General features: G+C 68.4%; 61 protein-coding genes (1 of these 61 running past the window's edge). 30 read left to right on the top strand and 31 right to left on the bottom strand.

Annotation, left to right across the window (positions count from 1 at the left end):
• Window positions 1-31: 31 nt before the first annotated feature.
• Window positions 32-517 (bottom strand): VOC family protein, encoded by a 486-nt coding sequence (locus OG817_RS39855; RefSeq protein WP_396392883.1) that lies wholly within the window; start codon window positions 515-517, stop codon window positions 32-34.
• Window positions 518-574: 57 nt separating this feature from the next.
• On the opposite strand from OG817_RS39855, the gene OG817_RS39850 reads away from it, so the two are divergent.
• On the top strand, window positions 575-1,396 hold the full coding sequence (locus tag OG817_RS39850; protein WP_406050143.1) for a DUF6597 domain-containing transcriptional factor: 822 nt from the start codon (window positions 575-577) through the stop codon (window positions 1,394-1,396).
• A gap of 6 nt (window positions 1,397-1,402) precedes the next feature.
• Here the strand turns inward: OG817_RS39850 and OG817_RS39845 are convergent, their stop codons facing one another.
• The 5 genes from OG817_RS39845 to OG817_RS39825 all read right to left on the bottom strand — a co-directional run bounded on the left by OG817_RS39845 (window position 1,403) and on the right by OG817_RS39825 (window position 5,146).
• Window positions 1,403-1,798, bottom strand: a complete 396-nt coding sequence (locus OG817_RS39845; RefSeq protein WP_406050142.1) for a hypothetical protein — start codon at window positions 1,796-1,798, stop codon at window positions 1,403-1,405.
• The gene (locus OG817_RS39840; protein ID WP_406050140.1) at window positions 1,776-2,417 is read right to left on the bottom strand and encodes a DUF433 domain-containing protein; all 642 of its coding nucleotides are present in this window, start codon (window positions 2,415-2,417) and stop codon (window positions 1,776-1,778) included. The genes OG817_RS39845 and OG817_RS39840 overlap by 23 nt, the downstream gene beginning before the upstream one ends.
• Before the next feature lie 155 nt (window positions 2,418-2,572).
• Window positions 2,573-3,793, bottom strand: coding sequence for an MFS transporter (locus OG817_RS39835; protein ID WP_406050138.1), 1,221 nt, complete (start codon window positions 3,791-3,793; stop codon window positions 2,573-2,575).
• A gap of 155 nt (window positions 3,794-3,948) precedes the next feature.
• Window positions 3,949-4,695 (bottom strand): 2-phosphosulfolactate phosphatase, encoded by a 747-nt coding sequence (locus tag OG817_RS39830; protein ID WP_406050137.1) that lies wholly within the window; start codon window positions 4,693-4,695, stop codon window positions 3,949-3,951.
• Window positions 4,696-4,738: 43 nt separating this feature from the next.
• The gene (locus tag OG817_RS39825) at window positions 4,739-5,146 is read right to left on the bottom strand and encodes a DUF3151 domain-containing protein (RefSeq protein WP_360450165.1); all 408 of its coding nucleotides are present in this window, start codon (window positions 5,144-5,146) and stop codon (window positions 4,739-4,741) included.
• Between the two features lie 145 nt (window positions 5,147-5,291).
• On the opposite strand from OG817_RS39825, the gene OG817_RS39820 reads away from it, so the two are divergent.
• The 3 genes from OG817_RS39820 (at window position 5,292) to OG817_RS39810 (ending at window position 7,558) form a co-directional block, all read left to right on the top strand.
• Window positions 5,292-5,741 (top strand): HNH endonuclease, encoded by a 450-nt coding sequence (locus tag OG817_RS39820; RefSeq protein WP_406050136.1) that lies wholly within the window; start codon window positions 5,292-5,294, stop codon window positions 5,739-5,741.
• Window positions 5,742-5,753: 12 nt separating this feature from the next.
• Window positions 5,754-6,515 (top strand): GNAT family N-acetyltransferase, encoded by a 762-nt coding sequence (locus tag OG817_RS39815; protein WP_406050134.1) that lies wholly within the window; start codon window positions 5,754-5,756, stop codon window positions 6,513-6,515.
• Window positions 6,516-6,604: 89 nt separating this feature from the next.
• Window positions 6,605-7,558 (top strand): type IV toxin-antitoxin system AbiEi family antitoxin domain-containing protein, encoded by a 954-nt coding sequence (locus tag OG817_RS39810; RefSeq protein WP_406050133.1) that lies wholly within the window; start codon window positions 6,605-6,607, stop codon window positions 7,556-7,558.
• An 87-nt stretch (window positions 7,559-7,645) separates the two neighbouring features.
• On the opposite strand, the gene fbaA is transcribed toward OG817_RS39810, so the two are convergent.
• Window positions 7,646-8,671 (bottom strand): class II fructose-bisphosphate aldolase, encoded by a 1,026-nt coding sequence (fbaA, locus tag OG817_RS39805; RefSeq protein ID WP_406050131.1) that lies wholly within the window; start codon window positions 8,669-8,671, stop codon window positions 7,646-7,648.
• Window positions 8,672-8,872: 201 nt separating this feature from the next.
• Window positions 8,873-9,592, bottom strand: a complete 720-nt coding sequence (locus OG817_RS39800; RefSeq protein ID WP_132156117.1) for a GntR family transcriptional regulator — start codon at window positions 9,590-9,592, stop codon at window positions 8,873-8,875.
• Between the two features lie 139 nt (window positions 9,593-9,731).
• On the opposite strand from OG817_RS39800, the gene OG817_RS39795 reads away from it, so the two are divergent.
• Together OG817_RS39795 and OG817_RS39790 are read left to right on the top strand one after the other, a co-directional pair.
• Window positions 9,732-10,751: an SIS domain-containing protein gene (locus tag OG817_RS39795; RefSeq protein WP_406050130.1), complete on the top strand. Its 1,020-nt coding sequence runs from the start codon at window positions 9,732-9,734 to the stop codon at window positions 10,749-10,751.
• Between the two features lie 158 nt (window positions 10,752-10,909).
• Window positions 10,910-11,308 carry a VOC family protein gene (locus OG817_RS39790; RefSeq protein WP_406050129.1) on the top strand — a complete coding sequence of 133 codons (399 nt, stop codon included), beginning with the start codon at window positions 10,910-10,912 and terminating at the stop codon, window positions 11,306-11,308.
• Between the two features lie 579 nt (window positions 11,309-11,887).
• Here OG817_RS39790 and OG817_RS39785 read toward each other — a convergent pair.
• The gene (locus tag OG817_RS39785) at window positions 11,888-12,670 is read right to left on the bottom strand and encodes an IclR family transcriptional regulator C-terminal domain-containing protein (RefSeq protein WP_406050128.1); all 783 of its coding nucleotides are present in this window, start codon (window positions 12,668-12,670) and stop codon (window positions 11,888-11,890) included.
• A 63-nt stretch (window positions 12,671-12,733) separates the two neighbouring features.
• On the opposite strand from OG817_RS39785, the gene OG817_RS39780 reads away from it, so the two are divergent.
• Genes OG817_RS39780 through OG817_RS39755 form a run of 6 tightly spaced genes read left to right on the top strand, consistent with a single transcriptional unit; the run spans window position 12,734 to window position 19,244 of the window.
• Window positions 12,734-13,567: a CoA transferase subunit A gene (locus OG817_RS39780; protein ID WP_406050127.1), complete on the top strand. Its 834-nt coding sequence runs from the start codon at window positions 12,734-12,736 to the stop codon at window positions 13,565-13,567.
• Entirely contained in the window at window positions 13,560-14,339 is a 780-nt protein-coding gene (locus OG817_RS39775) for a CoA-transferase subunit beta (protein ID WP_406050125.1), read from the top strand. The genes OG817_RS39780 and OG817_RS39775 overlap by 8 nt, the downstream gene beginning before the upstream one ends.
• 54 nt (window positions 14,340-14,393) lie before the next feature.
• A complete protein-coding gene (locus tag OG817_RS39770) occupies window positions 14,394-15,443 on the top strand; it encodes a maleylacetate reductase (protein WP_406050123.1) in 1,050 nt (349 codons plus the stop codon).
• The gene (locus tag OG817_RS39765; RefSeq protein WP_406050121.1) at window positions 15,440-16,636 is read left to right on the top strand and encodes a thiolase family protein; all 1,197 of its coding nucleotides are present in this window, start codon (window positions 15,440-15,442) and stop codon (window positions 16,634-16,636) included. The genes OG817_RS39770 and OG817_RS39765 overlap by 4 nt, the downstream gene beginning before the upstream one ends.
• 11 nt (window positions 16,637-16,647) lie before the next feature.
• The gene (locus OG817_RS39760; protein WP_406050120.1) at window positions 16,648-17,517 is read left to right on the top strand and encodes a dioxygenase; all 870 of its coding nucleotides are present in this window, start codon (window positions 16,648-16,650) and stop codon (window positions 17,515-17,517) included.
• Window positions 17,514-19,244 carry an FAD-dependent oxidoreductase gene (locus OG817_RS39755; RefSeq protein ID WP_406050119.1) on the top strand — a complete coding sequence of 577 codons (1,731 nt, stop codon included), beginning with the start codon at window positions 17,514-17,516 and terminating at the stop codon, window positions 19,242-19,244. Before OG817_RS39760 ends, OG817_RS39755 begins: the two co-directional genes overlap by 4 nt.
• On the opposite strand, the gene OG817_RS39750 is transcribed toward OG817_RS39755, so the two are convergent.
• The 3 genes from OG817_RS39750 to OG817_RS39740 form a co-directional block, all read right to left on the bottom strand.
• Window positions 19,233-19,421 (bottom strand): hypothetical protein, encoded by a 189-nt coding sequence (locus tag OG817_RS39750; protein ID WP_406050118.1) that lies wholly within the window; start codon window positions 19,419-19,421, stop codon window positions 19,233-19,235. The genes OG817_RS39755 and OG817_RS39750 overlap by 12 nt on opposite strands.
• A 100-nt stretch (window positions 19,422-19,521) precedes the next feature.
• Window positions 19,522-20,757: an alpha-amylase family protein gene (locus tag OG817_RS39745; RefSeq protein WP_406050117.1), complete on the bottom strand. Its 1,236-nt coding sequence runs from the start codon at window positions 20,755-20,757 to the stop codon at window positions 19,522-19,524.
• Window positions 20,757-21,416 (bottom strand): TrmH family RNA methyltransferase, encoded by a 660-nt coding sequence (locus OG817_RS39740; protein ID WP_406057619.1) that lies wholly within the window; start codon window positions 21,414-21,416, stop codon window positions 20,757-20,759. The genes OG817_RS39745 and OG817_RS39740 overlap by 1 nt, the downstream gene beginning before the upstream one ends.
• Window positions 21,417-21,449: 33 nt before the next feature.
• Between OG817_RS39740 and OG817_RS39735 the strand changes: the two genes are divergently transcribed.
• A complete protein-coding gene (locus OG817_RS39735; protein WP_406050116.1) occupies window positions 21,450-22,151 on the top strand; it encodes a DedA family protein in 702 nt (233 codons plus the stop codon).
• Here OG817_RS39735 and OG817_RS39730 read toward each other — a convergent pair.
• The 6 genes from OG817_RS39730 to pyrE form a co-directional block, all read right to left on the bottom strand.
• The gene (locus tag OG817_RS39730; RefSeq protein WP_406050115.1) at window positions 22,141-23,016 is read right to left on the bottom strand and encodes a hypothetical protein; all 876 of its coding nucleotides are present in this window, start codon (window positions 23,014-23,016) and stop codon (window positions 22,141-22,143) included. The genes OG817_RS39735 and OG817_RS39730 overlap by 11 nt on opposite strands.
• A gap of 62 nt (window positions 23,017-23,078) precedes the next feature.
• Window positions 23,079-23,489 carry a hypothetical protein gene (locus OG817_RS39725; RefSeq protein ID WP_406050114.1) on the bottom strand — a complete coding sequence of 137 codons (411 nt, stop codon included), beginning with the start codon at window positions 23,487-23,489 and terminating at the stop codon, window positions 23,079-23,081.
• A gap of 89 nt (window positions 23,490-23,578) precedes the next feature.
• Window positions 23,579-26,554: an AfsR/SARP family transcriptional regulator gene (locus OG817_RS39720; RefSeq protein ID WP_406050112.1), complete on the bottom strand. Its 2,976-nt coding sequence runs from the start codon at window positions 26,552-26,554 to the stop codon at window positions 23,579-23,581.
• Between the two features lie 216 nt (window positions 26,555-26,770).
• Window positions 26,771-27,529, bottom strand: a complete 759-nt coding sequence (locus OG817_RS39715; RefSeq protein WP_396392904.1) for a LemA family protein — start codon at window positions 27,527-27,529, stop codon at window positions 26,771-26,773.
• A gap of 64 nt (window positions 27,530-27,593) precedes the next feature.
• Window positions 27,594-28,310: a DUF3137 domain-containing protein gene (locus OG817_RS39710; RefSeq protein WP_406050110.1), complete on the bottom strand. Its 717-nt coding sequence runs from the start codon at window positions 28,308-28,310 to the stop codon at window positions 27,594-27,596.
• Window positions 28,310-28,855, bottom strand: a complete 546-nt coding sequence (gene pyrE, locus OG817_RS39705) for an orotate phosphoribosyltransferase (protein ID WP_406050109.1) — start codon at window positions 28,853-28,855, stop codon at window positions 28,310-28,312. The genes OG817_RS39710 and pyrE overlap by 1 nt, the downstream gene beginning before the upstream one ends.
• A gap of 152 nt (window positions 28,856-29,007) precedes the next feature.
• Between pyrE and tdh the strand changes: the two genes are divergently transcribed.
• The 7 genes from tdh (at window position 29,008) to OG817_RS39670 (ending at window position 34,951) form a co-directional block, all read left to right on the top strand.
• The gene (tdh, locus tag OG817_RS39700; protein WP_396392907.1) at window positions 29,008-30,057 is read left to right on the top strand and encodes an L-threonine 3-dehydrogenase; all 1,050 of its coding nucleotides are present in this window, start codon (window positions 29,008-29,010) and stop codon (window positions 30,055-30,057) included.
• An 11-nt stretch (window positions 30,058-30,068) separates the two neighbouring features.
• The gene (locus tag OG817_RS39695; protein WP_406057617.1) at window positions 30,069-31,238 is read left to right on the top strand and encodes a glycine C-acetyltransferase; all 1,170 of its coding nucleotides are present in this window, start codon (window positions 30,069-30,071) and stop codon (window positions 31,236-31,238) included.
• A 107-nt stretch (window positions 31,239-31,345) separates the two neighbouring features.
• On the top strand, window positions 31,346-32,179 hold the full coding sequence (locus tag OG817_RS39690; protein ID WP_406050108.1) for an SAM-dependent methyltransferase: 834 nt from the start codon (window positions 31,346-31,348) through the stop codon (window positions 32,177-32,179).
• A 62-nt stretch (window positions 32,180-32,241) separates the two neighbouring features.
• On the top strand, window positions 32,242-32,517 hold the full coding sequence (locus tag OG817_RS39685) for a ribbon-helix-helix protein, CopG family (RefSeq protein WP_396392909.1): 276 nt from the start codon (window positions 32,242-32,244) through the stop codon (window positions 32,515-32,517).
• Window positions 32,517-32,927 (top strand): type II toxin-antitoxin system VapC family toxin, encoded by a 411-nt coding sequence (locus OG817_RS39680; protein ID WP_406050106.1) that lies wholly within the window; start codon window positions 32,517-32,519, stop codon window positions 32,925-32,927. The genes OG817_RS39685 and OG817_RS39680 overlap by 1 nt, the downstream gene beginning before the upstream one ends.
• A gap of 102 nt (window positions 32,928-33,029) precedes the next feature.
• Window positions 33,030-34,067 carry a winged helix DNA-binding domain-containing protein gene (locus tag OG817_RS39675; RefSeq protein ID WP_406050105.1) on the top strand — a complete coding sequence of 346 codons (1,038 nt, stop codon included), beginning with the start codon at window positions 33,030-33,032 and terminating at the stop codon, window positions 34,065-34,067.
• A 59-nt stretch (window positions 34,068-34,126) separates the two neighbouring features.
• Entirely contained in the window at window positions 34,127-34,951 is an 825-nt protein-coding gene (locus OG817_RS39670; protein ID WP_396392912.1) for an aldo/keto reductase, read from the top strand.
• An 8-nt stretch (window positions 34,952-34,959) separates the two neighbouring features.
• On the opposite strand, the gene OG817_RS39665 is transcribed toward OG817_RS39670, so the two are convergent.
• Entirely contained in the window at window positions 34,960-35,895 is a 936-nt protein-coding gene (locus OG817_RS39665) for a LysR family transcriptional regulator (protein WP_406050104.1), read from the bottom strand.
• A gap of 99 nt (window positions 35,896-35,994) precedes the next feature.
• On the opposite strand from OG817_RS39665, the gene OG817_RS39660 reads away from it, so the two are divergent.
• Complete coding sequence (locus OG817_RS39660) at window positions 35,995-36,315, top strand: hypothetical protein (protein WP_406050103.1); 321 nt, start codon at window positions 35,995-35,997, stop codon at window positions 36,313-36,315.
• Window positions 36,272-37,171 (top strand): LysR family transcriptional regulator, encoded by a 900-nt coding sequence (locus tag OG817_RS39655; RefSeq protein WP_396392915.1) that lies wholly within the window; start codon window positions 36,272-36,274, stop codon window positions 37,169-37,171. Before OG817_RS39660 ends, OG817_RS39655 begins: the two co-directional genes overlap by 44 nt.
• A 32-nt stretch (window positions 37,172-37,203) precedes the next feature.
• Here the strand turns inward: OG817_RS39655 and OG817_RS39650 are convergent, their stop codons facing one another.
• A complete protein-coding gene (locus OG817_RS39650; protein WP_131363716.1) occupies window positions 37,204-37,968 on the bottom strand; it encodes an SDR family oxidoreductase in 765 nt (254 codons plus the stop codon).
• A 50-nt stretch (window positions 37,969-38,018) separates the two neighbouring features.
• On the opposite strand from OG817_RS39650, the gene OG817_RS39645 reads away from it, so the two are divergent.
• The 3 genes from OG817_RS39645 to OG817_RS39635 all read left to right on the top strand — a co-directional run bounded on the left by OG817_RS39645 (window position 38,019) and on the right by OG817_RS39635 (window position 41,542).
• The gene (locus OG817_RS39645) at window positions 38,019-38,687 is read left to right on the top strand and encodes a pyrimidine 5'-nucleotidase (protein ID WP_406050101.1); all 669 of its coding nucleotides are present in this window, start codon (window positions 38,019-38,021) and stop codon (window positions 38,685-38,687) included.
• Window positions 38,688-38,799: 112 nt separating this feature from the next.
• Complete coding sequence (locus OG817_RS39640) at window positions 38,800-39,504, top strand: FadR/GntR family transcriptional regulator (RefSeq protein WP_406050099.1); 705 nt, start codon at window positions 38,800-38,802, stop codon at window positions 39,502-39,504.
• Window positions 39,505-39,583: 79 nt separating this feature from the next.
• Window positions 39,584-41,542, top strand: coding sequence for a glycosyl hydrolase family 28-related protein (locus tag OG817_RS39635; RefSeq protein WP_406050097.1), 1,959 nt, complete (start codon window positions 39,584-39,586; stop codon window positions 41,540-41,542).
• Here the strand turns inward: OG817_RS39635 and OG817_RS39630 are convergent.
• Window positions 41,502-43,037 (bottom strand): MFS transporter, encoded by a 1,536-nt coding sequence (locus OG817_RS39630; RefSeq protein ID WP_406050096.1) that lies wholly within the window; start codon window positions 43,035-43,037, stop codon window positions 41,502-41,504. The genes OG817_RS39635 and OG817_RS39630 overlap by 41 nt on opposite strands.
• 95 nt (window positions 43,038-43,132) lie before the next feature.
• Between OG817_RS39630 and OG817_RS39625 the strand changes: the two genes are divergently transcribed.
• Window positions 43,133-43,561: a MarR family winged helix-turn-helix transcriptional regulator gene (locus OG817_RS39625; protein WP_360450074.1), complete on the top strand. Its 429-nt coding sequence runs from the start codon at window positions 43,133-43,135 to the stop codon at window positions 43,559-43,561.
• Here the strand turns inward: OG817_RS39625 and OG817_RS39620 are convergent.
• Window positions 43,558-44,106: a maleylpyruvate isomerase family mycothiol-dependent enzyme gene (locus tag OG817_RS39620; protein ID WP_406050094.1), complete on the bottom strand. Its 549-nt coding sequence runs from the start codon at window positions 44,104-44,106 to the stop codon at window positions 43,558-43,560. The two genes, OG817_RS39625 and OG817_RS39620, sit on opposite strands and share 4 nt — an antisense overlap.
• Window positions 44,107-44,146: 40 nt before the next feature.
• On the opposite strand from OG817_RS39620, the gene OG817_RS39615 reads away from it, so the two are divergent.
• Complete coding sequence (locus OG817_RS39615; RefSeq protein ID WP_406050093.1) at window positions 44,147-45,298, top strand: pyridoxal phosphate-dependent aminotransferase; 1,152 nt, start codon at window positions 44,147-44,149, stop codon at window positions 45,296-45,298.
• Between the two features lie 123 nt (window positions 45,299-45,421).
• On the opposite strand, the gene OG817_RS39610 is transcribed toward OG817_RS39615, so the two are convergent.
• The 3 genes from OG817_RS39610 to OG817_RS39600 form a co-directional block, all read right to left on the bottom strand.
• Window positions 45,422-46,021 carry a hypothetical protein gene (locus tag OG817_RS39610; RefSeq protein WP_406050092.1) on the bottom strand — a complete coding sequence of 200 codons (600 nt, stop codon included), beginning with the start codon at window positions 46,019-46,021 and terminating at the stop codon, window positions 45,422-45,424.
• 87 nt (window positions 46,022-46,108) lie between these two features.
• The gene (locus OG817_RS39605; protein WP_406050090.1) at window positions 46,109-46,459 is read right to left on the bottom strand and encodes an ArsC/Spx/MgsR family protein; all 351 of its coding nucleotides are present in this window, start codon (window positions 46,457-46,459) and stop codon (window positions 46,109-46,111) included.
• A gap of 30 nt (window positions 46,460-46,489) precedes the next feature.
• On the bottom strand, window positions 46,490-47,062 hold the full coding sequence (locus OG817_RS39600; RefSeq protein ID WP_406050089.1) for a hypothetical protein: 573 nt from the start codon (window positions 47,060-47,062) through the stop codon (window positions 46,490-46,492).
• 97 nt (window positions 47,063-47,159) lie between these two features.
• Here OG817_RS39600 and OG817_RS39595 point away from each other — a divergent pair, with 97 nt between their 5' ends.
• Window positions 47,160-47,663, top strand: coding sequence for a GNAT family N-acetyltransferase (locus OG817_RS39595; RefSeq protein WP_406050088.1), 504 nt, complete (start codon window positions 47,160-47,162; stop codon window positions 47,661-47,663).
• Here OG817_RS39595 and OG817_RS39590 read toward each other — a convergent pair.
• Window positions 47,610-48,209 carry a hypothetical protein gene (locus OG817_RS39590; RefSeq protein WP_406050087.1) on the bottom strand — a complete coding sequence of 200 codons (600 nt, stop codon included), beginning with the start codon at window positions 48,207-48,209 and terminating at the stop codon, window positions 47,610-47,612. The genes OG817_RS39595 and OG817_RS39590 overlap by 54 nt on opposite strands.
• 75 nt (window positions 48,210-48,284) lie before the next feature.
• Between OG817_RS39590 and OG817_RS39585 the strand changes: the two genes are divergently transcribed.
• Window positions 48,285-48,845 (top strand): dihydrofolate reductase family protein, encoded by a 561-nt coding sequence (locus OG817_RS39585; protein WP_406050086.1) that lies wholly within the window; start codon window positions 48,285-48,287, stop codon window positions 48,843-48,845.
• A 47-nt stretch (window positions 48,846-48,892) separates the two neighbouring features.
• Here OG817_RS39585 and clpB read toward each other — a convergent pair whose 3' ends face one another.
• Window positions 48,893-51,475: an ATP-dependent chaperone ClpB gene (clpB, locus tag OG817_RS39580; RefSeq protein ID WP_406050084.1), complete on the bottom strand. Its 2,583-nt coding sequence runs from the start codon at window positions 51,473-51,475 to the stop codon at window positions 48,893-48,895.
• Between the two features lie 221 nt (window positions 51,476-51,696).
• On the opposite strand from clpB, the gene OG817_RS39575 reads away from it, so the two are divergent.
• Window positions 51,697-51,996: a hypothetical protein gene (locus OG817_RS39575; protein WP_406050083.1), complete on the top strand. Its 300-nt coding sequence runs from the start codon at window positions 51,697-51,699 to the stop codon at window positions 51,994-51,996.
• Between the two features lie 195 nt (window positions 51,997-52,191).
• Here the strand turns inward: OG817_RS39575 and OG817_RS39570 are convergent, their stop codons facing one another.
• The 4 genes from OG817_RS39570 to grpE all read right to left on the bottom strand — a co-directional run.
• Window positions 52,192-52,728 (bottom strand): GNAT family N-acetyltransferase, encoded by a 537-nt coding sequence (locus OG817_RS39570; protein WP_396392932.1) that lies wholly within the window; start codon window positions 52,726-52,728, stop codon window positions 52,192-52,194.
• Window positions 52,729-53,020: 292 nt separating this feature from the next.
• Window positions 53,021-53,476: a heat shock protein transcriptional repressor HspR gene (locus OG817_RS39565; protein WP_131363688.1), complete on the bottom strand. Its 456-nt coding sequence runs from the start codon at window positions 53,474-53,476 to the stop codon at window positions 53,021-53,023.
• Complete coding sequence (gene dnaJ, locus OG817_RS39560) at window positions 53,476-54,645, bottom strand: molecular chaperone DnaJ (protein WP_396392933.1); 1,170 nt, start codon at window positions 54,643-54,645, stop codon at window positions 53,476-53,478. The genes OG817_RS39565 and dnaJ overlap by 1 nt, the downstream gene beginning before the upstream one ends.
• 27 nt (window positions 54,646-54,672) lie before the next feature.
• Window positions 54,673-54,745, bottom strand: the end of a protein-coding gene (gene grpE, locus OG817_RS39555; RefSeq protein WP_406050082.1) for a nucleotide exchange factor GrpE. 635 nt of this gene lie beyond the right edge of the window; the window shows 73 of its 708 coding nt (coding positions 636-708); its start codon lies off the right edge, out of view; its stop codon occupies window positions 54,673-54,675.

Genomic DNA, 54,745 nt, shown 5'->3' with positions numbered 1-54,745 from the left:
GAGCTCGCAGGTCAGCGCGCCCCCGGACCGCCTACTGCAGCTCCTCCGGGTTGGAGGCCAGCCATTCCTTCACCCGGCGGTCGGCCTCCTCCGGGGACACGTCCTCGACCTTTGTCAGGATCGCCCAGCGGTGGCCGAACGGGTCGATCACGGTGCCGAAGCGGTCTCCGGTCATGAACGTCTGCACCTCCTCCACCGGCTTCGCCCCGGCCGCGACCGCCTTCGCGTACGTCGCGTCCACGTCGGGCACGTAGTGGACCAGCGAGGAGTGCACCCACTCGCCGTTCGGTGCCTGCAGCCCGATCTGCGGCATCTGGTCGCTCAGCTGCAGCATCGAGTTCCCGAACTTCAGCTCCGCCTGTCCGAGCCGCCCGTCCGGCATGTCCTGCCGGCTGATCACCTCGGCCCCGAACACCGACTGGTAGAACTCGATCGCCTTCGGACCGTCCGCCACGGCGAGGTACGGGGTCAGCGAGTGATAACCGTCGGGGATGGGGTTTACCGTGTTCTCCGTCATGTCGGTAGTCAATCCGTTGACCGCCGTACCGGTCTTGTAAGAAAGCGACAGCCACTGGTGACGACTCCGCCGGAGAGCGAGAAGGGCATCCTGCATCCGCGTGAGCAGGCCCGGCACCGCTCACTCCACCGCCTCGCCGCAGGGCCCGAGGTCGGCCGCTTCGTGGAGTGGTACTGGATCGTCGAGTGGGACCTGGACGAGCCGTACACGGCCGAGGTGCTGCCGTTCCCGAGTGTCAACGTCACCTTCGAGCAGCCCGGTGGCGCGTTCGTCAACGGTGTCTGCACGCGCAAGTTCGAACGTGAACTGGTCGGCCGCGGGCGAGCGTTCGGGGTGAAGTTCTGGGCCGGTGGGTTCGGTGCGGTGACCGGACTGGACGTGGCGTCGTTCCGCGACCAGGTGCTGCCGCTGACCGCCGTGTTCCCGGACGGCGACCGGCTCGCGGACCTGATGTTCGCCGAGGAGTCCGACGTACGACGGCGTGCGGTGTTCGAGGCGTTCCTGCGCGATCACCTGGCTCCCCCGGACCCGTCGTACGAGCTGGTCCGGGAGATCGTGACCGCGATGTCGGCCGACCGCTCAGTGGCCCGGGTGGACCAGATCACCGAGCAGTTCGACATCCCGATCCGCACCCTGCAGCGACTCTTCCGCCGGTACGTCGGCGTCGGCCCGAAGTGGGTGCTCCGCCGCTACCGCCTGCACGACGGCGCCGAGCTCCTGGCACAGGGCGAAGCAGCCGAGCTCGCGGAACTGTCCGCCTCCCTCGGCTACTTCGACCAGGCCCACTTCTCCAAGGAGTTCAAGCAGCAAATCGGCCTGACCCCAGCCGAATACGCCGCCCGAGCCGCAGCCGAACGCCAAATCACCTACCAACCCTGAGCAAGCCTACGGCCACATCTTGGTGACACGACCGCGATCGAGGACGTGCCAGAACCCGACAGCGCTTCTGGCAGTCGCCCTCAAGATGGCGGCCTCAGCGTCTATGAAGCGTTGCGCCATCTGATCAAGGGTCAGGTTGCCTGAGGCCAGGCAGAAGAGAATCCCACGGTCCAACGCCTCTAGCTCGCGGGCTCGGTAGCGGATCTTCTTGTCCTTCGTGAGCAGGACCCAGCCGCGCGAGCAGCCCTCGGCGATCCACTCTTCATCGGCAATGTCAGCTGCATCATCGGGATAGAACTCCGCGATGAGGTGCACCGTCCAGCCATGATCACGGAGACGATTCGCCGATGCCTTCCCGAGACTTCGATCGAAGAAGAACTCAGGCGGCCTGGCGGAGGACATTCTCGACTACATCCGCGGGGAGTTCGTACTCCTCGGCCACGACGCTGATGGGCTCGCCTGTCCTCCACAGGGAGACCATCGCCTCGACCGGAACCTTGCTCTTGGCCAGCACAGGTGCGCCCCACCCGAACCGTGGGTCAATGACCACCTCGGCCTCTGACGGATACTGCGGCAGCCTGAGACGTTCAGGGGCTCCGGCGGCATCCCAGCTGATGTACCTCAGATAGTCCGCAAGAACCTCGGGGAACGCGCCTTGGCGGTCCGGCGCGCGCACCAAGGACTCGTCGGCCACTCTCACGAACAGTTCGATGCCGTCTGTTGCAATCCGCTCGCTCGCCAAGGCGTACGCATCCGCAAACTCAGACCTCACCAGGTCGGCCGCCCGCCTGACGGTCGGCATCGAGAAGCCGAGTTCATCACGCAGGGTTCGCAGCACGTAGGCCTCGATGATCCCGACGAACGGGACCCTGGGCCAGCCCCTCCGCTCTGGCGTGACCGCGTGTACCAGCGACGCCCCTGAGTTGTCCGACAGCCAGTTGTCCAGGGTTGACTCAGGCATCTTGAGATAGCGCGCCGTCTCTCGCGCGGTAAGGAGCGGCGTGGTGTAGATGTCCGTCATCGCACCCCTCTCTGAGCGTGGCCTTCCGAGCCTATCTCCGACCGAGCCTCGCAATGCAATCCTCGACCAGTGACAGTCTTGCAGTCGCGACCGACATAGTTCGATGGACCACCCGGCACGCCGCGTGGGAGAGGCCGATGATTACCCACGCGGAGTCATTCGTGACCCCGGGACCGCTTACCAACCCTGAGTGCGAGGGCGACTGCGGCTGCGGTTGTTGCTGAGAGCAACGCCAGGAGGAAGCCGTAGTGCGGGTCGTGGGCGTCGACGATGTGGCCTGCGAAGGCTGCGCCTAATGCGATGCCCGCGGCGCAGCCGGAGTTGAGCCAGGTGAAGGCCTGCGTGAGTACGGCGGGGTGCACCTCTGCCTGCGTCAGTACTGCCGACAGGATCTGGAACGGCGCGATCGCCAAGCCTGGAAGGGCTAACGCGAGACCTACCTGGAGCGGGGAGTCGACGACGAGCAGTGGCAGACAGCTCAACGCCAGACCCGCCAGGGCGATGGCTAGCTGGGTAAGCGGGGGAGTACGCCAACGCCGCGCGCCGTAGGCCAGTCCGGCGAACAGACTGACCAGACTGGTCACGCCGTAGAGCGGTCCGGCGAGTCCTGGGCTGCCTGTGCTCAGTGCGTACGCCGTCACCGAGACCTGCATGCTGCCGAAGAACAGACCGATGCCGATGTTGGTCCCGATCAGACCGAGGAAGGTTGGGCGCATCAGCCGCGCCCTGCCGGTTCCACGCTCGTGCACTGCCGGTGGAGGCGCCGTACTGCGTTGCACAGACAGCGACAGGCCGCCGGCCAAGAGCAGAGTCGTGGCGAGGATCGATCCGGCGACCGGACTGGCAAGGCTGCTGACCGTACCTATCAGGGCTGGGCCGATCATGAAGGCGACGCCTGTGCCGAGTGACTCCAGCGCGTACGCCGAGGACAGCCCCGGCCTACCCCGGAGAGCATGCGACCACCTGGCTGAGGTCTGGGCGCCTACTTGCGGCAGCGATCCGCCGGCTAGGACGCCGGCAGCGACCAGCACGGGCAGCGGCGCCGACTGCAGCGTGAGGCCGATGAGCAGAGCCACCGCCAGGCCGTGCACCAGCAGAGTGATCGGCAGCATGCGGGTCTGCCCGTACTTGTCGATGAGGCGTGCGACCTGTGGACCCGCCAGTGCCTCAGCGACTGCGAAGCCACCAGTCACGCTGCCTGCCGCGGCATACGAGCCGGTGGAACTGTGGACCAGCCAGACGATGCCCAAGCTGGTCATGGCGATACCGATGCGAGCCGGTGCCGCTGCTAGGTAGAACTTCCACGCCCCGGGAGTACGCAGTACCTCTGCGTAGGTCGCTGCGGGCGTGCGGATCCGTCCGGTGAGTGCCGGCACGGTAGTACCTTCCGCTGCCCGGAGGGGCGGGGACCGACCGTGGGCGTCCTGCTGCACCGGTCTGTCCGAGTCCGCCTACAACCGTCCATATCTCGGGCAGGAAGCGGGGACGCGCGCCGCCTACCGGCTCTATCAACGGGCAGTAACGTCGTAGCTCAGGTTGACGCGCTCATCTTACCGTCCCTCAGAACGGGAACGCATTGGCTGGTGTCGACCTCCGCCGCGATCGCGACGTCGTCCGGGTAGCCGTACTGCGTGAGTTCGCGACCGCCGGCGCAGTCGTGCAGCAGTGCAGGCAGCTCGTCTGCGACAGCGTCGTACGCCGCCACCGCCGCTCGGGCTTCCGGAGACAACCCGCCCACCCGCAGGGCGCTCAGAAACCCACCGGCACCCCAGAGGTCCTCCACTGCCGGCCGGAGCGATCCGTCCGTCCACCGCTCCCCTGCCGCGATCGCCACCACCTTGAGGTCCGGCTTCTCGGCGCACCGCACATTCACCCAGTCGGCTGCGGCAGCCCGGTTGCGCAGTGACACCGCGATTACCGTGGCGCCGCTGTCGCTGAGCTGCTGCGAGATGGTCGAGCCGTTGGGCGACGGGAGCACCAACCGCTCGACTCCGTGCGCTTGACGGATGGTGACCGGCGACAGGCTGATGTCCCCCGGACCCGCCTCGGACCTGCCGACCGCGAGCTGAGCGTCGTACTGCTTGGCATAGGCAACGGCCGTCTCGTCGCGCCAGCGGTACGGGTACACGTCGATGCCCTGATCGACGGCGACGGTCACGGCGGTGGTGAACGACAGCACGTCCACGACAGCCACGAGGTTGCCGGCGACCACCTTCGCACCGACCGGTCCCCAGTCGAAGCCGACTCTGTATCCGTCCTGCGCATACGGGCTGGTCACCCGACGGATCATGCCGCCGAGTCACCAGCCCGACAACCAGGTTTCAGCTCAGCGCATCGGCTGCGGTGGGCGACGAGTCGCGCAGGAACGTGGCGCAGCGCTCGGCCTCGTCCTTCTCGTCGATCAGCGCGGCCGCCTTGCCCAGTGCGGCGAGGCAGCGCAGGAACCCGCGGTTCGGCTCGTGCTCCCACGGGACCGGCCCGTGGCCCTTCCAGCCGTTCCGCCGGAGCAGGTCCAGGCCGCGGTGGTAGCCGGTCCGGGCGTACGCGTAAGCCTCGATCGTGCGGCCGCCCGCCAGGGCTGCCTCGGCCAGCACGCCCCAGGCCAGCGAGGACGTGGGGAACTTGGCCGCGACGTCCGCCGCAGCTGCCCCGGCGGCGAGTTCCGCCGCGGCCGGGTCTACTGGGAGTAGTGTCTCGGGTGGACCTGAGAGCAGATTGTTCAATTCCATAAGCACATCTTCGCCGATCACGCAGCCGAACCGGCACGTGACCGTCTGACGAAATCCGTTGACCGTTCACCGACCGGCCACGGATGCTTGAGACCCTGCGTCAATGCCGCCGTGGTTCCCAGCTACGGCCGGAAGGAGGCACCGGATGAGCGTCATAGTCCTGAACGCGTCATACGAGCCGCTGCACACCGTCTCGATCCAGCACGCCATCCGGATGCTGGTCCGAGAGGTCGCAGTGGTGGAAGAGGCGCACGGAGAGCGGACCATCGGCCCTTTTCCGGTTCCGCGCGTACTGCGCCTGGTCCGGTACGTCGTCACCCATTGGCGCTACGCGGCCGGGCGGATGAAGTACAGCAAGCACGGTGTGCTCCGGCGTGACAAGTTCCGGTGCGCGTACTGCGGCCTCGACAGCGCCGACACCATGGATCATGTTCAACCCAGATCCAGGGGCGGCCGCACCGAGTGGCTGAACGCCGTGGCCGCCCATGCCACCTGCAACGAGCGGAAGGGCAACCGCACACCCGCCGAGGCCGGCATGCCGCTCCTCTGGCAACCCTGGGTTCCAACCCGCGCAGAGCTCGTCATACAGACATGACGGGCTTTTTTCATGCCCGTTGCCAGGCGCATTGAACTACCGTCCGGGCGGCTCCTGGAGATCACCACAGTTGCTGAGCGACCGGAGCTGGCCGGTGCAGAGGTCAGCGTCGCGGGCTGGCCCGAGTTCATGCGCCACAACCGAGTGTCCGAGGCCCACTTCTGGCAGACGCTCGAGACGTTCCCAACGACCTGCCTGGTCGCGACGACTGATGGTGTAGTCGTCGGCGACGCCCACGCCGTACAGCTGACGAGTCGCGCGGAGCTCCCGGCCGGAGGGTGGGAACAGGCGGTTGTCTGGGCGTTCGCGGACGCCCGGCGTGGACTCGAACCGGACGTCGCCTGCGCGCTCAACATCAGCGTCGCCCAAGACCTCCAAGGTCAGGGTGTAGCCGGCCACCTCCTGGCCGCCCTCCGGGACGCTGCCACCGACCTTGGACTCGGGTATCTCCATGCGCCCGTCCGACCGAGCCACAAACACCTCGAACGCGGTACGTCGATGCAGGAGTACGCCGCCCGGACTCGCGCGGACGGCCTGCCGTTCGACCCATGGCTTCGGACGCATGTCCGGGCCGGCGGGGAGATCGTCGGCCTGGCTCCGACGTCCTGGGTAGTCGCCGGATCGCTGGAGGAATGGCGTCGATGGACGAGCCTTCCGTTCGACCAGGACGGCCTGGTCGAGGTTCCAGGTGCTCTCGTCTCCGTGCGGTGCGACGTCCAGGCCGGGTGTGCTGTGTATGTGGAGCCGAACGTGTGGGTTCGGCATCGGCTGTGATCCCCAGGTTCTCCACAGGTTCGAAGTCGTGGTCCGCGGAGGGGGCTGATCGCGGCAGGTTCTAGGGCATGAACCCTCAACTTGCTGTGATGGCCTCGATTCGGGGTGGCGTGTTCACTCGGGCTGATGCTCGGGCCTGTGGTTACCCCGATCCGGATATCGACTCCTTGCTGGACACCGGCGGCTGGCGCCGGATCCGGCCGGGCACGTATGCCGAGCGCCGGTCGCTCATCCTGATCACTGAAGAAGTCCTGCATCTGCGGAAGGTGTCGCGCGTTCTCCGCTCCGGCAGGCCCAACGTCTACGCCAGCCATCAATCCGCCGCGGCCCTGCATGCCCTACCGGTCTGGGGGCTCGACCTGTCCCGCGTGCACGTGACCGCGCCCGCCGGTCGCCCGGGCTGCGTCGGCGGCGTGCACCGTCACATCCGCGACCCAGTCGGCCCAGGCATCCAGTTGTGGAACAAGCTCCGGATGGTCTCCCCCGCCCGCGCGGTCGCCGAGGTGGCGGCGACCGCACCCAAGACGCAGGCCGTGGTCCTGGCCGACGCCGCGCTGTACGCCGGTCTCGTCACCAGACGCTCGCTGAAACGCGCGGCCCACGACCACGGCAATGAACGCTCGGTCGAGATCACGTCCCTCGCCTGCACGAACTCGGCATCGGTGGCCGAATCACGTCTGCGCTTCATCCTCGCCGGAGCCGGCTTCCCGACCCCATCACCGCTTCCTGCCCCGGACGCGGACACACCCGACCCCGGTCAGCCCGAGACCACGTCCCTCTGGTTCCCGGAAGAACGCACAGTGCTCGAGTTCGAGCCGCGCTTTCCCTTCTGGTACGAGGAATTCGTGCCGGACGAGGACGAGTCAGCCGCACCAACCCCATTCCCCGACCCGTCCGCCCCGTTGCCGATCGAGCACTGCTGGATCCCCTGGGCCGATCTCAACGATCCACCGGCCGTCATCGACCGCGTCCGTTCCACCTTCGCCCGAGCATCCCGCCGTACCGGCGTCCGCCGATTCGACCTCGTCCGTGCCCGGATGTGAGTGAGGGGCCCACCGCACTCGGCGGTGAGCCCCTCGAAACCCCAGATCTGTCAGGAGCAACAGATGTCAGGTGTTCAGTACCGAGCGTCAGGCGTTGATCGCCGTACCCGCCGAGCGGAGGCTCTCGCAGGCCTCGACGACGCGCTTGGCCATGCCCTCCTCGGCCGCCTTGCCCCACGCGCGCGGGTCGTAGGCCTTCTTGTTGCCGACGTCGCCGTCGACCTTCAGCACACCGTCGTAGTTCGTGAACATGTGCGCGGCGGCCGGCCGGGTGAACGCGTACTGCGTGTCGGTGTCGACGTTCATCTTGATCACACCGTGGTCGACCGCGGCCCGGATCTCCTCCAGGGTCGAGCCGGAGCCGCCGTGGAAGACCAGGTCGAACGGGCGCTCCTTGCCGACCTTCGCGCCGACCTGGTCCTGGATCTCCTTCAGGATCTCCGGCCGCAGCTTGACCGCGCCCGGCTTGTAGACGCCGTGCACGTTGCCGAAGGTCAGCGCGGTGATGTAGCGGCCGTTCTCGCCGGTGCCGAGCGCCTCGACCGTGGCGAGACCGTCCTCGACCGTGGTGTAGAGCTTCTCGTTGATCTCGTTGGCGACACCGTCCTCCTCGCCGCCGACGACACCGACCTCGATCTCCAGCACGATCTTCGCCGCGGCCGTCTTGGCCAGCAGATCCTTGGCGATCTCGAGGTTCTCGGTCAGGGGCACGGCCGAGCCGTCCCACATGTGCGACTGGAACAGCGGGTTCTCGCCCCGGGCGACGCGCTCGGCCGAGATCTCCAGCAGCGGCCGGACGAAGCCGTCCAACTTGTCCTTCGGGCAGTGGTCGGTGTGCAGCGCGATGTTCACGCCGAAGTTCTTGGCGACCTCGTGCGCGTACGCCGCCAGGGCGACCGAGCCGGTCACCATGTTCTTCACGGTCGAGCCGGACAGGTACTCCGCACCGCCGGTGGAGACCTGGACGATGCCGTCCGAGCCCGCCTCGGCGAAACCGCGGATCGCGGCGATCAGCGTCTGCGAGGAGCTGACGTTGATGGCCGGGTAGGCGAAGCGGTTCTGCTTGGCCTTGTCCAGCATCTCGGCGTAGACCTCAGGGGTGGCAATAGGCATGTCTCGCGGTACTCCTCACAACACAGTTCTTGTGGGTCGAGCTCCAGTATTGCCGCCCGGTACCTCGTGGTATCCGGCGGCCCGCCTGCCGGACCGGCCGGGCGGCCGGGGAGCGATCGGCAGGGATGTAGACCAGTTGATGAACAGGACAGATCCAGTTCGTTGCGGCCGGATGTCCGTCCGGAGTCCGGCCGCGGCCACTCAGGCCGACCCGGATCGCGGGCCCCGCGGGGTCAGAGCCATGTGCAGCCGGTAGCGATCGGCCCGGTAGGCCGACCAGGACAGCTCGACGACCTTGCGGCCGGCGAAGGTGGTTCGCTCGAGGACCAGCAGGGGTGCCCGCCTGGCCACACCGAGGACCCGGGCGACGTGACCGTCGGCGTTGTCCGCCCGGACGGTCTGCTCACCGGAGGTGACGACGACGTCGTACTCGCTGGCGAACACGTCGTACAGGGTGCCGAGCTCACGGCCGAGCAGGCCCGGGAAGAGCGCGGACGGGTAGTAGCCGACCTCGTAGGCCATCGGCGAGGCGTCGGCGGTGCGCAGCCGTTCGACCCGGATCACCTTGGTGCCCTTGGCGACCCGGAGACCCTTCGCAGTCTCGTCCGATGCCTCGATCTCGGTGGCCGACAGCACCACCGTGCCGGGCTCCAGGCCACGGGCCCGCATCTCCCGGGAGAACGAGGTGAGGTGCAGTTGGGAGTCGACCTGCGGCCCGGTGACGAAGGTGCCCTTGCCGTGCACGCGTTCCAGCGCGCCGGACTCGACCAGGTCGCTGATCGCCTGCCGGACGGTCACCCGGGAGACGTTCAGTTTGTCCACCAGGGCGCGTTCGGAGGGGATCGGATCTCCTGGATGCAGCTCGACGTCGATCAGCCGCTCCAGTACCGATCGGACCTGGGCCCGCTTGGTCGCCACCATCGCTTCTCGATCCTCCAGACCTGGGCGAGCCTCGGGGGTGCCCCGGGGCGCCGCTCACTGCTATCGTGCGCAGCATACCTGTTAAGACCAGATAGGACCAGTGATCGCAGTGGTGTCTGTCCCCGCTCAGGAAACCCAGATGGCGCGCGAGATCGCCGAGCAGCCGGCCGCCCTGGCCGCGACGTTCGAGCACGTGCTGCCGCTGCGGCACGACATCACCCGGCTGGCCGCGGGGCGCCGGCACGTGATCTTCGTGGCTCGCGGATCGTCGGACAACGCAGGCGTGTACGGCCGCTACCTGACCGAGATCCACGCCGGCCGGCAGGCATCACTCGCCGCGCCGTCGGTGGCGACGCTGTACGGCGCCAACCTCGACCTGTCGAACTCGCTGGTGGTCGCGGTCAGCCAGTCCGGTGCGACCCAGGAGATCGTCGACACCGCCGAGTGGGCCAAGCGCAACGGCGCGGCGATCGTCGGCATCACGAACGACGGCGACAGCCCGCTGGCCTCGACCGCCGACGTCGCCCTGATCACCCAGGCCGGCAAAGAGCTCGCGGTGCCGGCCACGAAGACCTACACCACACAGCTCGCGGCGATCACGGTCGCCGTCGATGCGCTCGCGCAGAGGCCGGGGACGCTGGACGCGGATATCGCCCGGGTCCCGGACGCCGCGACGAAGATGCTGGAGAACTCCGTCGAGGCCGCTGCGGATCTGCTCGCCGGCGCGCACGACGTACTTGCCAGCGGGCGTGGGCTCACGTTCGGTACGACGCTCGAGGTCGCCCTCAAGCTGGAAGAGACCTGCCTCCAGCCGGTCCGCGGCCTCTCGTACGCCGACCTGAAGCACGGCCCGATCGCGGTCGTCGACGCCGACCTGGTCACCATCCTGGTCGCGGCCGCCGAGGGCCCGGCGCTCCCGGGCATGATCGAGCTGGCCGGCATCGTTCGCGAGAAGGGCAGCAAGATCCTCGGCATCGGCGGCGACCCCACCTTCGCCGCCCGCTGCGACGTCAACCTGCCGGGCCCCGACCTCCCCGAAACCCTGGCTCCCCTGGCCCTGGTCATCCCAGCCCAACGAGCCATCGAGTCCCTGGCCCGCAAGCTGGGCCTGAACCCCGACGCCCCGCGAGGCCTCCGCAAAGTCACCCAAACCGACTGACCCACGTCGGCCCGCAGCTCCTCGGCCCCGCAGCTCCTCGGCGACCTCCTTCGACGATCTCCTGGAAAAGTGCTCATTTGGTGAGCAGTTTGGCTGAGAGGGTTGTGGTCAAGAGCAACCGAGGAAGGGGCAGGACGATGATGCGAGGGTTTGCGACCGTGAGTTTCTACGCCGACGACGTGAAGGCGGCGCGGGAGTGGTACTCGAAGCTGCTGGGGATCGAGGCGTACTACGCGGTGCCGTCGGCGGAGGAGCCGGCGTACGTCGAGTTCCGGTTCGGGGACTTCCAGTGCGAGCTGGGGATCATCGACGCGAAGTACGCACGGCACGACGTCAGCCACGGCCCCGCCGGTGCGGTCGTTCACTGGCACGTCGACGACCTCGAGGGCGAGCTCGAACACCTGCTGGCGTACGGGGCGACCCTGCTCGAAGGAATCGTTGAGCGAGGCAACAACACCGGCTTCCGCACGGCGTCCGTGGTCGACCCGTTCGGCAACATCATCGGCATCATGAACAACCCGCACTACCTCCAGATCCTCGCCGACCTCAAGGGCTGAGCAGCCGCCACGGACCGCGGGTGTGACCGCGGACCGGGGGCGTGACCACGGACCGGGGGCGGCGACCGCGAACAGGAACCGGCGACCGCGGACCGGGGGCGGTGGCCGCGGACAGGAACCGGCGACCGCGGACATGTCGTGACTTGTCCGAGGCCCCCACTTCCTGTCCGAGCCCCCTGGTCGTCGCGCCCGGGTGCCGGGTGGTTGCGCCCTGGATCCCGCTCCCGCCCACCTCTCCCGCGCTTCCCAGCCCCCTTCGCTGGCGGGGCAGGCCGGGACCGCGTTCGTGTCGACCCACTACCCCCGCGCTTCCCAGGCCCCCGTTCACTGGCGGGCCGGGCCGGGACCGCGTTCGTGTCGACCTTGTGCACCAGATCCCCATCTGAGCGGCCATCCGGTACGCACACGGCGCACAAAGTCGAGGATTCCGCCGGCGCCCGGGCGCGGGCGGGCTCGGGGCGGACGGGGCTCGGGGCGGGCGGGTTGCGGCGGGCGACCACGGCGCCGGGTCGGCGAGGCGGGGCGGGGCGGCGGGGCGGAGCGGGGCTGCGGGGCGGAGCGGCGGGGCGGCGGGGTGGGTTAGAGGTGGCCGCGGTGGGTTAGGGCTGTGGTGATTTGGGCGGCGGCTGCCTGGAGGTGGGGGAGGACGTCGGTGCGGAGGGTGGCTGGGGTGGAGCGGGAGGCGTGGGCTGAGACGTTGAGGGCGGCGATGGTTCGGCCGCGGGCGTTGCGGATGGGGGCGGCGATCGAGCGCAGGCCGAGCTCGAGCTCCTGATCGACGAGGGCGTACTCGTCGACGCGGGCGCGGTTGATGCTGTCGCGGAGTTTGTCCGCCGACGTCACCGTCCGGGGGGTGAGCGACTCGGCGTCCAGCGTCGACAGGTAGGTCGTCAGCTCCTCCTCCGGTAGGCCGGCCAGCAAGACACGACCCATCGAGGTCGGGTACGCCGGTAGCCGCGCGCCGACTCCGAGTGCGACGGTCATGATCCGGCTGGTCGGGACGCGGGCGACGTACACGATGTCCGGTAGGTCGAGCGTCGCGATCGAGCAGGACTCGCGGGTCTTCGCGCTGAGCTCCTCCATGAACGGTCCCGCAAGCTCGCCGAGATCGAGCGACGACAGGTACGCCCAGCCGAGAGCGAGCACACGCGGGGTCAGCGAGAAGCGCCGGCCGTCGCTGCGGACGTACCCGAGTTCGCCGAGCGTGAGCAGGATCCGCCGCGCCGTCGCCGGCGTAATGCCGACGTCGCGCGCCACCTCGCTGAGCGTCAGCGACGGCGCATCCGCCGAGAACGCACGGATCACCGCAAGCCCACGCTCGAGCCCCTGCAGGAAGGTCCCGGTAGACGTCTCAGCAGCCATCGGCTAGCCTACTTTTCGTTGAAAGAAAAACTTTTCGCTCAGCGAAATCCTAGCGGAGCCCGCATGCCAAGTCCAGTTCCTCTCAGCGAAGCGATCGCGGCGCACGTCCACGACGGCGACACCGTGGCGCTCGAAGGCTTCACCCACCTCATCCCCTTCGCGGCCGCGCACGAGATCGCCCGACAGGGCCGGCGCCACCTGACCCTGGTCCGGATGACGCCCGACCTCGTGTACGACCAGCTGATCGGGCTGGGCGTCGCGGACGAGCTGGTCTTCTCGTACGGCGGAAACCCGGGTGTCGGTTCACTGCACCGGCTCCGCGACGCGGTCGAGAAGCACTGGCCGCATCGGCTCGTCGTCCACGAACACAGCCACGCCGGCCTGGCCAACGCGTACGTCGCCGGTGCCGCGCGGCTGCCGTTCGCCGTACTGCGGGGATACCGCGGCACGGATCTCGAGGAGCAGCGGGACATCATCAGCCGGGTCACCTGTCCGTTCACCGGGGAGGAACTGGCCGCGGTGAAGGCGGTCAACCCCGATGTCACGGTGATCCACGCGCAGCTGGCGGACCGGGACGGGAACGTCATGCTCTGGGGCATCACCGGGGTGCAGCGCGAGGCGGTGCTCGCGGCCGAGCGGGCGATCGTGACGGTCGAAGAGGTGGTCGACGAGTTCCCCGAGCACACCGGCGCAGTGATCCTGCCGAACTGGGTGCTGTCCGCGGTGAGCGTCGTACCGGGTGGGGCCTGGCCGTCGTACGCCGCCGGGTACTCCGGGCGCGACAACGACTTTTACCAGCGGTGGGATGCGGTGTCGCGGGATCGTGCAGCGTTCCTGCAGTGGGCTGAGGAGAACGGCCTGCCGGCGGCCCAGGAAGAGGTGACCGCGCATGCGTGAGCAGGACACCTTGGCGCAGACGGCTGAATGGAACTCCGCGGACATGATGAATGTGGCGGCGGCCCGGGAACTACGGGACGGGGATGTGTGCCTGGTCGGCGTCGGGCCGCCGAATCTGGCCGCGAACCTGGCGCGGCGGACGCATGCACCGAACTGCCGGCTCGTCTACGAATCCGGGGCGATCGACGCGAAACCGCGCCGGCTGCCGTTGTCGATCGGGGACGACGATCTGGCCGCGACGGCGACCGCGGTGGTGTCGGTGCCGGAGATGTTCAACTACTGGGTCGGGGCCGGACGGATCGACGTCGGGTTCCTCGGCGCGGCGCAGATCGACCGGTTCGGGAACATCAACACGACCGTCATCGGCGAGCACAGCGACCCCAAGACCCGGCTGCCGGGTGCGGGCGGTGCGCCGGAGATCGCGGCGGCGGCCGGGCGAGTGATCGTGATCGTCAGGCAGTCGGCGCGAACGTTCGTCGAGCAGGTCGACTTCGTGACCTCGGTCGGGTACGGCCCGACCGGCCGCGAACGCCAGGCTCCCGGCGCCGGTCCGACCCTCGTCATCACCGACCACGGCGTACTCGAGCCCGACCCGGACACCAACGAGCTGACGCTGACCCGTCTGCACCCCGGGGTGACCGTCGAGCAGGCGCGTGAAGCAACCGGCTGGCCGCTGAAGGTTGCCGACAGCATCAAGTCTGTCGCGCCGCCGTCCGAGGTGGAGCTGACAGCACTGCGCCGTCTCCGCGATCGGGAGGCCGCCGATGCCTGAGGCGGTGTACGTCGCAAGGCCGAACGGTGACTGTGGCGGACGAGGTGGTCGTGGATGACGAGCGACTTCGTGCACACGTTCTTTCCCGGGCGGGTGGTGTTCGGGGCGGGGTCGCTCGATCAGGTGGCGGCCGAGGTCGAGTTGCTCGGGGTACGGCGAGCCCTGGTGGTGGCGACGAATTCGGCGCGGGACGCGGCTGACGTGGTCGAGGTCGAGCTGAAGGATCGGTTCGCGGGCCGGATCGACGGGGTGACGCAGCACGTGCCGACCGAGGTTGCGGAGAACGCGCGAGCGAAGGCGCGGGAGATCGACGCCGACGGGTTGGTCGCGATCGGCGGTGGCTCGGCGATCGGCCTGGCGAAGGCGGTTGCGCTGACCGGAGAGCTCCCCATCGTGGCCGTTCCTACGACGTACGCCGGATCCGAGATGACCCCGGTCTGGGGCGAGACGTCCGGCGGCAGCAAGACCACCGGCACCGACCTGAAGGTGTTGCCGAAGGTTGTGGTTTACGACGCGGTGCTCAGTCAGCATCTGCCGTTGAAGGTGACGGCTGCCAGCGTGGCCAACGCCATCGCACATTGCGTCGAGGCGGTGTGGACACCCAAGGCCGACCCGATTACCGAGACAACAGCCGTCGAAGGAGCACGAGCCCTCGCAGCAGGACTCAGAGCGATCGGCCAGGATCCCACCGACATCGATGCCCGGAGCAACCTTCTGTACGGCGCCTGCCTCGGAGGCTCCGCACTGGCGACAGCCGGCACCGGGCTGCACCACAAGCTGTGCCATCTCCTCGGCGGCACCTACAACCTCCCGCACGCCGAGACCCATGCCGCGGTTCTGCCGCAGGTGACCCGCGTCAAGGCGACAGAAGTACCGCAGGCCAAGGAACGGCTCGAGGCGGCGCTCGGGACCGACGACCTGGCGACCGGGCTGTACGACCTGTTCACCGACGCCGGCATCTCCACCAACCTGAAGGACCTCGGCCTGACCGAGGACCAGGCGGAGGAAGCCGCGCGCACGTTCCAGGGAGCTCCGCCCGAGCTCCTGCACGACATCCTCACCCGCGCATGGGCCGGTACCCGGCCCGAAGGAGCGACCCGATGAGATCCGCCTTCCTGCTGGACGCGGTCCGCACCCCCGTCGGCAAACTCGGTGGCGCGCTCGCGGCAGCCCGTCCCGACGACCTCGCCGCGGCGACCCTCCAAGAACTCGCCGGCCGCACCGGCATCGACCCGGCCGAGCTGGACGACGTCTTCCTCGGCAACGCCAACGGCGCCGGCGAGGAGAACCGCGACGTCGCCCGAATGGCCGCACTCCTGGCCGGCTTCCCCACCAGCGTCCCCGGTACGACGGTCAACCGCCTCTGCGGATCCGGACTCGAAGCCGCGATCCAGGCGGCCCGGGCGGTCGAGACGAACGACGCCAGCCTGGTCATCGCCGGTGGCGTGGAGTCGATGAGCCGCGCGCCCTGGGTACTCCCGAAGCCTGAACGCGCCTATCCGCACGGCAGCATGACCGCCGAGTCGACCTCCCTCGGCTGGCGGCTGGTCAACCCGAAGATGCCGAAGGACTGGACGATCTCGCTCGGCGAAGCGACGGAGCGACTGGCCGAGAAGTACGGCGTCACCCGCGACGCGCAGGACCTGTTCGCACTGGAGAGCCACGAGAAGGCCGCGAAGGCGTGGGCGGTGGGCGCCTTCGACGCGGAGATCGTGCCGTGGGAGCACCTCGCGATCAAGGGGCAGCCGCTCACCCGCGACGAGTCGATCCGCGACGGCGGCACCCCCGAGGTGATGGCCAAACTCAAGCCGGCCTTCCGCACCGACGGCACGGGGACAGTGACCGCCGGCAACGCATCCACGTTGAACGACGGCGCATCCGCCGTACTGATCGCCGACGAGGAAACCGCCGGCCGGCTGGGCCTGGCCCCGATGGCGCGGATCGTCAGCAGGGCAGTGCACGCGGTGGATCCGCAGTACTTCGGGATCGGACCGGTCGAGGCGTCGAACAAGGCGCTGAAGAAGGCAGGCATCGGCTGGGACGATCTGACCCTGGTCGAGCTCAACGAGGCGTACGCGGCGCAGAGTCTTGCTTGCCTGCAGCAATGGCCCGGCCTGGACCGGGACAAGGTGAATGTGAACGGCGGGGCGATCGCGCTCGGGCATCCCCTGGGCAGTTCGGGAACCCGCATTCTGACCACTCTCGCGCACGAACTGAAGCGGCGCGGCGGTGGCTTCGGCCTGGCGACGTTGTGCATCGGCGTCGGCCAAGGGCTCGCGATGGTGATCGAGGCGTGAGGAGCAACCGGATGGATCTGCAAGGCGGCGACCTGACCGATGCGGTGGTGGCCAGCTTCGACGGCAGCCCGGACCCGCGGACCAAGGCGGTGATGAGCGCGCTGGTGCGGCACCTGCACGAGTTCGCACGGGAGGTGAAGCTGACCGAGGCGGAGTACTTCACCGCGATCGACTTCCTGACCCGGACCGGGCAGATCTCGACGGGCACCAGACAGGAGTTCGTCCTGCTGGCCGACGTACTCGGGCTCTCGATGCTCACTGTCGGCCTCGGCAATCCGAAGTCCACGGGTGCCACCGAGTCCACTGTTTTCGGGCCGTTCTTCGTCGAGGGCTCGCCCGCGGTCGAACTCGGCGGGGACATCTCGAACGGCGCTCCCGGACATCCGTGCCTGGTGAGCGGCCGGGTCCTGAGCACCAAGGGCGAGCCGATCGCGGGGGCGCTGGTGGAGACCTGGCAGGCCGACGAGGACGGCTTCTACGACGTTCAGAAGGACACCGACGGTCCGCAGAACCGCGGCCACCAAACGACCGATGCTGAGGGCAACTATTCGTTCTGGGCGGTGCGACCGGTTGCCTATCCGATCCCGGACGACGGACCGGTCGGCGGGCTGCTGAGGGCAGGCGGCCGCGGCGCGATGCGACCGGCGCACGTCCACTTCATGGTGACCGCACCTGGTTACGCCCGGCTGATCACCCACGTGTTCGCGAGAGGTGACGAGTACCTCGTGAAGGATGCGGTCTTCGGCGTCAAGGACTCGCTGATCGCCGACTTCGTCGAGCATCCGGCCGGTACGGCGCCGGACGGCAGGACCTTCGACGAACCCTTCTACACGGTCGACTACGACCTGATTCTCGCGACCACCGAGGAGGCCCAGCAGTGATCACGACGGATGTTCTCATCGTGGGCACCGGCCCTGCCGGTGGCGCCGCTTCGCTGTTCCTGTCCACGTATGGCATCGACACCATCGTCCTGACCCGCTACGGCTGGACGGCCAACACTCCGCGGGCCCACATCACCAACCAACGCACTGTCGAGTTGATGCGCGACATGGGCATCGAAGACCAGATCATCGACAAGGGCACGGCGCACCATCTGATGGGCCAGACCGCGTTCTGCACCAGCCTGGCCGGTGAGGAGATCGGCCGGATTCGCACCTGGGGCACGCACCCGCGCCGGCTGGCCGACTACACCGAGGCGAGCCCGACCCTCCCCTGCGACCTGCCGCAGACGCTGTTCGAGCCGATCCTGGTGAGTACGGCGGCCGGCCGTGGTGCGCGAGTCCGGTTCGACACGGAGTACGTGTCGCTGGAGCAGGACGATGACGGAGTCACGGCGACTGTCCGCGACCGGCTGAGCGGAGAGACGTACCAGATCCGAGCCAAGTACCTGATCGGCGCGGACGGCGGGCGCAGCAAGGTCGCCCAGGACATCGGGCTGCCGATGGCGGGCGCGATGGACATCGAGGGTTCGATGAACATCGTCTTCGAGGCCGACCTGTCCAAGTACGTCGCGCACCGCCCGAGCGTCCTGTACTGGGTGCTCCAGCCGGGTGCACAGATCGGCGGCATCGGCGCCGGCCTGGTGCGGATGGTCCGGCCGTGGAACGAGTGGCTGATCGTCTGGGGCTACGACATCTCCCAGCCCGCGCCGGTGGTCGACGAGGCGATGGCGACCGAGATCGTGCACAACCTGGTGGGTGACGACACGATCGGCGTGAAGCTGAAGAGTACGTCGGTGTGGAGCGTCAACCACATGTACGCCGAGAAGGCCTCGAACGGCCGGGTGTTCTGCATGGGTGACGCGATCCACCGGCATCCGCCGAGCAACGGACTCGGCTCGAACACGTCCATCCAGGACGCGTACAACCTGGCCTGGAAGCTGGCGCTGGTCCTGCGCGGCCAGGCGGACCCGAGCCTGCTGGAGACGTACGACGCGGAGCGGACGCCGATCGCGCAACAGATCGTCGAGCGGGCCAACAAGAGCCGCACCCAGTTCGGCCAGATCTTCCGCGCGCTCGGCATGACGCCGGACGCGCCGGCCGGGCGGACGATCGAGTCACGCAAGGACGACACCCCGGAGGGTGCCGCCCAGCGCGACGAACTGCGGACCGCGATCGAGCTCAAGGACTACGAGTTCAACGCGCACGGCGTCGAGCTCGGCCAGCGGTACCACTCGGCCGCCGTGATTCCGGACGGTACGCCGGAGCCGGCGTACGAGCGGGATGCTGAGCTGTACTACCACCCGACGACCTGGCCGGGCGCCCGGATCCCGCACTGCTGGCTGACCCGCGGCTCGGAGACCGTCAGCACCCTCGACGTGGTCGGCAAGGGCCGGTTCACGCTGCTCACCGGGATCGGCGGCGAGGCCTGGGTGAAGGCCGCACAGTCCGTGTCCGAGCATCTCGGCGTACCGATCGAGCCGTACGTGATCGGGCCGGGCCGCGAGCTGGAGGACCTGTACGGCGACTGGTCGCGGGCGCGGGAGATCCCGGACCACGGCTGTCTCCTGGTCCGTCCGGACGCGCACATCGCCTTCCGCGCGTCCGAGCTTCCCGACGACGCCACCGACGCCCTGCAGCAAGCCTTCACGCAGTTGCTAGGCCGCTGAGGTCGGCTGGGCCTCCCGCAGGATCTGGTCGAGAATCGCCGAGATTTCGGCGGCCTCGGCGTCGAGGAGGGTGATCAGCGCCACCCGCGAGGTTTCCGTGCGCGCCTCGCGTGCAGCAGCGCTCAGGGCGCGCACGGTCCCGAGCTCATGAATCAGTTCGTCCCACAGAGCACTCATCAACTACCCCCTGTTCCCGTCACAAACCCAGTACGACACCTGCGATGCGTGCCGCCCCGCCCGAGTTGGGGCTGACTTTGGTCGAGAAGCCTCACTTCTGTCACTGGGACAACGCGGCAACCTCGCCGGGGGTTACGCGTTCCGTCAACAATCTCCAGCTGTGCGCCGCCACGGTCAGCGGATCACCGGCCTCCACAGGGAAGTCGTAGGCCTCGTCCGAGACGTTCAGCAGAAGCAGCACCGAGTCGTCGCCACTGCCGGACCGCAGAGCAATCGCCGCGTTGGTCAGATGCTCGACCTTCGTCCGGCTCCGCGTCAGCCACGCGTGCTGCCGCCGTACGCCGATCAGCCATTGATGCAGCTCGTACGTCGGCCAGCCGGACGGATCCAACCCTGCGGGCGTCGCCGGGAACTCCGGGCGGATCGCGTCGTCGCCTCCCTCGCGATCCTCCTTGAGCCCGCGGAAGGCCTGCTCGTCGCCGTAGTACACGCTCGGCACGCCGGCGACGGTGAACAGGATCGCCAGCGCGTGACCGAGGTGCCGCTCGTCGTCCAGCCGGGTCGCGAGCCGCGTCACGTCATGATTGCCGACGAACGTCTGCGGCACGAACGCGTCCAGCAGCGCATCATGCCGCTCGAGGGCGTAGGCGAGCTCGAAGAAGTTGCCGTCGTTCAGCGAGCTCCAGATCGCCTTCCACAGTTCGTACTGCGTCACCGAGTCGAGCCCGCTCTTCGTGACGTACCCGGCGTAGTCGCCGTGGATCACCTCACCGAAGAACCACGCCTCCGGGAATCGGTCCCGCGGCAGCGCCGCCTGCCAGAACTCGGGCGGTACGGCGTACGCCGCATCCAGCCGCCAACCGTCGACACCGCGCTCGAGCCAGTGACCGAGCACCTCGGAGACGTACTGCGCCACCTCGGGCCGGCTGTGATCCAGCGCGACAAGGTGGTCGTGGCCCTCGAAACTGTCGAGCGATCCGTCCGGGCGACGCCGGAACCACTCGTCCGGCCCGTTGAAAGACCGCGCGACGTGGTTGAACACCCCGTCCAGCGCGATCCGCAGACCACGGTCGTGCGCGGCCGCGACCAAGCCGTCGAAGTCCGCTTCGTCACCCAGCCGGGGATCGATCCGGAAGTGGTCGATGGTGTCGTAACCGTGCGTCTCCGCGGCGAACACCGGGCCTAGTAGGAGCCCTGAGCAACCAAGTTCGACCGCGTAGTCGAGCCAGTTCTCCAACTGGGGCAGGCGATGCACGACCGACGTACCCGCGGTCTTCTCCGCGCCGGCGAAGCCGAGGGGGTAGACCTGCCACCAGATCACGTGGTCAGCCCACATCAGGCCTCCTGACCGAACGTGTGGCGACGGACCCACGCGTGCATGGCGATCGCCGCGGCCGCGCTCGCGTTGATCGACCGGGTGGATCCGAACTGCGCGATCGACAGCACGTCGGCGCAGATCGCGTGCGCTTCGGCGGTCAGCCCCGGTCCCTCCTGACCGAACAGCAGCACGCATCCGGCGGGCAGGTCATACGTCTCCAGCGGGACCGAGCCGGGCAGGTTGTCGATCCCGATCACCGGGAGATCGCGCTCGGCGGCGTACGACGCCAGGTCCTCGAGGCGTGGGTGGTGGCGGACATGCTGGTAGCGGTCGGTGACCATCGCGCCACGGCGGTTCCACTTCCGGTTGCCGACGATGTGTACCTCGGCCGCCAGGAAAGCGTTCGCCGTCCGGACCACGGAGCCGATGTTCAGGTCATGCTGCCAGTTCTCGATCGCGACGTGGAACGGGTGCCGCTGCTGGTCCAGATCTTCGACGATCGCGTCGAGTGTCCAATAGCGGTACTTGTCGACCACATTGCGCCGGTCACCGGACGTGAGCAGCTCCGGGTCCAGCCGCGGATCGTCGGGCCATTCGCCCTGCCACGGGCCGACGCCGACCTCGTTCGGCCCGACCAGGTCGGCTCCGATCAGGTCTCTCTTCTCCTCGCCAATCAGCTCCCGCACAGCTGGGGACGCTACCCTGTCCGCGTGCTTTCTCTCGTCGCGATGCTGATGCCGAACTGGATGGACCCGGAATACCTGCTGAACTGGCTGGGTGACTGGGCCCTCTGGGGCACGGCCGCGGTGGTGTTCATCGAGTGCGGATTGCTGTTCCCGATCCTGCCCGGTGACTCACTGCTGTTCGCCGTCGGCCTGTTCATCGCGCACGGCACGATCGACGTACCGCTGTGGCTGGCCTGTGTGATCCTGACCGTCGCGGCGTTCGCCGGGAACGTGTCGGGCTACTACATCGGCCGCGTCCTCGGTACGACGTTGTTCAAGAACCCGAATGCGCGGTTCCTGAAACCGAAGTACATCGAGCAGACACACGAGTTCTTCGCGCGGTACGGGCCGCGCGCGCTGGTGCTGGCGCGGTTCGTGCCGATCGTGCGGACCTTCATCACGATCGTGGCGGGCGCCGGCAAGATGGACCCGCGCAAGTTCTTCCTCTGGACCGGCATCGGCGCGGTCCTCTGGGCGACCGGCATCACCCTGCTCGGCCACGCGCTCGGCCGGGTCAAGTTCATCCACGACCACCTCGAGTCGGCACTGATCCTGCTGGTCCTGATCTCGCTGATCCCGATGGTCGTCGAATACATCCTGGCCAAGCGCCGCACCCGCCGCGCCCAGCCCGCCGACGAGACCTCAGCACCCCCGAAGCACGCCGCCACCAACCACGTCAACGACTGACGATCAGCCCGAGGCACATTTCCAGCGGGACCGATGGCGCTCCGAGGCCGAGTGCTCCGAACCGCTCCCCCGCCAGCAAGCGCGCGACGTCCGCGGGTGAGATGGGTTCGTGCCGGCCGACGTAGTCGAGCTCGGACTCGTGGATGCGTAGGTCGAGGTCGGACATGGCGGCGTTGATTCGGGTGGTGCCGTAGAACTCGGGTTTGCCGCCCTTGTCGAGCCAGCGGGCGAAGCCGAGGACGGTGGTTTCCATGGGAATCTTGCGCATGGCGGGTGTGAGGAGGCCCAGTTCCTCGCGGAGTTCGCGTTCCATCCCGGTGGAGACTGCCTCGGACAGGCGGGTCGTGCCGATGATGTCCTTCGGTTCCAGGCTTCCGGAGCCGCTGGGGGCGACCAGACCGGGTGAAGATCGCGAGCCCATGCCCTGGTGGAGCAGGAGCATCCAGCCGTCGGAGGTGAGGGCGACTGTCGAGACGCCGATCTGGTTGCTGAGGTCGTTCTTGCTCAGTGGGACCAGCCGGCCGTCAGCAGTGAAGAGGTGGTGCGTGATGTCGGCGCTGACTCCGGCCGGCGTGCCGGTCCGCCACTGCTCTCCGGCGAGGTAGGTGGACGCCATCGTGTCGAAGTACCGGACCGGCTGCAGGCGGATCTCGCCGCCGGCAGGATCAAGGTCTTCGCTGAGGCCGGCGTTCAGACCGTTGAACGACGGCGCACCCGGGCCTGACCGGTCCAGCGCGAGGACCTCGGGCTGGATCGCCGCCAGGTCTGGCGGCAGGACGTACGGCTGCTCAGCAAGTACGACGGGCCTGTCCAGGCTGCGGTCGATCGACCGGCTGGTCACCACCGTGCCGCGGGCGCACCGCACGACGCGCCAGTCACCCTCGACGGTGACTGGCTGGTTGATCGGAGTACTCCTCGGTGGGCGAATCAGTGGGCGAACGGGAAGTGCGGGTCCGACCATACCCAGTCGGTGCTCAGGTCGCTGAGCGTAGCGACCTCCACCGACCCGGCGGGCAGCGGACCGACCACCTGACCGGAGCCGACCGCGCAGGCGACCCGGATCCGGTCAACCCCCTGGTACCAGACCAGCGCCCCCCTTGGCGCCGCCCCTTCGTGCAGAAGGGCATGGTGGTCGAGCCACCGCACCGCGTCGGCCGAATCCTGCCAGCCACTGTCGTGCGCATAACCGAAGGCCATCCGCTGGAACTTCAGCGTCCAGTCCTGCCACGCCGTCGATCCCACCCGTTCCAGCTGCCAGTTCAGCGCGGCCTCGGTGTCCCGCGGGTTCGCCACCCGCGGGACGATCCGGCGCTCCACAACTGCCTCCCCCCAGGCCATAGGTTCCATCCCCCGATTCCCCCGAACCCGCCGGCCTGTGCCGTCGTGTGCAAGCGAGTCTGCCGAAGCCGGATACAGCCGCCGTACATTCAGCCGGCGGCTACTCCGGTGTCGAAGGCAGCCAGTTCGCGGCGGCACTCGGCTGCCTGCTCGTCGTTGCCGGCCTGCTGCCACACCCGCGCAGCGCGGTCGAGCGTACGCCGGGCCGAGTCGAGATTGCCCGTGGACACATAGAGTTGTCCGAGTTGCTGCGCGGCCTGACCCTCGACGCTGCGGTCGCCCAACCGGTGTCCGATATCCATCGCATCCAGCAGCATCTTCCGCGCTGCAGCGACTTCACCGCGCGCCACCAGCGCTTTACCGAGCTCGGCCCGCGTGTACGCCGCACAGTGGTCGTCACCCATGCCGTTGAAGATCTCCAGCGCACGCCTCAACTGACGCACAGCCTGGTCGGACCGCCCTTGTTGCGCCCGCAACGCCGCGATCCGGCGCCGTACCTTCGCCTCACGGTGGCTGTCGACCCGCCGTACTGCGAGCAGGAACGCCTGGGCGAGATAACGGCCGGCGGTGTCGGTGTCGTCGCGGCGCAGCCACATGTTGGCGGCTGCGGTCCGCGCCAGTGCCTCGCCGTTCGCGTTGCCTGCCTCGAGGAACGCCTCGATCGCGGCCTCGTACTGCACCAATGCTTCGTCGCGCCGGCCGCGTTCGCGCAGCCAGGTGCCCATCCCCACCGCGGTGACGCCGGTCCCGAGCCGGTTCCCGATCTCGCCGAACACGCGCGCGGCCTCGTCGAGATGGTGCCAGGCGGTGTCCCAGTCGTCCTGATACAGCGCGAGCTGGCCGAGGTTGCGGTGCATGATCGCCTCGCCGCGCCGATCCCCACAGGAGATCGCACTGAGCAGGCCCTGATGGTGCGACCCATGCCAGTCGTCGAACCCGGCCCGCATGTCCAGGTACGGCGCCCACGCGCAAGCGATCCGCCAGGCGTAGTCATGCAGACCGTTCTGCGCCGCCGCACGGATCGACGGCACGAACGTGCTGCGCTCGCTGTCGAACCAGGCGATCGCGTCCGTCTCGGTGAACGGCGCGGGATCGGGGGCGTCCAACGGGCCGTAGTGCTCGAGGACACCGAAGTACTCGAAGTTCAAGGCGGCGTTGGCCCGGCGGATCTTGTTCAGGATCGCGTCGAGCACAATCTCGACATCCCGGACCGCCCGCGCCTTCTGCTCCTCGTCGCCGACACCGATCGCATGCAGCCGGAGCAGGTCGTGGACCCGGTAACGCGCCGTACCGCGGTGGTCGACCGAGCTGATCCGGACCAGGTTGACCTCGATCAGGCGATCCAGGCTGCGGCGGACCGAGGCCGGCGAGGCCACCGCCTCCAACGCGCGAGCAGAGAAGACGCCGACGGCGAAGTGACCGATCAGCCGGTACAGCCGGGCCTGTTCCGGACTGAGTGCGTCGTAGCTGAGGTCGGCGCTGGTGCGGACGGCGAGCTCGCCGATGCTCAGCTCGTCCAGGCGCGAGGTCTCGTCGCCCAGCCGCCGGGCGAGCTCACGCAGGCTCAGGTCCGGTCGCTGCGCCAGCCGGCTGCCGGCGATCCGGATCGCCAGCGGCAGGTTCCCGCAGGCGGTCAGAATCTCCTCGGCGGCAGTCGACGTACGGTCGACCCGGCCGGCACCGGCGACCAGCTCGAGCAGCTCGGCCGCCTCGCCGTCGTCGAAGGTGTCGAGCGGCAGGCTGTCCGCGCCGGCCAGATCCATCAGCCGGTTCCGGCTGGTGACGACCACCGCGGACGCACCGGTACCCGGCATCAGCGGAGTCACCTGGCCGGCCGTCGCGACGTCGTCGAGGATGATGAGCACCCGCCGGCTGGCCAGCTCGGACCGCAGCATCGCCGACCGGCGCTCCGGGTCGGCCGGGATCGCGAAGTCGGGCAGGTTGAGGCTGAGCAGCACATCGGTGAGTGCTCCGGCCGGATCACGCGGCTGCGTCGCGCCGTGCATGTCCAGATAGATCTGCCCGTCCGGGAACGAATCCCGGACCAGATGACCCAGCCGGACGGCCAGAGATGTCTTCCCGGTGCCCGGCGCTCCGGAGATGACGGCGATCGGCGGACGGACCGGATCGCGGCCGCAGACCAGGTCGCGCAGCTGCTCCAGGTGCTCCTCCCGGCCGCTGAAGTCGGCCAGGTCGAGCGGCAACTGACTCGGCGGCCGCTGCGGATCGGTCAGCTCGGGCGCCGCCATCGGACCCGGTTGTACGACCTCGGGTTCCGCCGTACGGACCGAGGGGATGCCCGGGTTCGGCCAGTTGGCGGAGCGGCCGTTCTCGGCGCGGGCGCCGGCGGCTTCGAGCTCAGGGCCCGGCTTGATGTCGAGCTCCTCGGCGAGGGTCTGGACCGCCTTGCCGTACGCCGCCCGCGCTTCGCCGACACGACCGGCGGCCAGGAGCGCGTCGACGAGCCGACGCCACAGCTGCTCGTCGTACGGGTCGTCGGTGAGTCGCGCGCTGAGCAGGACGGCCGCACCACTCGCGTCGCCGTGCTCCAGGCGCAGGTCGAGCAGGGTGTCCACCAGGCCGCGATGCTGTGCTTCCAGGCGAGCGATCGAGCCCTCCCAGGCGGCGGGAATCGGCAGGCCCTCGAGTGGCCGTCCGCGCCAGAGCGAGTAGGCGCGGGACAGAACCTGCATGGCATGGCGGCTGTCGCCGGCGTCGCGGAGGTGGCCGCCTTCGGCCAGCAGCGTCTCGAACAGGCTGGCATCGAGCTCGTCGACGCCGACCTCGATGCTGTACCCGGCGGCCGAGGTGTCGATCGGCGCCGGCAGCCCGGCCTCCTGCAGGACGCCGCGCAGCGCCCGGACGTACGTCCGGATGTTCGCCACGGCGGACCGCGGCGGGCTGTTCTCCCAGAGCGCGTCGGCGATCAGATCGGTCGAGACGAACCGATTGGGGTGCAGGAGCAACGTTGCCAGCAACTGCCGCGGCTTGGCGGCGCGCAGCGGCTGGCCCTGGACGTGAACAAGGCGCAGGGGTCCGAGGATTGCGTACCTCAGACTGTCCACTGCTGTGCCCTCTCCGTGATGAACCGACCTATGGTGTCATCCCCTGTGCCCGGCGTGAAGGCCGATGTACGCCGGATGTATCTCAGTCGGTCACAGTTGACTCAGGTACCGGGGGGAGGCAGGGCTCGGGAGTGGCGACTTGACCGCCGTCGCACCCGAGCCTGGCACTGGTAGGGAGTCCTGGTTCGGGGGTCCTGGACTACGGGGAACCGGTGCCTAGTGGCCACCGGTGAACGGCGGCTGTCCGTCCTGCGGGCTGGGGGAACCCGCAGGCGGGCCGCCCACCGGTGGCTGCGGCTGGCCCTGATAGTTGCCCTGCTCACCCGGAATCTCCGGCTGGATCTGGCCCGACGACTGCGGCCCGGCCTGCATCTGCGGCGGCGCCTGCTCACCGGCGACCGAGCCGATGGTCCCGAACGACACCTGCGGCACCGACCGCACCTGCTCGTCGCGGACCTCGAAGTACCCGGCCTTCTCGAACTTGAAGCCGTTCGCGATCAGGTTCGACGGGAACGCCTCGACCCGGGTGTTGTAGTCGCCGACGTTCGCGTTGAAGAACCGCCGGCCGGCCGCGATCCGGTCCTCGGTGTCGGTCAGCTCGCGCTGCAGGTTCAGGAAGTTCTGGTTCGACTGCAGCTGCGGGTACGCCTCGACCGAGATCATCATCTGACGCAGCGCACCGGACAGCTCGCCCTCCGCGGCGGCCCGCTGCTCCGGCGGCGCGCCCTGCACGTTCACCGCCTGGGTCCGCAGCCGGGCGACCTCCTCGAACACGTGCCGCTCGTGCGCGGCGTACGCCCGGACGGTCTCGACCAGGTTCGGGATCAGGTCGTACCGGCGGTGCAGCTCGACGTCGATCTGCCGCCAGGACTCCTGGATCAGGTTCCGCTGCTTGACGAAGCGGTTGTACGAGACCATCAGCGCGATTCCCAGAATCACGATGATCGCGACGACCGCGATGATGACGAAGGTCATGCCCTGCTCCCGAGTGTCGGTGATGCTGCGTGCGACTCTACGGGTCCTCGGGTCCGCCGTACTGTCAGTAGCCTTGTGGTGGCTGTACGCGAGGGTCGACGCCGGCATAGTCGCGCCAGACGTACGGCGGGACCTGCTCGAGCACCTGTTGCAGCAGGGTGAGGCGGTTCATGACCTCGGTCGGGTTGTGATCGCCCTTGTCCCAGCCGAGCAAGGAGTTGCCCTCGATCCGCCAGCCGATCTCGCCGCGGGCGAGCAGGAGCTCCATCATCCGCGGCGTCACCACCGCGTGCCCGTAGCGCTCGTCGTCCGCCTTCACCCGGAACGCGCGGTTGAACTGCTCGCTCTCGAACTGGAGGTCACGGAACCCGAGTGCGTTCGCCACCACGCCGCCGAAGATCCCCTCGTGGGTGACCTCCAGGTGCGGCAGCGCGCCCGGCAGCTGCACGACGACCACGCCGAACTTGTGGGTCGTCGTCGTACGACGGCCCTTCGAGTCGGTGGAGTGCGTCTGGTAGCTGTAGTCGAAGGCAACCATCTGATGGCCGTTGTACGCACCGGACAGCACGTTCTTGACCCGCCAGTTGTCACCGGTCTGGAACGGCGTACCCGACCACTGCCCGGCCAGCGCGTTGTTGTCGGGCAGGTAGGTCCAGCCCTGCTGCGAGGCGAACCCGGCGAACAGCTCGCGCCGCTTCTTCGCGGCCAGGTAGTTGAAGTAGAAGATGCCGCCGGCGACGACCAGCGCGACCAGGACGATCAGGACCGGGCTGATGTTCATCAGCCGAGGCCCAGGTCCTCGAGCCCGAACACCGCCCGGTACGGCAGCCCCTCCGACTCGACCTTCTCCTTTGCGCCGGTCGAGCGGTCGACGATCACCGCGACCGCGACCACCTCGGCCCCGGCCTCGCGCAGCGCCTCGACCGCGGTGAGCACCGAACCGCCGGTGGTGGACGTGTCCTCGACCGCGAGCACCCGGCGACCCTTCACCTCCGGCCCTTCGATCCGGCGCTGCAGGCCGTGCGTCTTCTCCGCCTTCCGTACGACGAAGGCGTCCAGCGTCCGGCCCTGCTGCGCGGCCGCGTGCAGCATCGACATCGCGACCGGGTCGGCGCCGAGGGTCAGTCCGCCGACGGCCTCGTACTCCAGGTCCTTGGTCAGCTCGAGCATCGCCGGGCCGATCAGCGGCGCGGCGGCCGCGTCCAGCGTGATCCGGCGCAGGTCTACGTAGTAGTCGGCTTCCTTCCCCGACGCCAGCGTCACCCGGCCGTGCACGATGGCCTTCGACTTCACCTGCTCCAGCAGTCCGTCCCGGTCGTAGCTCATGGGCGTCGAGCTTAGATGACGCGGCAGTTCACGATTTCTCGCCAGGCGGAACAGTATGCAGTTGAACTGCACAGGCTGTGTACGACGTGTCGATGGACGCCGGTGGTTGCCCGGGACGACGATGTGGACGATCGTCGTCAGTGGAGGTGCGCGTGAAGGCGCTGGTGAAGGCTGAGGCCCGGCCCGGTCTGTGGTTGCAGGACGTCCCGGAGCCGAAGATCGAGGCCGACGAAGTACTGATCAAGGTGCTCCGCACCGGTCTGTGCGGCACCGATCTGCACATCCAGAGCTGGGACCCCTGGGCACAGAAGAACGTGCCGGTGCCGATGGTGACCGGGCACGAGTTCTGCGGCGAGGTGGTCGAGATCGGCGTCGGTGTCCGTGACGTCGCGGTCGGTGACCTGGTCAGCGGCGAGGGCCACCTGGTCTGCGGCCGCTGCCGCAACTGCCGCGCCGGCCGCCGGCACCTGTGCATCAAGACCCGCGGCCTCGGCGTGCACGTGCCGGGTGCGTTCGCCGAGTACGTCGCCCTGCCTGCGAGCAACGCGTGGGTCCACAAGGACCCGGTCGACCTGGACGTCGCGGCGATCTTCGACCCGTTCGGGAACGCCGTACACACGGCTCTGTCCTTCCCGCTGGTCGGCGAGGACGTGCTGATCACCGGGGCCGGACCAATCGGAGTGATGGCCGCGGCAGTCGCGCTGCATGCCGGTGCGCGCAACGTGGTGATCACCGACCTGTCGGAGTACCGGCTGGATCTGGCCCGCAAGATCGGCGTCACCCGGGCGGTGAACGTGGGCTCGGAGACCATCGCCGACGCGCAGCGGAGCCTGGGCATGCGCGAGGGTTTCGACGTCGGCATGGAGATGTCCGGGAAGCCGGCCGCGCTGCGGGACATGCTGGCGAACATGACGCACGGCGGCCGGATCGCGATGCTCGGGCTGCCGGCGGACGAGATCGCGATCGACTGGAGCACGGTGGTGCTCAACATGCTGACGATCAAGGGCATCTACGGCCGGGAGATGTTCGAGACCTGGTACTCGATGTCGGTGATGCTGGAGCGCGGCCTGGACCTGACTCCGGTGATCACCCACCGGTTCGGGTACGCCGACTTCGAGCGGGCCTTCGACGTAGCCCGGCAGGGACACTGCGGCAAGGTGATCATGGACTGGACCACTGAATCCCTGGAGGAGAAGCACTGATGTTCGGGCGGATGCGGGACGACCTGACGGCGGCCATCGGCGAGATCCGGGATGCCGGGCTGTACAAGTCCGAGCGGGTGATCACCTCACCCCAGCAGTCCTTGATCTCGGTTGCCTCGGGCAAGGAGGTGCTCAACTTCTGCGCGAACAACTACCTCGGCCTGGCCGACCACCCCGAGGTGATCGCGGCGGCCCGCGCGGCGCTCGACCAGTGGGGCTTCGGGATGGCGTCGGTCCGGTTCATCTGCGGGACGCAGCAGATCCACAAGGACCTGGAAGGTGCCCTGAGCACCTTCCTCGGCACCGAGGACACGATCCTCTACAGCTCCTGCTTCGACGCGAACGGCGGCCTGTTCGAGACCCTGCTCGGCGCCGAGGACGCGGTCATCTCCGACGAGCTCAACCACGCCAGCATCATCGACGGCATCCGGCTGTCCAAGGCCAAGCGCTACCGGTACAAGAACCGCGACATGTCCGACCTGGAGGCGCAGCTCAAGGACGCCGCCGACGCCCGTTACCGGCTGATCGCCACCGACGGCGTGTTCTCCATGGACGGGTACGTCGCTCCCCTCGACGAGATCTGCGACCTGGCCGAGCGGTACGACGCCCTGGTGATGGTCGACGACTCGCACGCGGTCGGTTTCGTCGGATCGGACGGCGCGGGTACGCCGTCCCTGTTCGGCGTGAAGGACCGGGTCGACGTCGTCACCGGCACCCTGGGCAAGGCGCTCGGCGGCGCATCCGGTGGTTACGTGTCCGGCCGGCGCGAGATCGTCGAACTGCTCCGGCAGCGGTCCCGGCCGTACCTGTTCTCCAACTCCCTCGCACCGTCGGTCACAGCGGCCTCGCTGAAGGCCCTCGAACTCATCGGCGGCTCGAGCACGCTGCGCGACAAACTGGCCGCCAACACCAAGCTCTTCCGCACCAAGATGACCGAGGCCGGCTTCGACGTACTCCCGGGCGAGCATCCGATCTCGCCGGTGATGATCGGCGACGCCGCGCAGGCCGGTCGCCTCGCCGACAAGCTTCTCGACCTCGGCATCTACGTGATCGGTTTCTCCTACCCCGTCGTACCGCACGGCAAGGCCCGCATCCGCGTCCAGCTGTCCGCCGCGCACTCCACCGAGGACGTCGAACGCGCCATCGCCGGCTTCATCGAAGCCCGCGCCGCGCTGGCCTGAGGACTACCTTCGATCCAGGAAAAGGTTGACACGCTGCCAATCACGTACTGTCGCAGATCAGCTACGATCGCTCCGTACTCGACAGCACCGGAGTAGGGAGTTTTTGGATGGCCGAGAGCGACGAATCCACCCTGACCGAACGGCTTGGGATGGACCGGCCGCACCCGGCCCGCGTCTACGACTATTTCCTGGGCGGCAAGGACAACTTCGCGGTCGACCGGCAGGCCGCGGAGCATCTGCTGGAGGCGTTTCCCGGGTTCCGTACGGCGGCGATGTCGAACCGGATGTGGATGCACCGCGCGGCTCGCTACGTGGCCGAGCAGGGCGTCACGCAGTTCCTCGACATCGGCACCGGCATCCCGACCAGCCCGAACCTGCACGAGGTCGTGCAGGAGACCGTGCCCGCGGCGCACATCGTCTACGCGGACAACGACCCGATCGTGCTGTCCCACTCCCGCGCCCTGATGACGAGCCGGCCCGAGGGCAGGACGGCGTACCTCGACGCCGACGTGATCGACCCGCAGTCGATCATGGGTTCGGACGAGGTGAAGGACCTGCTCGACCTGAGCAAGCCGGTCGCGCTGAGCCTGGTCGGCGTCTTCCACTACCTGCCCGACGCGCTCAAGCCGTACGACCTGGTCAAGGAGCTGCTCGAGCCGCTGGCGTCGGGGTCGTACCTCATCTTCTCGCACTGCACTCCGGACTTCGCCCCTGACCTGTGGGAGCAGGCGATCCAGGTCTACAAGGCCGACGGCGGCGACGCCCAGGTCCGCAGCAAGGAGGAGGTCTCCCGCTTCTTCGACGGCCTCGAACTGGTCGAGCCCGGCGTGTCCGCCCCCTTCCGCTGGCACCCCGACGACGAAACCGACGCCCTCGTCGCCAAGGGCGTCTTCACCGACATCTCCTGCAGCCTCTGGGTAGGCGTAGCCCGCAAACCCTGACACCCAACTCGGGTAGAGCTGACTTGGTACCACGGGTATACCACTCGCGGTACCATGCAGTCATGGCGATGAACCTGAGGCTGACCCCGGAAGCAGCGGCAGCGCTCCAGGCGGAGGCTGAGCGCACCGGCCGATCCCAACAGGAGATCGTCCGGGAAGCCGTCGGCCGTCATCTGCACCTGATCGGGGACGAGACTGGAACGACCGATCGAGAGCAGGCCAGGACTTCGCAGGCAGTACGTCCGGCACGAGTGCCCTATCGCAAGGTGATGCCGCGACTCCGCCTCCCGAAGGGCACCACCAGCCTCGACCTGCTCGATCGGGACGATCGCTTCTGATGCGCGTCTACCTCGACAGCAGCGCCCTGATCAAGCGAGTGATCGCCGAGGAGGAGTCCGGCGATCTGGTGGATTTCCTCGACACCCGGCATGCGGAGGGCGACCTGCTGGCGTCGTCGTCGCTCGCCTGGGTCGAGGTCTCCCGTGCGGTCCTCACGCGGGTCAAGTCGCCGACCGGCGCCGGCACCTTGATCGACGCCGCGATGTCCGGTGTCGACGAACGTCCGCTGACGTCAGATGTTGTCAGCGTTGCCCGGCGGATCGAGCCGCTCGTCCTGCGCAGCCTCGACGCCATCCACCTCGCGACGGCTGTGCTGATCGACGTCGATCTCGTTGTGACGTACGACGATCGGCTGGCGGATGCTTGTCGTCGCAACTCCCTCGCGGTCGAGTCGCCCGGTCGCAGCTGACGCGCCCGGCGGTCGACTGACTTTGTCGATGGGGTCCGGCAGGATGCGGGCATGGTGGTGATGAGTGGGCGGGCTGTGAATCGGGCGACGTTGGCTCGGCAGATGCTGGTTGAGCGGGCGGACGTGTCGGTGGTGGACGCGGTCGGGCGGTTGGTGGGGATGCAGGGGCAGGAGCCGAAGCATCCGTACGTCGGGTTGTGGTCGCGGGTCAGTGGGTTCGAGGAGGGGCAGCTCAACGCGGCGGTGCAGGGGCGTGAGGTGGTGCGGGCGACCGTGTTCCGCGGGACCTTGCATCTGGTGACTGCGGCCGACTACCTGCGGTTCCGGACCACGGTCGCGCCGGTGCTCGAGGCGGGGCTGCGGATGCTCGGTGATCGGGGCGAAGGACTCGAGCCGGACAAGGTGGTCGCGACGGCGCGGAAGCTGCTCGCGAAGGAGCCGCTGACGTTCACCGAGGTGCGGGACGCGCTGCAGCAGAAGTTCCCGGCGGTGAACGAACGGGCACTCGGGTTCTGCACCCGGATGCTGGTCCCGCTGGTGATGTACCCGACCGACGCCCGCTGGAGCTGGCCGGCGAACGCACGCTTCACTCCGGCCGAGGACTGGATCGGCGGGAAGCTCCACGCGAAGGCAGAAGCCCAGGAGCTCGTCACCAGATACCTGAACGCCTTCGGTCCGGCAACACCCGCCGACTTCCAGACCTGGTCAGGGCTGCAGAAGGCGAAGCCACTCTTCGACGCGCTCGACCTGGAGACGTTCACCGACGAGGTAGGCAAGACGCTGTACGACGTACCGGATGCGCCGCGGCCGGACCCGGACACCGCGGTCCCCGTGCGGTTCCTGCCGGAGTTCGACAATCTGCTGCTGGCACACGCGAAACGCGAGCGGATCATCGCCGACGAGCACCGGCCGGCCGTGTTCACCAAGAACCTGCGGATCAAATCGACGTACACGGTCGACGGCCTCGTCGCCGGGCTGTGGAACGCCGAGAAGAAGCGCGGTGTGGCCACTCTCACGCTGACGCCGTTCGGCCGCACGCTGAAGAAGACACTGACCGAGCTGGAGCGGGAAGGGACCGCGCTGCTGCGGTTCCTGGAGCCGGACGCGAAGACGCACGAGGTGGTTACGGCGGGTGAATGAGGTTGTTGTCACACGTCGGATGACTGGGCCAGAACCAGTGGACCCGGTGGAATAGACAAATGAACACAGTCCCCACCATCACTCTGGACAACGGCGTCGAGATTCCGCAGCTGGGCCTGGGGGTCTGGCAGGTCGAGGACGAGATCGTCACCGACGTCGTCACGACCGCGTTCGAAGCCGGCTACCGGCACATCGACACCGCGGCCGCCTACGGCAACGAGGCCGGCGTCGGGCGAGCGATCGCCGCGTCGGACCTGCCGCGCGACGAACTGTTCATCACCACCAAGCTGTGGAACAACGACCAGGGCTACGACACCACCCTGAAGGCGTTCGACAAGAGCATCGACCTGCTCGGCCTCGAGTACGTCGACCTGTACCTGATCCACTGGCAGTCGCTGAAGCGGGACAAGTACGTCGACACCTGGAAGGCGTTCGAGCAGCTGTACGCCGACAAGCGGGTGCGCGCGATCGGCGTCTCGAACTTCCACGAGCCGGCACTGCGGCGGCTGTTCGACGAGACCAGGATCCGGCCCGCGGTCAACCAGATCGAGCTGCACCCGGCGCTACCGCAGGACGAACTGCGCGCGTTCAACGCGGAGAACGACATCGTCACCCAGGCGTGGAGCCCGCTGGCGCAGGGCGAACTGCTCTCGCAGCCGGCTCTGCGGACGCTGGCGGACAAGCACGGCAAGACGCCCGCGCAGGTGGTCATCCGCTGGCACCTGCAGCTCGGCAACGTGGTGATCCCGAAGTCGAAGACGCCGAGCCGGATCCAGGAGAACTTCCAGGTCTTCGACTTCCAGCTGGACAACGACGACATGGCCGCGATCGCCGACCTCGAGACCGGCGTACGCACCGGCGGCGACCCCGACGTCTTCGGCTGAGCCTGCTCTCAGAGCACTTCCAGGAACCGGGCCAGCGCCGGTGATCGGTTGTCCGGCGACCAGACTACGGAGAGTGGCCACAGTGGTAGGTCGTCGGACAACTCGCGATACACGACCGAATCCGGGTTCGAGGGCGGGGTCGGACTGATCAACAACGAAACGCCGAGCCCGGCCGCGACGAGCGAGACGATCGTCTGCACGTCGGCCGCCTCCTGCTCGACCCGAGGCGTGAAGCCGGCCGCCCGGCAGAAGCTGACGATCGTGTCGTGCACCGCTGGTCCGCTGGCCCGCGAGTAGAACACGAACGAATCCCCGGCGAGCTCCTCCAGGCGCAAACGCTTGCGCGTGGCCAGCCGATGCCGCGCCGGCAGCACCGCGACCAGCGGATCCGACGACACCACCCGCGACGACAGCCCAGGAGCCAGCTGTACGACGGCCGTCCCGGCATCTCGCTCACCTGACGTTCGGTGCGACGTACCTGCCCCAGCCGCCGGGGTGTTCGGACGCAGCAGGCCGACGTCGATCCGGCCGTCACGTAGCGCCTCGGTCTGCCGCAAGGTCGTCAGCGACTCCAGGTCGAGCACGACCTCGGGGTACGCCGCGCGGAAGGCGCCCAGGATCCGCGGCAGCACTTCGAACGTCGCCGACTGCACGAATCGGAATCGCAGCGTCCCGAGCTCTCCGCGTTGCGTGCGTTGCGCTGCCCGCACCGCCTCATCGGCGCGCCGGAGCAGATCCTTCGCCTCGGCCAGGAACGTCTCCCCCGCCGCCGTCATCACGAAGCGCCGCCGGACCCGGGCGAACAACTCGACGCCCAGATCGTGCTCGAGCGCCGCGATCTGCCGGCTGAGCGACGGCTGCGTGAGGTGAAGCCGGATCGCCGCCCGGCCCACGTTCATCTCCTCGGCGACGACCACGAACGACCTGAGTTGGCGTAGCTCCATAAGGAGATCATGCACCAAACACATCAACTCTGCGAAAAGAATCCATTGGACGTATAGAGCGTTTGGTTTCTACCGTTGAAGGGTCGAAAGGAACCCACCATGCACTACGTCCCCTTCTCCGTGGTCAAGTCGATCCACGAGCAGACCCACTCAGCAATGCCGAACGCACCGGTCGTCCCGCACATACGGCGCGGTCCACGCCGGCAACCGCTGCGCGCCTTACGGCAGCTGATGCAGCGGCCGACCACCGTGACCAAGGCGGCGCCCGTCGCCGAGGTGGCGCCCGTCGCCAAGGTGGAGGCGCCGGCGTTGACGCTGGTCTCATCCACGGCCGGCCCGAACGGGTCTGCCATGGAGTTGTGCGAAGCTGAGGTTCGTGATCGAGGTACGACGACTGCGAGTGCTGCGCGCGCTTGCTGATCACGGCACCGTGACTGCGGCCGCCGAGGTGCTTCACCTGACGCCCTCGGCGGTCTCGCAGCAGCTGGCCGCACTGGAGTCCGAGGTCGGCCAGGAACTGCTCGAACGTCGCGGCCGCCGGGTCGCGATCACCTCGGCCGGCCGCCTGCTGCTGACCCACACCGACACCATCCTCACCGAGGTCGAGCGCGCCGAAGAGGCGATGCGGCTGCACGCGAACGGCAGCACCGGCGAGGTCCGCATCACCGCGTTCGCCACCGCGATCAGTCTGCTGGTCGCGCCCGCCCTCGCCCGGCTTCGCGCAACGAACCCCGGCCTTGACCTCGTCATCCGTGATGCCGAAGGTCATCAAGGCATCACCCAGTTGCTGGACGGCGACGTCGACATCGCGATCGCGGTCGAACACCGCGGCTCGCCACGCCCCGACGACCGTCGCCTGGTCCGGATCCCCTTGTACGCCGAGCCTTTCGTCGCGGTCCTGCCACCGTCACATCCGGCCGCGGCTCACGACACCATCGAACTGGCGATGCTCGCCGGCGACGACTGGGTGATGACCGCGCCCGGCAATCCGATCCGGGATGTGGTCGTGCTGGCGTGTGAGCAAGCCGGCTTCCAGCCGCGCGTCGTCCATCAGTCCGACGACTTCCGCGCCGTCGCCGCGCTGGTCGCCGCCGGCGCTGGTGTGTCACTGGTCCCACGCCTCGCCGTACCGGCTCCAACCCTTGCCCTCATCCGCCCGCTCCCCGACCCCGTCCCCACTCGGCGGGTGTACGCCGCAGTCCGCCCAGGTCGCGCCGACCACCCACTCGTCACCGCCACCCTCGCCGTCCTCACCGAGGTGGCCGAAAAACTCTGACGCCCCCGAGTCGTTGCCGCAGGCCACCAAAGTCAGCGGCGACGGCCGTCCAGACCCACTGTGGAAAGGCGCGCGATGAGCGTGCGTGGGGTGTAGCGGGCGGCGGCCATCAGGAGCTTGTAGCGCAGGCTCGGGATCGAGATCGCCTTCCCGCGCATGAGATCCTTCCAGGCGGCGTCGACCATGTCGGTCGCGTTCAGCCACATGAACGAGGGGATCACCGACTTGTCCATCCCCATCCGGTCGTGGAACTCGGTGTGCACCAGGCCCGGGCACAAGGCCATCACGGCGACCCCCTTGGCGTGCAACTGGATCGCCAGGCCGGCCGAGAAGGTCGTCACCCACGACTTGTGCGCACTGTAGGGACCGCGCTGCAGGAACCCGGCCACCGACGACACGTTGATCACCGCACCAGACCCCCGCTCGATCATCGGGAGTACGGCGGCGTGCGTCAGCCGCAGGACGACGCGCACCAGCAGGTCGAGCTGCTTCTCCTCGGTCTCGACCGAGTTCGCCCAGAACGGCTTCTTCTGCCCGAAGCCGGCGTTGTTCACCAGGACCTCGATCGGCCCGGTCCGGAACCGCTCCTCCACTCTGGCCAGGTCGTCCCGATCGGTCAGGTCGGCCGCGATCACCTCACAGGCCACGCCATGCAGGCGGGTGAGGTCGGCCGCGACCTCCTTGAGCCGCGCCTCGTCCCGCGACACCAGCACCAGGTCGTATCCCTCCACCGCCAGTTTGTCGGCGAAGGCCCGGCCGATCCCGGTCGCGGGTCCGGTGATGAGCGCAGTCGGCACGTTCGATCCTCCTGTCGGTGACGCCCCCAGTCTGTCATTACCCTGGCCAGATGCGGCCGGACCTCGACACCTGGATCCTCGACCTGGACAACACCTTGTATCCGGCGGACTCCGCACTCGCCGCGCAACTCACGCACGGCATCCTGTCGACCGTTGCAGGTTTCTACGGCACCGACCTCATCGGCGCCCGGCGGATCCAGGCCGAACTGGTCGCGCAGTACGGCACCTCGCTGCGCGGTGCGATGATCACGCGCGCCATCGACCCGCACGAGTTCCTCGGTTTCGAGCGGCGGATGGATTATTCGGTGCTCACCCCGGACGCGACTCTTGCCACCGCGTTGCAGGCGCTGCCTGGGCGCAGGTTCGTCTACACGAACGGCTCGGTCTACCACGCCGAGCAGGCGCTCGACCGCCTCGGACTGACGACCCACTTCGACGGCGTCTTCGACATCCTGGCCGGCGACCTGATCCCGAAGCCGTATCCGGAGAGCCTCGACGCGTTCCTGACCCGCTTCGCGATCGACCCCACCCGGGCGGCCATGGTCGACGATCTCGAGGTCAACCTCACCCTTCCGCACGAGCGCGGGATGACGACCGTGTGGATATCGGGCGAGCCGTTCGCGGACGGGACGCCGTACCGGCGGATCGCGCCCCGGCGGTGGCACGCGTGGGATCTGCCGGCCCTTCTCCGGTCCATGGTCGCGCGCGCTGACATCTGACGAGTTGGCGTTGCCTCGCCGTACGACCCCCGTTAACCGGGCGATGTGACCGCGAGTGGTCTGAGGACTTACGCTGCACACCTGAGTCTGCGGGGGACAGGGGAGGTAGCGAATGGCAGCCACCGACAAGGCGTTGGCCGGCCTGCGCCAGATGATCGCATCGGGCCAGCTCGGGCCGGGGGCGAAGTTCCCGCCGGAACCGGAGCTGTGCGACCACCTCGGCGTGTCCCGCAGCTCGTTGCGTGAGGCGGCTCGTTCGCTGGCGGCGCTTGGCGTGATCGAGTCGCGGCATGGCTCGGGCACGTACGTGTCGGCGCTGGATCCGGCGGAGATCATCAGCCGGTTCTCGTTGTCGGTCGAGCTGATCCCACTGGAGGGTGTGCTCGAGTTGCTGGAGGTACGGCGGGTGCTCGAGTCGCACGCCACCGCCGCGGCGGCCGCGCGGCAGGATCCGGAGCTGGCCGCGCATCTCAGCGACATCCTCGACCGCCTCGAGTCGACCACTGACTCGACCGAGATCCAGCATCTCGACGCCGAGTTCCACGGCGCGATCTGTACGGCGGGCGGCAACCCGACCGTCACCGCGCTGACCGGCGTGATCCGCGGCCGCGGTGGTCACTACCGCATCTTCGAGCCGGGCGAGGACTTCGCGGCGATCAAGCAGACCAGCGACCGCGGCCACCGCGCCATTCTTGCCGCCATCGCCCGCCGCGACCCCTCGGCCGCCGCCACCGCCGCCTCGGCCCACATAGCCCAGACCGAACTCTGGCTCCGAGCCCTCCGCCCAGACCCCAAGGTCGAGCTCCCCGCCGACTGACAGAAATTTTCTCCCGCCTGTCGACATCTTGCGCAGATCTACATACCCTCCAGACAATTCGTTCGGAGGGGATCCGCCAATGTCCCGATCACACCTGCGCACCCTGGCCGTCGTACTGACGACCGCCGTTCTCGCCGCCGTCCTCACCACCCCAGCGATCGCCACCCGCCCAGCTCCCCGCATCACCCGAGCCGGCCTCGACCCCACCCTCGTCGCCGGTCGCGGCGCGCAGGTCCCCTTCCTCGAGCAAGAGGCTGAGAACGCCTACTTCACCGGCGAGAAGATCGGCCCGAGCCGGGAGGCCTACACCCTGCCGGCCGAGGCCTCCGGACGCACCGCCGTACGCCTGCAGCCCAAGCAGTACGTCGAATTCACGCTGACCGGACCAGCGAACGCGCTGACCCTTCGCTACAGCATCCCGGACACCCCGACCGGCGGCGGCCTCCGCGCCCCACTCGACGTCACTGTCAACGGCAAGCACAAGCGCACAATGACACTCACGTCGGAGTACGCCTGGCTGTACGGGATGTATCCGTTCTCCAACGACCCGAACGTCGACCCGATCCCCGGCTGGTGGAAGCCCGAACCGGACCCGGTCGCCAAGCCGTTCCGCCCGAACCACTTCTACGACGAACAGCGGCTCCTGCTCGACCACATCTACCAGGCCGGCGACCGCGTCCGATTCGCCGTACCGCGGAACACCCCAGCCGCCTGGTACGTCATAGACCTGGCCGACTTCGAGCTCGTCGAAGCACCGCTCAAGCAACCGCCCCGATCCCTTTCGGTGCGGCTGTTCGGCGCCGACCCCACCGGCCGGTACGACGCCGCTCCCGCGATCGAACGCACCATCGCAGTGGCAAAGCGCCTCGGCCTGTCGGTCTTCATCCCGCCGGGCACCTACCAGGTCAACCGGCACATCGTCGTCGACCAGATCACCGTCCGCGGCGCCGGCAACTGGTGGACGATCATCAAAGGCAAGGTCCTGCCACTGGACGAACCCGCGCCCGACAAGTCCGTGCACAGCGCTCCCGGCTTCTACGGGAAGTACGCCGGCGACGGCGGCAGCACCGGCGTACACCTGTCCGGCTTCGCGATCGAGAGCGACGTACGGGAACGCATCGACACCGACCAGGTGAACGGGATCGGTGGCGCGATCGGCGGCGGCTCGACGATCGAGAACCTGTACCTGCACCACACCAAGGTCGGCATCTGGCTGGACGGACCGATGGACGGCCTCCTGATCCGGAACAACGTCATCACCGACGCCGTCGCCGACGGGATGAACCTGCACCTCGGCGTATCGAACGTCCGGGCGACCAACAACTTCGTCCGCAACAGCGGCGACGACGGCCTGGCGATGTGGTCCGAGTCGAACCCCGACGGCCTGGTCAACCACGACAACGTGTACGACCACAACACGGTCCAGACGCCGGTGCTCGCCAACAACATCGCCATCTATGGCGGGCGCGACAACGCGGTCACCGACAACCTGGTCGCCGACCCGATCCGCGAGGGCAGCACCTTGCACGCCGGCTCGCGATTCAACGCGACGCCGTTCGAGGGGACGCTGCGGTTCGCACGGAACACCACGGTTCGGGGTGGTCCGCGCGACCTCAACTGGGATCTCGGCCTCGGCGCGATCTGGCTGTACGCCTTGCAGTCGACGATGTCCGGCACGATCGAGATCACCGACAGCTCGTTCCTCGACTCGACCTACAACGCGACGATGTTCGTCGTCGACTGGCCGGTGAAGGACGACTACGCGATCACAAACGTTGCGGTGCGCAACATCAAGGTCGACGGCACCGGTACGAACGTGGTGAACGCCCGGGTCGGCGGCTGGGCGACGTTCGAGAATGTCGACGCACGGAATGTCGGCGCTCCGTTCGTCAACAACTGCGGCACGTTCCACTTCGACGGTCCGCCGGAGTTCGACGTACGTCTGCTGGCCGGGAACGACGGTGGGTGGACCGGCGCGACCTGGTGCGAGGACCGGCCTACCGTCGTACCGCCTCCGCCACCCTCGGCGTGGAACTGACCCGCTGCCGGAAGGCCAGCGTCAGCACGATCGCCCCGGCGAGAGTGAAGCAGGCCGCTACCACGGCGGCTGTGTGCATCGCGTGCAGGAAGGCGTCGTTCGCGGCGCCGACCAAGTCCGGGCGATGGATGGCTCCGGCCGCGTGTCGCGTGGCCTCGGCGGAAACCGAGGCCGCGTCCCGCGCGTCGGCCGGCAGACCGGTCAGCGACGGGGCGATCGCGTGCTGGTACGTCGACGACACGATCGTGCCGAGTACGGCGACACCGAGAACACTGCCGACCTGGCGGATCGCATTGTTGACCGCCGACCCCGCACCGATGCGATCCATCGGCAGAGTCGCGATCACGGCCGCCGTCGTGGGCGCCACGATCGCACCGATCGCCAGCCCAGCCAGAGCGCCGACCACACCGACCCACACCAGCGAGGTGTCGACCAGATAGGTGAGGTTGAGCGCGTGACACAACGCGAACGCGGCCAACGCCGTACCGCAGACCTTCGCGACGCCGAAGCGACCGGCCAGCCGGGCCCCGAGCGGGGACCCCAGTACGACGCCTGCTGCGCTGGGCAACGACATCAGACCGGCGGACAGCGCGCTCATGCCACGAGCACCCTGCAGGTAGAAGGCCAGATAGAAGCTCTGACCGGTCAGCGTCAGGAACACGCCGGCGAGCACGAGGTTGCCGGCCGCGAAGCGGCGGTTGCGGAACAGCCGCGGATCGAAGCTCGGCTCGTGCTCACGCCACTCCGAGTAGAGGAATCCGGCCAGCAGGACCAGACCGGCGGCGATGCTCGCCCATACCTGCCAGCGACTCCAGCCGCCTTGGTGGCCGCCCTCGATCAGACCGTAGGACAAGCCGAGCAGGCCGAGAGTCGACAGGCCGAGGCCGAGCGGGTCGAGCCGGCGACGCTGCGGGCTTCTGGGGTTCGGGAGGACGAGGCGGGCGCCGAGCAGACCGGCCGCGACGATCGGCAGGTTGATCAGGAACACCGATCCCCACCAGAAGTGGTCGATCAGCAGGCCACCGAGCACAGGACCGACGGCCACACCCAGACCGGCCGCCGACGACCAGACGGCGATCGCACCAGCACGCCGCTCGGGCGGGAAGGTCCAACCGATGATGGCCATCGACGTCGGCCCGAGGAGCGCGCCGCCGAGGCCCATGGTGCCGCGGGCGATGATCAGCGAGGTCGGACCGTCCGCCCAGGCCGCCCAGGCAGACGAGGCGCCGAACACGACCAGACCGAGCATCAGGACAGTCCGGTGGCCGTAGCGATCGCCGAGGGCGCCGGCCGCGAAGAGTGCGGTGGCGAAGAGCAGTGAGTAGATGCCGATCGCCCATTGCAGTTGGCCCGGCGTGGCACCGAGACCTTCGACGGGGTCGGCGAGCCGTTCGAGGGCGATGCCCAGAACGGTGGAGTCGATCCAGATGAGAAGGGACGAGACGACGAGGATCGTGAGGATGCGGCGTTGCCGCGCGGGCTCGATCGAGGACACGAAGTCTCCTATGATTGACAGGACCCTGACGAGGTTTCGAGTCTCTCTCGATTGTCAGGAACCTGTCAATCCTGTTTATCGGCAGAATTGGGTTCATGGACCTCGACGACCCGACCGGCTGCGTGACCTTCCTCGTCCGGCACGCCTGGCTGAGCATGCGCTCCGCGCTCGCCGACGCCCTCGACGAGCACGGGCTGTCCGTGCAGCAGTACGGCGTACTCGTGCTGGTCTCGAAGGTGCCGGGGCGGACCGTCGCCGAGGTCGGCCGCGAGGTGGGTACGGCGCGTCAGTCCGCGAACGAACTGATCAGCGGGATGGAGCGCGCCGGGCTGCTCGAACGGCGGCCGAACCCGAAGGACCGGCGGACCCAGCAGGTCCACCTCACCCCGGGCGGCGAGCAACGCCTGATCGACGTGGGCCCGGCCGTTCGCAAGGTCGAGGAGGACCTGGAGGCGTCGTTCAGTGATGCCGACCGCGCGGCGGCTCGCGCGTGGCTGCACCACATGGTCGAGAACGCCGGCTAGCGGCCGCTGCGGACCAGCAGTCGTCCGAACTCGGTCGACGCCGTCAGATCGGTCGGCGGCCGGAAGCCCTCCTCCGCGAAGGACTCACCGAGCATCCTGGTCAGCCCGGAGTGCGCCAGCGCGACGGTCGCGTCGTCGTACCTGATCGATCGGCCGAGGCCGGTGGCGAGATCCCAGCTGTGGATGACGGTCTCGGCGACGAGTTCCTCGACGAGATGCTCGACCGGGGTTTCGCCGCGGTACGGCAGGTCGATCATGGCCGGGGCCTGGCTGAGGTCGGTGACCAGGTCGGCTTCGCGGAGGTCGCGGGCCGGGTCGTCGGTGAGGGTGTAGGTCGGCGATCCGTCGGCGAGGGGCGGCTCCTGCCCGACCGCGCAGGCTGCGAAGACCTGTTGCCAGCCGACGACGTGCTCCAGGAGGCGGCGTACGTCGTACTCGCCGCACGGCGTGGGCCGCGTCAGGTCCGCGGGGCTGAGGTGGCCGAGCAGTTCCTGCGTGTTGTGTACGGCGTTCGTCAGGAGGGTCAGCCGCTCGTCGTTCCGCACAGCACGATCTTGCCGCGGGGAGGGGGTTAGGGTCGGGGGCATGCGCGAACACGCTGTGCGGTTGGACGGGCTCGGGACGACGATCTTCGCCGAGATGTCGGCGCTCGCGGTGGCGACCGGATCGGTGAACCTCGGGCAGGGATTCCCGGACACCGACGGGCCCGACTCGCTGCTGGAGGATGCGATCGCGGCGATCCGGGCAGGCGCGAACCAGTACCCGCCGGCGCGCGGCATCCCCGCGTTGCGGCAGGCGATCGTCGACCACCAGAAGCGGTTCTACGACCTGTCGTACGACCCGGACACCCAGGTCCTCGTCACCACCGGCGCCACTGAGGCGGTCGCCGCCGCGCTGCTCGCGTTCGTCGAACCGGGCGACGAGGTGATCGCGCTCGAGCCGTACTACGACTCGTACGCCGCCGGGATCGCGTTCGCCGGCGGCCGCCGCGTGCCGGTCACGCTCCGCGCCCCCGACTACCGCCTCGACCTGGACGAACTCCGCGCCGCCGTCACGCCGCGCACGAAGGTGCTGCTGATCAACTCGCCGCACAACCCGACCGGCACCGTCCTCACCGACGACGAACTCCGCGGCATCTGCGCGGTCGCGATCGAACACGACCTGGTCGTCATCACCGACGAGGTCTACGAACACCTCGTGTACGACGGCCTACGGCACACCCCACTGGCGTCGTACGACGGAATGGCCGAGCGGACCGTGTCGATCAGCAGCGCGGGCAAGACGTTCTCGGTCACCGGATGGAAGATCGGCTGGGTCACCGGAGCGCCTTCGGTCGTGACCGCGGTGACGACCGCGAAGCAGTTCCTCACCTTCACCTCCGGCGCGCCGTTCCAGCCGGCCGTCGCCAATGCGCTTGCCCTGGGCAACGAGTACTTCGACGCCCTGCGCGCCGACCTGCAGTCGCGCCGCGACCTGCTCTGCGACGGCCTCGCCGCCCTCGGCTTCGAGGTCCACCGCCCGGCCGGCACCTACTTCGTCACCACCGACATCCGCCCACTGGGCCACACCGACGGCATCGCCTTCTGCCGCATGCTCCCCGAACGCGCCGGCGTCGTCGCCATCCCCCACCAGGTCTTCTACGACAACCCGGCCCCCGGCCGCCCCCTCGTCCGCTGGGCCTTCTGCAAACAACCCGAAGTCCTCAAAGAAGCCCTGACCCGCCTCCAAAACCTCTGAACCGGATCCCGCATGACATCTGGTGCTGCGGTGTGACACACTGTCATCAGCTCACGAGCGCTGCTCGATCGAGAAGTGAGGCTGGGAACCCCTCCGGATGGTGGGACCCAGCCTTCGCGTCTTCTAGCGCACCACAACGTCGTGCCGAGTGAGGATCTCCTCCAGCGGCAGCACCCAGCGCGGTTCCCCCAAGGTGGCAGCAGTCACCGCGCCCGCGATCGCGTCCGGGATCCAGAGCATCGGGTCGTCCTTCGGCCGCGCGAACCTGACCACGAGGCTGTCCGGCACCAGCCCCTTCCGGCGGGCGCTGTCGATCAGTCTGATGTCCCGGCGGTCGGGTACCGCGGATCGCGATTCCATCCACACGTCGCCGACTCCGAAGACCGCAAGCTCGTGAAGCAACCTCTCGAGGCAGCAGCGTCGTGCGCGTTCCTGCTTCGGGCCCAGCATCGGCGACCCGACGACCACGACGGCGGCCAGGTCCAAGCTCGCGATGAACGCAGTGACCGCATCCCGGCGTTTGGGCGACTCGTTAGCCCAATGAAGTCGCCCGGTACGCCCCAGCGTGAGCGCGCGCAATCGGTCTCTGACCTCAGGGCAGGCGGCGAGATCGGCGACCGCCGCGGCCATCGTGTAGGCCCCGTCCGAACCGGTTCGACCGACAATGACCGATTCGTCGACCCAGGCGGTCAGGGCGAAGTCCGGCGGGAGAGCGGTGTGCACCCACGGATTGTGCAGGAAATGGACGTCTGATCGCGGGCTCTGTCCACAGGTGTTTTGGGGCAGGTGGGGGCAGGGCGGGGCAGATCGTCAGCGGAGGAAGCCGGAGAGGGTTTCTGGGTCTCGGACGACGGCGGTGGTGGCGTCGTCGGCGGTGAGGATGGGGCGTTGGATGAGGATGGGGTGGGTGACCATCGCTTCGATCCAGGCGGGGCGGTTGGTGGCGTCTCGGGGGAGGTCGCGGAGGGGTTTGGCGTCGGGTTCGTTGTGGCGGACGAGGTCCCAGGGCTCGAGGTTGAGGCGAGACAGGACCTCCGTCAGTTCGGCCGCGGTGGGCGGGTCGTCGAGGTAGCGGCGAACCGTGTAGGTGACGCCGGCCTCGTCGAGGGCCTTGGTGGCAATGCGGCACTTGGAACAGGCCGGGTTGATCCAGATCTCCACGGATGAATTCCTTCGGGTGGGGCGGACGCGTCAGCGGTGGTGGAACCAGAGCTTGGTCGGCTGCTGGAGCATCAGGAACAGCAGTGTGCCGTGAATCGCCAGCCCGAGGATGCCGCTGGGCAGCGCAACCACTCCACCCACGATGCCGATCGCGGCGACCACGATCAGCATGACTCGGGCCCATGCGCGGCGCTTCCGGACGAAGATCGCCGGCAGGATGTAGATGAAGGCGCAGATCACCGCCGCCGCCACGGCGACGCCCTGCGCATCCTTCGTGCCGGTGAGGACCTCGGAGATCTGCTCACCTGCAGAGGTCAGCGCCAGACCGGCGAGCAGGATGCTCATCACGCCCAGGCCGAGCGAGATGACCGCGGCGATCGTGACCTGCTTGGGCGGAGCCACCGGCGCCTGCGCCGTCGGGCCCGCGCCGTACACACCGCCGTACGCTCCCGGCCGATCGCCGTACGCACCAGGTCGGTCACCGTACGGCGTCCCGCCAGGCGACGGCGGACCCGCTACATCTCCGGGTGAGCCGAAGACACCGCGATACGGACCGGGCCCGTGCTCGGCCCGTCCCGGCTCGTCGCCCTGCTGCTCGGTCATGCGCTGAAGACTTCCTTCCACCATCCCCCACCCCTGATCCTCGCAGATCGCCCAAATTCTGTTGCCCATCAACGGAGCCGAAGGTGATGGTGGCCCTGTGGATGCTGCCGAATTCGAGCTGCGGAGTGGTGTCGATCCGGGACTCGAGGAGGACCTGGTCGACCGACTGGTCGAGTACAACAAGGAACGGTCCGAGGTGGTCCGGGAGCGGTTCGAGCCGGCGAACCTCAAATCCGAACCGGTGCACGTGTTCGCCCTCGCACCTGACGGATCACTCCTCGGCGGCTGTGCGGGCCGCGTGGAGCGGAGCTGGCACTGGCTCACGATCGACACGATGTGGGTCGACGCGAACACCAGAGGCCAAGGCATCGGGACCGCCCTGCTGGAGGCGATCGAGGCGCAAGGCCGAGCGCGCGGTTGCCGGTGGGCCGACGTCACCACCTTCGAGTTCCAGGCGCCGGACTTCTACCGCAAGGCCGGGTACGAGCAGTACGGCGTCAAACGCGACTACCCACCCGGACACACAAACCACTTCCTCCGCAAGGACCTAGGACTCGGTGAGGGTGATGTCGAGGTGGGGGAAGGTCAGGTGGGGGCGTAGATCGGCTGGCGTGAGTGGGGCGAAGGCTGGGGCGTGGAAGTGGACCGAGGTTCCGGTGCTGCCGTCGGAGTCGACGGGGTCCAGGCCAGTCACCGGTACGCCGTACTCGTAGCGCTGGGTCCAGGACCCGTTGAGGCGGCGGTTGGTGTGGGTGAGGCGATCGCTCAGGGCGGCGACCACTGACATACCGCGGCGCGGGTGCCCGTCGGGGAGGAGCGGCGCGGCCGGATCCTCGAAGAAGCGAAGGTCTTGCGTGGCCATGACCGGCTTCTTGATCGGTCGGCCGTGCTCGTCGGCACGGGTGTCCGTCCCGCGCCCGTCGTCCGCGACAGTGATCGAACCGTCAGCGTGCAGCGTGACAGTGCAGACACCGCGTCGCCCGGAGGATTCGGCCTCGTCGTCAGGGTAGGCAACGACCTCCAGTACGAGGTGGAGCAGCCCACCAGGCGCGTACTGCTCGATATTGGCCCGGATCTGGGCCAGGTGCTTCCGATCCACCGATCCGGCCCAGTCGTGCGTGGTGTTCACCCAGTTAGCCCGTGTCACCTGCCCATTCTGCCCGATTCCTTTCGGCTGATCCGCGGTCTACACGTGTGAGACGAACCTCTTGGAAGGGGAACCATGCGCAGGATCATTGCCTCAGCACTGATGACGTTCGACGGTGTGGCCGAGGACCCCGGCGGTTTCGGCGGGGCACCGTTCGGGGGGTGGGCCGGGCCGTACTTCGGTGACGAGGCTGTCCGGCGGTCGATGGAGAAGCTGTCGAGCTGTGACTACTTCCTCTGCGGCCGACGTACCTATCAGATGTTCTCCGCCGCGTGGGGGAACGCCGAAGGCCCGTACGCCGAGGCGCTGAACCGCATCCCGAAACTGGTGGCCTCAACAACGCTCACCGGCGAACTCACCTGGAACGCGTCGCTGCTGGAAGGCGACGCGATCGAGGCACTGAAACGGATCAAGGCAGAGCCCGGCAGGGACATCATCATGTACGGCAACCCGACGCTCCTGCACAGCCTGCTGCGCAACGGGCTCGTCGACCAGCTGGACATCATGGTGCATCCGCTCATCCTCGGCACCGGCGCCCGCCTGTTCCCGGACGGCGCGCCCCGCACCGAGCTCGAGCTGGTCAGTCAGACCACGCTTCCGACCGGAGTCATCGCACTGACCTACAAACCCTCCTGAGCAAACAAATGCTGGGCCGGCACAAAGCCGGCCCAGCATTCAGAGGGTTAGGCGGGGCTGACTTCCAGGGCGTCCTTCGCCTCGTTCAGGGTGACGTTGACGGTGTCACCATCCCGGACAGTGCTGTTGAGCAGACTCCGGGCCAGCTCGTCACCGATGGCAGACTGCACCAGCCGACGGAGCGGACGAGCGCCGTACACCGGGTCGTAGCCGGTCATCGCCAGCCACTCCATCGCACCCTCGTCGACGTCCAGGGTGATCCGGCGATCGGCCAGACGGCGCTGCAACGCCTTGATCTGCAGGGCGACGATCTGGGTCAGCTCCTCGCTGCCGAGCGCGTCGAACAGCACGATCTCGTCCAGCCGGTTGATGAACTCCGGCTTGAACGACTGCCGCACGACCGCCATCACCTGGTCGCGCTTGGCCTTGTCGTCCAGCCCAAGGTCCGCCAGGTACGCCGACCCCAGGTTGCTGGTCAGGATCAGGATCACGTTGCGGAAGTCGACCGTGCGACCCTGGCCGTCGGTCAGCCGACCGTCGTCCAGCACCTGCAGCAGGATGTCGAAGACCTCGGGGTGGGCCTTCTCCACCTCGTCGAGCAGGATCACCGAGTACGGACGGCGGCGGACAGCCTCGGTGAGCTGGCCACCCTCCTCGTACCCGACGTAGCCGGGCGGGGCACCGACCAGCCGCGCGACGCTGTGCTTCTCGCCGTACTCCGACATGTCGATGCGGACCATCGCGCGCTCGTCGTCGAACAGGAAGTCCGCGAGCGCCTTGGCCAGCTCGGTCTTACCGACACCGGTCGGACCCAGGAACAGGAACGAACCGGTCGGCCGGTCCGGGTCGGAGATGCCCGCGCGAGCACGCCGTACTGCGTCACTCACGGCCTTGACCGCCTCGCGCTGGCCGATCAGCCGGCGACCCAGCTCGTCCTCCATCCGGAGCAGCTTGCCGGTCTCGCCCTCGAGCAGCCGGCCGGTCGGGATGCCGGTCCACATCGCGATCACCTCGGCGATCTCGGTCGGGCCGACCTCCTCGTTGACCATCGCGTCCGGTCCCTCGGCGACCTCGGGCTCCTCCGACGCACTCTCCAGTTCCTTGGTCAGCTCGGGGATCTCGCCGTACAGGATCCGGGAGGCGGTCTCGAAGTCGCCGTCGCGCTGCGCCCGCTCGGCCTGGCCGCGGAGCTCGTCGATGCGCTCCTTGACCTCACCGATGCGGTTCAGGCCGGACTTCTCCTTCTCCCAGCGGGCCTCGAGTGCACGCAGTTCCTCCTCGCGGTCGGCGAGGTCGGCGCGCAGCCGCCCGAGTCGCTCCTGGCTGGATGGGTCCTCCTCACGCGACAGCGCGAGCTCCTCCATCTTCAGCCGGTCGACAGTACGCCGGAGCGAGTCGATCTCGACCGGGGACGAGTCGATCTCCATCCGCAGCCGGGACGCGGCCTCGTCGACCAGGTCGATGGCCTTGTCCGGCAGTTGGCGGCCGCTGATGTAGCGGTGCGACAGGGTGGCCGCGGCCACCAGGGCGGAGTCGGAGATGGCGACCTTGTGGTGCGCCTCGTAGCGCTCCTTCAGACCGCGCAGAATCGCGATCGAGTCCTCGACCGACGGCTCACCGACGAACACCTGCTGGAAGCGTCGCTCCAGCGCCGGGTCCTTCTCGATCCGGGTCCGGTACTCGTCCAGGGTGGTGGCGCCGATCATCCGGAGCTCGCCACGGGCCAGCATCGGCTTCAGCATGTTGCCGGCATCCATCGAGCTGTCGCCGGTCGCACCGGCGCCGACGACGGTGTGCAACTCGTCGATGAAGGTGATGATCTGGCCGTCGGAGTCCTTGATCTCGGTCAGTACGGCCTTCAGCCGCTCCTCGAACTCACCGCGGTACTTCGCGCCCGCGACCATCGCGCCCAGGTCGAGGCTGATCAGCCGCCGGCCGCGCAGCGACTCGGGCACGTCACCGGCCACGATCCGCTGGGCCAGGCCCTCGACGACGGCGGTCTTGCCGACGCCGGGCTCACCGATCAGGACCGGGTTGTTCTTGGTACGCCGGGACAGCACCTGGACGACCCGGCGGATCTCGGAGTCTCGTCCGATCACCGGGTCGAGCTTGCCGTCCTTGGCCCGCTCGGTCAGGTCGACGCCGTACTTCTCCAGCGTCTTGGTGGTGCCTTCGGCCTCCGGGGAGGTGATCCGGCGGTTGCCACGCATCTGGTCGAACGCCTGCAGCAGCGCGTCCGCGGTGACGCCGAGCGCGGTCTTGGCGTTGCCCTCGACGGTGGCCAGCGCGATCAGCAGGTGCTCGGTGGAGACGTACTCGTCCCCGAGCCCGAGAGCCCGCTGCTCCGCCTGGCTCAACACGTCGCCGGTCTTCGGCGACAGGCTCGGCGCCTGCACGCTGCCACCGCTCGCCTTCGGCAGGCGGCTCAGCTGCTCGGCGGTACGGCGGCGTACCGCGTCGAGGTCACCGCCGGCGGCCTCGAGCAGGCCGACGGTCGTCCCCTCGGGCTGCGCCAGCAGCGCGGACAGCAGATGAATCGGTTCGACGGTCGGATTGCCCGCCGAGGAGGTCTGGCGGATCGCGACCGACAGGGTTTCCCGGGCCAGCGTCGTCAACCGCTGAACGTCCATATGGTTTCCCGCCTTTCAAGCTCAAGCAACAGCAAACACTGGGTACAACCTATCCAAACTTGAGTCCATTCCACTCAACTCTGGGAAATCCCCGGGAAATCTCAGGGTCGGGGCAGAACCTTGGGCCTCGGGCTCCGACGCGACCACGAGACCATTGCGCTCCACCGTCAGCACTGTGCCACCGACGTCGATGTCACCTGGCCTCCGCACTGTGGGCCGATGTGCCGGCTGACAGCGCCGACTACAAGATCACGATGGACACCGCACGGGAGCACGAGTTCCGGCTGTACTCGACCCGGGTGCAGTCCGAGTGGACGTTCCGCTCGCAGGGCAGTGAGGACGAGGTCATGCCGCTCGTCCTGGCCGACCTGGATGTGCCGACCGCGGATCCGCTCAGCAGGGTGCCGTCCGGAAAGCCCACTGAGATCCGACTCGGTCTGAGACACCAGGCCGGTTCCCAGACGGCGAAGTTCAGGACCGTTCAGCTGGAGCTGTCGTACGACGGTCAGCAGTGGACCTGACTGCCGTTGAAGCAGACCGGTTCGGCCCAGTACACAACGACCGTCACAGCCAAGCAGTCACCGTCGTTCCGCATCACGGCTGTTGATGCTAAAGGCAACAAACTTGTGCAGGAGATCACCACGGCCTACGGCCTGAAGTAGTGCGAATGAGGGTGGCTCGCGGCCACCCCCATTCATCGCTGCCAGGCTACTGGTTCACTTGCCGAACTCGGCCGCGCGGATGCGGTACACCTGGAGCGTCAGGTCGTAGTACTTGTCGGTCTCGCCGACCCACACCATCCCGAGCCGGGCGGCGGTCGCGATGGCGCGCTTGTTGTTCGGGCGGGCGACGGCGAACAGTTCGTCGGTCGAGCCGTCCTTGAACGCCCACCGCATCAACGCGCGACTGGCCTCGGTCGCGTACCCGTTGCCCCAGGCACTCGGCCGCAACTGCCAGCCGATCTCGAGATCCTCCTCGTACGGCGGCAGCAGCCGGATCAGCAGGCCACCGACGACCTCGCCGTCGTCGCGGCGGGTGATCGCCCACCGGCCGGCCGGTGGGACGAAGTTCGGCTGGGCCTCGATCCAGGCCTGCAGGATCATGCGCATGGTGGCCACGTCGGTCACCTTGTCGATGGCCGGCGACAGCCAGGGCGCCACATCGGGCGAGCCGTAGATCTCGAGCGCGGCGTCGGCGTCGTCTTCTTCCCAGTCCCGGATCAGCAGCCGGTCCGTCTGCAGGCTCAGCGTCACCCCGCCAGGGTATGCCGCCGGGCCAAGGGAAACGAGGGTCGCGGGTGACCGGCAGATGAACGCGAGCAGCCCCCGGACCAGCCGGGGGCTGCTGCTGCGATCGAGCCGCAGGGCGGTCCTGGATCGGACCACCCTGCGGGGGCCGAAGGGTGCGGGGGGAGCACACCTTCGGCGGTGGAGGCGTCGGGGGGACGACGGCCTCCACGGACCGGAGGCTCCGAGGGGGGAGTCGGAACACCTCCGGTGGTCGGAGGGGGTCAGCGGCTGACCCTTGGCCGGGTGGCGGCGCCGGTCAGCGCGGTCCCAGCTCGAGCGGCTGGGTCCGGATCCATCGGGTGGTGGTCTGCTGCCGGCCCATGGCGATCACGTCGCCGGCCGGGCCGGCCGAGAAGACCCGGCTGCTGCTGCTCTGCCGGGACACACCCACACCCCGCTGGACTTCTGCCAGTAGCTGGTTGACCCGCTTGCGCAGGTCCTCCACTTCGGACTGTAGCGCGAGAATGTGCCGAATTCCCGCCAGGTTGACGCCCTCTTCCTGGGACAGATGCTGCACGTAGCGCAGCTTCGCCACGTCGTACGCCGAGTACCGCCGCCCGCGGCCGGACGCCCGGCTCGGCGTGACCAAGCCGAGCCGGTCGTACTGGCGCAGGGTCTGCGGGTGCATGCCGGCCAGTTGGGCCGCCACCGAGATCACATAGATCGGGGTGCGGTCGTCCCAGGTCGGCACCTGGCTGAACGGGAGGCCCATCAGGAACTCCCGAACAGCCCGGCCCGCAGGTCAGGGTGTTCCGAGGCCGAGTTGAACTCCTGCAGCTTGGCGCGCTGCTCCTCGGTCAGTTCGTGCGGCACCTGTACCTCGATGGTGAGCAGCAGGTCGCCCTTCGTACCGTCCCGCCGGACCGAGCCCTTGCCACGGACGCGCAGCTTGCTGCCGTTCGCCGTACCAGCAGGGATCCGGACCGTGACGGGCATACCGTCCAGGGTCGGCACCTTGATCTCGGCACCCAGTGCCGCCTCGGTGAAGCTCACCGGGACGTTCAGCGTCAGGTGCTCGCCCTGGCGGCCGAAGATCCGGTGGGTGTGCACGTGCACGGTGACGTAGAGGTCGCCCGCGGGGCCACCTCGCTCGCCGGCCGCGCCCTTGCCCTTCAGCCGGATCCGCTGACCGTCCTGCACGCCCGCCGGGATGCGGACCTGCATGGTCTTGCTCGACTGGCCGCGGCCGGAACCGTGGCAGGTCTCGCACGGCTGGTCGACGACCAGGCCGCGGCCCTTGCACTCGGTGCACGGCTCGGTCATGGCGAACACGCCGCCCTGGACCGAGGTCTGCATGCCCGTGCCTTCGCACTTCAGGCAGACCTTCGGCACCGTGCCGTACTTCGCGCCGGTACCGCGGCAGGTCTTGCACGGCTCGTCACTGGTCATCCGCAACGCCACGGTGACACCGTTCACGGCCTCGGCGAACTCGATCGACGCCTCGGTCTCGATGTCGGCACCGCGCCGCGGCCGCGCCGTCGACGAGGTGGTCGTGGTCCGGCCGCCACCGCCGAACATGCCGCCCAGGATGTCGCCGAGGCCACCACCGCTGCCTCCGCTGCCGCCGCGGTTGAACAGGTCGCCGACGTCGAAGTTGAACCCGCCGCCCTGTCCGCTGCCACTCGGCATCCGGAAGCCGCCGCTGCCGAACAGCCGGCGTGCCTCGTCGTACTCCTTGCGCTTCTTCGGGTCGCCGACGACGTCGTACGCCTCGGAGACCTCCTTGAACTTGGCCTCGGCGCTGGCGTCCCCGGCGTTGGAGTCGGGGTGGTACTTGCGCGCCAGTTTGCGGTAGGCCTTCTTGATCTCATCGGCCTCGGCGGTCTTGGAGACGCCGAGAACCTTGTAGAAGTCCTTCTCGAGCCAGTCCTTCGTGCTCATCCGACGCCTCCCCTCCAGCCGTGTCGCCTACTCCGCGGACTTGTCCGCGGCCTGGTCGTCATCTGAACTCTCCACCGGTACGCCGTCCTGCGCGGCGTCA

Origin of the sequence: Kribbella sp. NBC_00889, assembly GCF_045207705.1 — a bacterium.
In the GTDB taxonomy this organism is placed as follows: Bacteria; Actinomycetota; Actinomycetes; order Propionibacteriales; family Kribbellaceae; genus Kribbella.
Note: the sequence above shows the minus strand (reverse complement) of the source record. Positions and strands in the feature narration are given on the sequence as shown.

What these genes read in the sequence shown, in the direction of transcription:
- OG817_RS39715 (WP_396392904.1), bottom strand. Translation starts at nt 27,529, where the DNA reads ATGACCTTCGTCATCATCGCGGTCGTCGCGATCATCGTGATTCTGGGA.
- OG817_RS39665 (WP_406050104.1), bottom strand. Translation starts at nt 35,895, where the DNA reads ATGGAGCTACGCCAACTCAGGTCGTTCGTGGTCGTCGCCGAGGAGATG.
- OG817_RS39660 (WP_406050103.1), top strand. Translation starts at nt 35,995, where the DNA reads ATGCACTACGTCCCCTTCTCCGTGGTCAAGTCGATCCACGAGCAGACC.
- OG817_RS39750 (WP_406050118.1), bottom strand. Translation starts at nt 19,421, where the DNA reads ATGAGTGCTCTGTGGGACGAACTGATTCATGAGCTCGGGACCGTGCGC.
- OG817_RS39690 (WP_406050108.1), top strand. Translation starts at nt 31,346, where the DNA reads ATGGCCGAGAGCGACGAATCCACCCTGACCGAACGGCTTGGGATGGAC.
- OG817_RS39765 (WP_406050121.1), top strand. Translation starts at nt 15,440, where the DNA reads ATGAGATCCGCCTTCCTGCTGGACGCGGTCCGCACCCCCGTCGGCAAA.
- OG817_RS39670 (WP_396392912.1), top strand. Translation starts at nt 34,127, where the DNA reads ATGAACACAGTCCCCACCATCACTCTGGACAACGGCGTCGAGATTCCG.
- OG817_RS39680 (WP_406050106.1), top strand. Translation starts at nt 32,517, where the DNA reads ATGCGCGTCTACCTCGACAGCAGCGCCCTGATCAAGCGAGTGATCGCC.
- pyrE (WP_406050109.1), bottom strand. Translation starts at nt 28,855, where the DNA reads ATGAGCTACGACCGGGACGGACTGCTGGAGCAGGTGAAGTCGAAGGCC.
- OG817_RS39845 (WP_406050142.1), bottom strand. Translation starts at nt 1,798, where the DNA reads ATGTCCTCCGCCAGGCCGCCTGAGTTCTTCTTCGATCGAAGTCTCGGG.
- clpB (WP_406050084.1), bottom strand. Translation starts at nt 51,475, where the DNA reads ATGGACGTTCAGCGGTTGACGACGCTGGCCCGGGAAACCCTGTCGGTC.
- OG817_RS39695 (WP_406057617.1), top strand. Translation starts at nt 30,069, where the DNA reads ATGCGGGACGACCTGACGGCGGCCATCGGCGAGATCCGGGATGCCGGG.
- OG817_RS39600 (WP_406050089.1), bottom strand. Translation starts at nt 47,062, where the DNA reads ATGACCGAGCAGCAGGGCGACGAGCCGGGACGGGCCGAGCACGGGCCC.
- OG817_RS39675 (WP_406050105.1), top strand. Translation starts at nt 33,030, where the DNA reads ATGCTGGTTGAGCGGGCGGACGTGTCGGTGGTGGACGCGGTCGGGCGG.
- OG817_RS39815 (WP_406050134.1), top strand. Translation starts at nt 5,754, where the DNA reads ATGCCCGTTGCCAGGCGCATTGAACTACCGTCCGGGCGGCTCCTGGAG.
- OG817_RS39745 (WP_406050117.1), bottom strand. Translation starts at nt 20,757, where the DNA reads ATGTGGGCTGACCACGTGATCTGGTGGCAGGTCTACCCCCTCGGCTTC.
- OG817_RS39760 (WP_406050120.1), top strand. Translation starts at nt 16,648, where the DNA reads ATGGATCTGCAAGGCGGCGACCTGACCGATGCGGTGGTGGCCAGCTTC.
- fbaA (WP_406050131.1), bottom strand. Translation starts at nt 8,671, where the DNA reads ATGCCTATTGCCACCCCTGAGGTCTACGCCGAGATGCTGGACAAGGCC.
- OG817_RS39780 (WP_406050127.1), top strand. Translation starts at nt 12,734, where the DNA reads ATGCCAAGTCCAGTTCCTCTCAGCGAAGCGATCGCGGCGCACGTCCAC.
- OG817_RS39775 (WP_406050125.1), top strand. Translation starts at nt 13,560, where the DNA reads ATGCGTGAGCAGGACACCTTGGCGCAGACGGCTGAATGGAACTCCGCG.
- OG817_RS39615 (WP_406050093.1), top strand. Translation starts at nt 44,147, where the DNA reads ATGCGCGAACACGCTGTGCGGTTGGACGGGCTCGGGACGACGATCTTC.
- OG817_RS39785 (WP_406050128.1), bottom strand. Translation starts at nt 12,670, where the DNA reads ATGGCTGCTGAGACGTCTACCGGGACCTTCCTGCAGGGGCTCGAGCGT.
- OG817_RS39640 (WP_406050099.1), top strand. Translation starts at nt 38,800, where the DNA reads ATGGCAGCCACCGACAAGGCGTTGGCCGGCCTGCGCCAGATGATCGCA.
- OG817_RS39810 (WP_406050133.1), top strand. Translation starts at nt 6,605, where the DNA reads ATGGCCTCGATTCGGGGTGGCGTGTTCACTCGGGCTGATGCTCGGGCC.
- OG817_RS39585 (WP_406050086.1), top strand. Translation starts at nt 48,285, where the DNA reads ATGCGCAGGATCATTGCCTCAGCACTGATGACGTTCGACGGTGTGGCC.
- OG817_RS39800 (WP_132156117.1), bottom strand. Translation starts at nt 9,592, where the DNA reads ATGGTGGCGACCAAGCGGGCCCAGGTCCGATCGGTACTGGAGCGGCTG.
- OG817_RS39855 (WP_396392883.1), bottom strand. Translation starts at nt 517, where the DNA reads ATGACGGAGAACACGGTAAACCCCATCCCCGACGGTTATCACTCGCTG.
- OG817_RS39685 (WP_396392909.1), top strand. Translation starts at nt 32,242, where the DNA reads ATGGCGATGAACCTGAGGCTGACCCCGGAAGCAGCGGCAGCGCTCCAG.
- OG817_RS39725 (WP_406050114.1), bottom strand. Translation starts at nt 23,489, where the DNA reads ATGGCCTGGGGGGAGGCAGTTGTGGAGCGCCGGATCGTCCCGCGGGTG.
- OG817_RS39710 (WP_406050110.1), bottom strand. Translation starts at nt 28,310, where the DNA reads ATGAACATCAGCCCGGTCCTGATCGTCCTGGTCGCGCTGGTCGTCGCC.
- OG817_RS39645 (WP_406050101.1), top strand. Translation starts at nt 38,019, where the DNA reads ATGCGGCCGGACCTCGACACCTGGATCCTCGACCTGGACAACACCTTG.
- OG817_RS39770 (WP_406050123.1), top strand. Translation starts at nt 14,394, where the DNA reads ATGACGAGCGACTTCGTGCACACGTTCTTTCCCGGGCGGGTGGTGTTC.
- OG817_RS39825 (WP_360450165.1), bottom strand. Translation starts at nt 5,146, where the DNA reads ATGGAATTGAACAATCTGCTCTCAGGTCCACCCGAGACACTACTCCCA.
- dnaJ (WP_396392933.1), bottom strand. Translation starts at nt 54,645, where the DNA reads ATGAGCACGAAGGACTGGCTCGAGAAGGACTTCTACAAGGTTCTCGGC.
- OG817_RS39565 (WP_131363688.1), bottom strand. Translation starts at nt 53,476, where the DNA reads ATGGGCCTCCCGTTCAGCCAGGTGCCGACCTGGGACGACCGCACCCCG.
- OG817_RS39625 (WP_360450074.1), top strand. Translation starts at nt 43,133, where the DNA reads ATGGACCTCGACGACCCGACCGGCTGCGTGACCTTCCTCGTCCGGCAC.
- OG817_RS39840 (WP_406050140.1), bottom strand. Translation starts at nt 2,417, where the DNA reads ATGACGGACATCTACACCACGCCGCTCCTTACCGCGCGAGAGACGGCG.
- OG817_RS39635 (WP_406050097.1), top strand. Translation starts at nt 39,584, where the DNA reads ATGTCCCGATCACACCTGCGCACCCTGGCCGTCGTACTGACGACCGCC.
- OG817_RS39820 (WP_406050136.1), top strand. Translation starts at nt 5,292, where the DNA reads ATGAGCGTCATAGTCCTGAACGCGTCATACGAGCCGCTGCACACCGTC.
- OG817_RS39795 (WP_406050130.1), top strand. Translation starts at nt 9,732, where the DNA reads ATGGCGCGCGAGATCGCCGAGCAGCCGGCCGCCCTGGCCGCGACGTTC.